General features: G+C 73.1%; 54 protein-coding genes, 1 tRNA gene and 1 pseudogene (2 of these 56 running past the window's edge). 34 read left to right on the top strand and 22 right to left on the bottom strand.

Features of this window, described 5'->3' with window-relative positions; translation table 11 throughout:
• On the bottom strand, nt 1-557 hold the 5' portion of the coding sequence (locus tag OC439_RS05690) for a TetR/AcrR family transcriptional regulator (protein WP_135243339.1). It extends 130 nt beyond the left edge of the window; only the first 557 of its 687 coding nucleotides appear in the window; its start codon is at nt 555-557; its stop codon lies beyond the left edge, outside the window.
• 140 nt (nt 558-697) lie between these two features.
• Here OC439_RS05690 and OC439_RS05685 point away from each other — a divergent pair, with 140 nt between their 5' ends.
• Nucleotides 698-1,636 (top strand): NAD-dependent epimerase/dehydratase family protein, encoded by a 939-nt coding sequence (locus tag OC439_RS05685; protein WP_262012535.1) that lies wholly within the window; start codon nt 698-700, stop codon nt 1,634-1,636.
• Here the strand turns inward: OC439_RS05685 and OC439_RS05680 are convergent.
• Nucleotides 1,633-2,517, bottom strand: a complete 885-nt coding sequence (locus OC439_RS05680) for a DMT family transporter (protein ID WP_410054894.1) — start codon at nt 2,515-2,517, stop codon at nt 1,633-1,635. The two genes, OC439_RS05685 and OC439_RS05680, sit on opposite strands and share 4 nt — an antisense overlap.
• 92 nt (nt 2,518-2,609) lie before the next feature.
• Nucleotides 2,610-3,641: a class II fructose-bisphosphatase gene (gene glpX, locus OC439_RS05675; protein ID WP_262012534.1), complete on the bottom strand. Its 1,032-nt coding sequence runs from the start codon at nt 3,639-3,641 to the stop codon at nt 2,610-2,612.
• 147 nt (nt 3,642-3,788) lie between these two features.
• On the opposite strand from glpX, the gene OC439_RS05670 reads away from it, so the two are divergent.
• Complete coding sequence (locus OC439_RS05670; RefSeq protein WP_262012533.1) at nt 3,789-4,481, top strand: DUF4245 domain-containing protein; 693 nt, start codon at nt 3,789-3,791, stop codon at nt 4,479-4,481.
• A 92-nt stretch (nt 4,482-4,573) separates the two neighbouring features.
• Nucleotides 4,574-5,413 (top strand): hypothetical protein, encoded by an 840-nt coding sequence (locus OC439_RS05665; RefSeq protein ID WP_262012532.1) that lies wholly within the window; start codon nt 4,574-4,576, stop codon nt 5,411-5,413.
• 39 nt (nt 5,414-5,452) lie between these two features.
• Here the strand turns inward: OC439_RS05665 and OC439_RS05660 are convergent, their stop codons facing one another.
• Together OC439_RS05660 and xseA are read right to left on the bottom strand one after the other, a co-directional pair.
• Complete coding sequence (locus tag OC439_RS05660; RefSeq protein WP_120571616.1) at nt 5,453-5,665, bottom strand: exodeoxyribonuclease VII small subunit; 213 nt, start codon at nt 5,663-5,665, stop codon at nt 5,453-5,455.
• Between the two features lie 13 nt (nt 5,666-5,678).
• Entirely contained in the window at nt 5,679-6,935 is a 1,257-nt protein-coding gene (xseA, locus tag OC439_RS05655; protein ID WP_262012531.1) for an exodeoxyribonuclease VII large subunit, read from the bottom strand.
• Nucleotides 6,936-7,022: 87 nt separating this feature from the next.
• On the opposite strand from xseA, the gene OC439_RS05650 reads away from it, so the two are divergent.
• A complete protein-coding gene (locus tag OC439_RS05650; RefSeq protein ID WP_262012530.1) occupies nt 7,023-8,012 on the top strand; it encodes a 4-hydroxy-3-methylbut-2-enyl diphosphate reductase in 990 nt (329 codons plus the stop codon).
• A gap of 38 nt (nt 8,013-8,050) precedes the next feature.
• Nucleotides 8,051-8,467: a hypothetical protein gene (locus tag OC439_RS05645; RefSeq protein WP_262012529.1), complete on the top strand. Its 417-nt coding sequence runs from the start codon at nt 8,051-8,053 to the stop codon at nt 8,465-8,467.
• A gap of 61 nt (nt 8,468-8,528) precedes the next feature.
• On the opposite strand, the gene OC439_RS05640 is transcribed toward OC439_RS05645, so the two are convergent.
• Both OC439_RS05640 and OC439_RS05635 read right to left on the bottom strand, forming a co-directional pair.
• Nucleotides 8,529-11,819 carry a S8 family serine peptidase gene (locus OC439_RS05640; RefSeq protein ID WP_262012528.1) on the bottom strand — a complete coding sequence of 1,097 codons (3,291 nt, stop codon included), beginning with the start codon at nt 11,817-11,819 and terminating at the stop codon, nt 8,529-8,531.
• A 148-nt stretch (nt 11,820-11,967) separates the two neighbouring features.
• Nucleotides 11,968-13,146 carry a DNA recombination protein RmuC gene (locus tag OC439_RS05635; RefSeq protein ID WP_262012527.1) on the bottom strand — a complete coding sequence of 393 codons (1,179 nt, stop codon included), beginning with the start codon at nt 13,144-13,146 and terminating at the stop codon, nt 11,968-11,970.
• Between the two features lie 54 nt (nt 13,147-13,200).
• Between OC439_RS05635 and OC439_RS05630 the strand changes: the two genes are divergently transcribed.
• Nucleotides 13,201-13,998: a hypothetical protein gene (locus tag OC439_RS05630; protein ID WP_262012526.1), complete on the top strand. Its 798-nt coding sequence runs from the start codon at nt 13,201-13,203 to the stop codon at nt 13,996-13,998.
• A gap of 80 nt (nt 13,999-14,078) precedes the next feature.
• On the opposite strand, the gene ppc is transcribed toward OC439_RS05630, so the two are convergent.
• Together ppc and OC439_RS05620 are read right to left on the bottom strand one after the other, a co-directional pair.
• Nucleotides 14,079-16,865 carry a phosphoenolpyruvate carboxylase gene (gene ppc, locus OC439_RS05625; RefSeq protein WP_262012525.1) on the bottom strand — a complete coding sequence of 929 codons (2,787 nt, stop codon included), beginning with the start codon at nt 16,863-16,865 and terminating at the stop codon, nt 14,079-14,081.
• 123 nt (nt 16,866-16,988) lie between these two features.
• A complete protein-coding gene (locus OC439_RS05620) occupies nt 16,989-18,017 on the bottom strand; it encodes a hypothetical protein (protein WP_262012524.1) in 1,029 nt (342 codons plus the stop codon).
• An 84-nt stretch (nt 18,018-18,101) separates the two neighbouring features.
• Here OC439_RS05620 and OC439_RS05615 point away from each other — a divergent pair, with 84 nt between their 5' ends.
• Complete coding sequence (locus OC439_RS05615; RefSeq protein WP_262012523.1) at nt 18,102-19,142, top strand: S66 peptidase family protein; 1,041 nt, start codon at nt 18,102-18,104, stop codon at nt 19,140-19,142.
• 143 nt (nt 19,143-19,285) lie between these two features.
• Here the strand turns inward: OC439_RS05615 and OC439_RS05610 are convergent, their stop codons facing one another.
• Complete coding sequence (locus OC439_RS05610) at nt 19,286-19,726, bottom strand: cyclase family protein (RefSeq protein ID WP_262012522.1); 441 nt, start codon at nt 19,724-19,726, stop codon at nt 19,286-19,288.
• A 71-nt stretch (nt 19,727-19,797) separates the two neighbouring features.
• Here OC439_RS05610 and OC439_RS05605 point away from each other — a divergent pair, with 71 nt between their 5' ends.
• From OC439_RS05605 to OC439_RS05585, 5 genes are all read left to right on the top strand, one after another.
• Nucleotides 19,798-19,929: a hypothetical protein gene (locus OC439_RS05605; RefSeq protein ID WP_262012521.1), complete on the top strand. Its 132-nt coding sequence runs from the start codon at nt 19,798-19,800 to the stop codon at nt 19,927-19,929.
• Nucleotides 19,930-20,344: 415 nt separating this feature from the next.
• Nucleotides 20,345-23,998, top strand: coding sequence for a transcription-repair coupling factor (gene mfd, locus OC439_RS05600; RefSeq protein ID WP_262012520.1), 3,654 nt, complete (start codon nt 20,345-20,347; stop codon nt 23,996-23,998).
• 47 nt (nt 23,999-24,045) lie between these two features.
• Complete coding sequence (locus OC439_RS05595; protein ID WP_262012519.1) at nt 24,046-24,816, top strand: SurA N-terminal domain-containing protein; 771 nt, start codon at nt 24,046-24,048, stop codon at nt 24,814-24,816.
• Nucleotides 24,813-25,802, top strand: coding sequence for a nucleoside triphosphate pyrophosphohydrolase (locus OC439_RS05590; protein WP_262012518.1), 990 nt, complete (start codon nt 24,813-24,815; stop codon nt 25,800-25,802). The genes OC439_RS05595 and OC439_RS05590 overlap by 4 nt, the downstream gene beginning before the upstream one ends.
• A gap of 402 nt (nt 25,803-26,204) precedes the next feature.
• Nucleotides 26,205-27,824 (top strand): DUF885 domain-containing protein, encoded by a 1,620-nt coding sequence (locus OC439_RS05585; protein WP_262012517.1) that lies wholly within the window; start codon nt 26,205-26,207, stop codon nt 27,822-27,824.
• A 3-nt stretch (nt 27,825-27,827) separates the two neighbouring features.
• On the opposite strand, the gene OC439_RS05580 is transcribed toward OC439_RS05585, so the two are convergent.
• Both OC439_RS05580 and OC439_RS05575 read right to left on the bottom strand, forming a co-directional pair.
• Nucleotides 27,828-28,655, bottom strand: coding sequence for an NAD(+) diphosphatase (locus OC439_RS05580; protein WP_262012516.1), 828 nt, complete (start codon nt 28,653-28,655; stop codon nt 27,828-27,830).
• Complete coding sequence (locus tag OC439_RS05575; RefSeq protein WP_262012515.1) at nt 28,652-29,344, bottom strand: hypothetical protein; 693 nt, start codon at nt 29,342-29,344, stop codon at nt 28,652-28,654. Before OC439_RS05575 ends, OC439_RS05580 begins: the two co-directional genes overlap by 4 nt.
• A 212-nt stretch (nt 29,345-29,556) precedes the next feature.
• Between OC439_RS05575 and eno the strand changes: the two genes are divergently transcribed.
• The 5 genes from eno to OC439_RS05550 are packed head-to-tail and all read left to right on the top strand — an operon-like array spanning nt 29,557 to nt 33,574.
• Complete coding sequence (gene eno, locus OC439_RS05570) at nt 29,557-30,840, top strand: phosphopyruvate hydratase (RefSeq protein ID WP_013284093.1); 1,284 nt, start codon at nt 29,557-29,559, stop codon at nt 30,838-30,840.
• Between the two features lie 28 nt (nt 30,841-30,868).
• Entirely contained in the window at nt 30,869-31,504 is a 636-nt protein-coding gene (locus OC439_RS05565; protein ID WP_262012514.1) for an FtsB family cell division protein, read from the top strand.
• Nucleotides 31,505-31,527: 23 nt separating this feature from the next.
• Complete coding sequence (locus tag OC439_RS05560) at nt 31,528-32,085, top strand: DUF501 domain-containing protein (protein ID WP_135243360.1); 558 nt, start codon at nt 31,528-31,530, stop codon at nt 32,083-32,085.
• A gap of 1 nt (nt 32,086) precedes the next feature.
• Nucleotides 32,087-32,596, top strand: a complete 510-nt coding sequence (locus OC439_RS05555; protein ID WP_135243361.1) for an amino-acid N-acetyltransferase — start codon at nt 32,087-32,089, stop codon at nt 32,594-32,596.
• Between the two features lie 48 nt (nt 32,597-32,644).
• On the top strand, nt 32,645-33,574 hold the full coding sequence (locus OC439_RS05550) for a Ppx/GppA phosphatase family protein (RefSeq protein ID WP_262012749.1): 930 nt from the start codon (nt 32,645-32,647) through the stop codon (nt 33,572-33,574).
• A 102-nt stretch (nt 33,575-33,676) separates the two neighbouring features.
• Here the strand turns inward: OC439_RS05550 and OC439_RS05545 are convergent, their stop codons facing one another.
• Nucleotides 33,677-33,865: a hypothetical protein gene (locus OC439_RS05545; protein WP_176921700.1), complete on the bottom strand. Its 189-nt coding sequence runs from the start codon at nt 33,863-33,865 to the stop codon at nt 33,677-33,679.
• Between the two features lie 178 nt (nt 33,866-34,043).
• Between OC439_RS05545 and OC439_RS05540 the strand changes: the two genes are divergently transcribed.
• From OC439_RS05540 to OC439_RS05530, 3 genes are read left to right on the top strand one after another with little or no spacing between them, the layout of a single operon-like run.
• Nucleotides 34,044-34,232, top strand: a complete 189-nt coding sequence (locus OC439_RS05540; protein WP_262012513.1) for a hypothetical protein — start codon at nt 34,044-34,046, stop codon at nt 34,230-34,232.
• Nucleotides 34,233-34,280: 48 nt separating this feature from the next.
• Nucleotides 34,281-34,613: a PadR family transcriptional regulator gene (locus tag OC439_RS05535; protein ID WP_030271259.1), complete on the top strand. Its 333-nt coding sequence runs from the start codon at nt 34,281-34,283 to the stop codon at nt 34,611-34,613.
• Nucleotides 34,610-35,575: an HAAS signaling domain-containing protein gene (locus OC439_RS05530; protein ID WP_262012512.1), complete on the top strand. Its 966-nt coding sequence runs from the start codon at nt 34,610-34,612 to the stop codon at nt 35,573-35,575. The genes OC439_RS05535 and OC439_RS05530 overlap by 4 nt, the downstream gene beginning before the upstream one ends.
• 82 nt (nt 35,576-35,657) lie before the next feature.
• On the opposite strand, the gene OC439_RS05525 is transcribed toward OC439_RS05530, so the two are convergent.
• Both OC439_RS05525 and OC439_RS05520 read right to left on the bottom strand, forming a co-directional pair.
• A complete protein-coding gene (locus OC439_RS05525) occupies nt 35,658-35,975 on the bottom strand; it encodes a helix-turn-helix domain-containing protein (RefSeq protein WP_262012511.1) in 318 nt (105 codons plus the stop codon).
• A pseudogene (locus OC439_RS05520) lies at nt 35,972-36,245 on the bottom strand (DNA-binding protein). The gene OC439_RS05525 and the pseudogene OC439_RS05520 overlap by 4 nt, the downstream one beginning before the upstream one ends.
• 178 nt (nt 36,246-36,423) lie before the next feature.
• Here OC439_RS05520 and OC439_RS05515 point away from each other — a divergent pair.
• From OC439_RS05515 to OC439_RS05480, 8 genes are all read left to right on the top strand, one after another.
• Nucleotides 36,424-37,110 (top strand): dienelactone hydrolase family protein, encoded by a 687-nt coding sequence (locus tag OC439_RS05515; RefSeq protein ID WP_135243364.1) that lies wholly within the window; start codon nt 36,424-36,426, stop codon nt 37,108-37,110.
• Nucleotides 37,111-37,129: 19 nt separating this feature from the next.
• The gene (locus OC439_RS05510) at nt 37,130-37,843 is read left to right on the top strand and encodes a uracil-DNA glycosylase (RefSeq protein ID WP_262012748.1); all 714 of its coding nucleotides are present in this window, start codon (nt 37,130-37,132) and stop codon (nt 37,841-37,843) included.
• 20 nt (nt 37,844-37,863) lie between these two features.
• Nucleotides 37,864-38,595 carry a DUF4129 domain-containing protein gene (locus OC439_RS05505; protein WP_262012510.1) on the top strand — a complete coding sequence of 244 codons (732 nt, stop codon included), beginning with the start codon at nt 37,864-37,866 and terminating at the stop codon, nt 38,593-38,595.
• 20 nt (nt 38,596-38,615) lie between these two features.
• Nucleotides 38,616-39,176 (top strand): hypothetical protein, encoded by a 561-nt coding sequence (locus OC439_RS05500; protein WP_402815138.1) that lies wholly within the window; start codon nt 38,616-38,618, stop codon nt 39,174-39,176.
• Nucleotides 39,176-40,174 carry an AAA family ATPase gene (locus tag OC439_RS05495; protein ID WP_194798551.1) on the top strand — a complete coding sequence of 333 codons (999 nt, stop codon included), beginning with the start codon at nt 39,176-39,178 and terminating at the stop codon, nt 40,172-40,174. Before OC439_RS05500 ends, OC439_RS05495 begins: the two co-directional genes overlap by 1 nt.
• Nucleotides 40,174-41,535 carry a DUF58 domain-containing protein gene (locus OC439_RS05490; RefSeq protein WP_262012508.1) on the top strand — a complete coding sequence of 454 codons (1,362 nt, stop codon included), beginning with the start codon at nt 40,174-40,176 and terminating at the stop codon, nt 41,533-41,535. Before OC439_RS05495 ends, OC439_RS05490 begins: the two co-directional genes overlap by 1 nt.
• 55 nt (nt 41,536-41,590) lie before the next feature.
• Entirely contained in the window at nt 41,591-42,154 is a 564-nt protein-coding gene (locus tag OC439_RS05485; RefSeq protein ID WP_262012507.1) for a hypothetical protein, read from the top strand.
• 103 nt (nt 42,155-42,257) lie between these two features.
• A complete protein-coding gene (locus OC439_RS05480; RefSeq protein WP_013284111.1) occupies nt 42,258-43,589 on the top strand; it encodes an NAD(P)/FAD-dependent oxidoreductase in 1,332 nt (443 codons plus the stop codon).
• A gap of 56 nt (nt 43,590-43,645) precedes the next feature.
• Here OC439_RS05480 and OC439_RS05475 read toward each other — a convergent pair whose 3' ends face one another.
• The gene (locus OC439_RS05475; protein WP_315985909.1) at nt 43,646-45,475 is read right to left on the bottom strand and encodes a hypothetical protein; all 1,830 of its coding nucleotides are present in this window, start codon (nt 45,473-45,475) and stop codon (nt 43,646-43,648) included.
• 90 nt (nt 45,476-45,565) lie between these two features.
• On the opposite strand from OC439_RS05475, the gene OC439_RS05470 reads away from it, so the two are divergent.
• The 4 genes from OC439_RS05470 (at nt 45,566) to OC439_RS05455 (ending at nt 47,868) form a co-directional block, all read left to right on the top strand.
• A tRNA-Leu gene (locus OC439_RS05470) sits at nt 45,566-45,646 on the top strand.
• A 111-nt stretch (nt 45,647-45,757) separates the two neighbouring features.
• Nucleotides 45,758-46,615, top strand: coding sequence for a Bax inhibitor-1/YccA family protein (locus OC439_RS05465; RefSeq protein WP_194798542.1), 858 nt, complete (start codon nt 45,758-45,760; stop codon nt 46,613-46,615).
• A gap of 125 nt (nt 46,616-46,740) precedes the next feature.
• On the top strand, nt 46,741-47,499 hold the full coding sequence (locus OC439_RS05460) for a Bax inhibitor-1/YccA family protein (protein ID WP_262012505.1): 759 nt from the start codon (nt 46,741-46,743) through the stop codon (nt 47,497-47,499).
• 48 nt (nt 47,500-47,547) lie between these two features.
• The gene (locus OC439_RS05455) at nt 47,548-47,868 is read left to right on the top strand and encodes a hypothetical protein (RefSeq protein ID WP_262012504.1); all 321 of its coding nucleotides are present in this window, start codon (nt 47,548-47,550) and stop codon (nt 47,866-47,868) included.
• 91 nt (nt 47,869-47,959) lie between these two features.
• On the opposite strand, the gene OC439_RS05450 is transcribed toward OC439_RS05455, so the two are convergent.
• The 4 genes from OC439_RS05450 to OC439_RS05435 are packed head-to-tail and all read right to left on the bottom strand — an operon-like array spanning nt 47,960 to nt 52,696.
• Nucleotides 47,960-49,444 carry a CYTH and CHAD domain-containing protein gene (locus OC439_RS05450; protein WP_262012503.1) on the bottom strand — a complete coding sequence of 495 codons (1,485 nt, stop codon included), beginning with the start codon at nt 49,442-49,444 and terminating at the stop codon, nt 47,960-47,962.
• Nucleotides 49,445-49,484: 40 nt separating this feature from the next.
• Nucleotides 49,485-50,747 (bottom strand): acetyl-CoA C-acetyltransferase, encoded by a 1,263-nt coding sequence (locus OC439_RS05445; RefSeq protein WP_262012502.1) that lies wholly within the window; start codon nt 50,745-50,747, stop codon nt 49,485-49,487.
• 58 nt (nt 50,748-50,805) lie between these two features.
• Nucleotides 50,806-51,618 carry an SGNH/GDSL hydrolase family protein gene (locus OC439_RS05440; RefSeq protein ID WP_194798538.1) on the bottom strand — a complete coding sequence of 271 codons (813 nt, stop codon included), beginning with the start codon at nt 51,616-51,618 and terminating at the stop codon, nt 50,806-50,808.
• 31 nt (nt 51,619-51,649) lie between these two features.
• On the bottom strand, nt 51,650-52,696 hold the full coding sequence (locus OC439_RS05435; protein ID WP_262012501.1) for an SGNH/GDSL hydrolase family protein: 1,047 nt from the start codon (nt 52,694-52,696) through the stop codon (nt 51,650-51,652).
• Nucleotides 52,697-52,837: 141 nt separating this feature from the next.
• Here OC439_RS05435 and OC439_RS05430 point away from each other — a divergent pair, with 141 nt between their 5' ends.
• Complete coding sequence (locus OC439_RS05430; protein ID WP_013474058.1) at nt 52,838-53,194, top strand: YkvA family protein; 357 nt, start codon at nt 52,838-52,840, stop codon at nt 53,192-53,194.
• A 76-nt stretch (nt 53,195-53,270) separates the two neighbouring features.
• Entirely contained in the window at nt 53,271-54,641 is a 1,371-nt protein-coding gene (locus tag OC439_RS05425; RefSeq protein ID WP_262012500.1) for a cystathionine beta-synthase, read from the top strand.
• 89 nt (nt 54,642-54,730) lie between these two features.
• On the opposite strand, the gene OC439_RS05420 is transcribed toward OC439_RS05425, so the two are convergent.
• Both OC439_RS05420 and OC439_RS05415 read right to left on the bottom strand, forming a co-directional pair.
• On the bottom strand, nt 54,731-55,240 hold the full coding sequence (locus tag OC439_RS05420; protein ID WP_262012499.1) for a GNAT family N-acetyltransferase: 510 nt from the start codon (nt 55,238-55,240) through the stop codon (nt 54,731-54,733).
• On the bottom strand, nt 55,237-55,491 hold the 3' end of the coding sequence (locus OC439_RS05415) for a ribonuclease Z (protein ID WP_262012498.1). The gene runs 675 nt beyond the window's last position; only the last 255 of its 930 coding nucleotides appear in the window; its start codon lies off the right edge, out of view; its stop codon occupies nt 55,237-55,239. The genes OC439_RS05420 and OC439_RS05415 overlap by 4 nt, the downstream gene beginning before the upstream one ends.

The following is a 55,491-nucleotide window of genomic DNA, read 5'->3' as shown; positions in this document are numbered from 1 at the left end:
GCCATGCCGCGCGCCAGCAGCGCGGGCGGCACGTCCATGCCGAGCAGCCCGACCAGTTCGGCCACGTCGCCGCGGAGCGGCTCGGGCAGTTCCTCGTCGGGCGGGGCGAGCCGGCCGGAGGCCAGGCCGTCGCGCAGGATGCCGACCAGGGTCACCGGTGGGCGCTGGGCCGGCGCGACGGTGTCGTCCGGGGCCGCGTACCCGGGCACCGGGCTGCCGTAGAGCAGCGCGTACTCGGCGGGGTGGGCCAGCGCCCACGTACGGGCGGCCCGGCAGGCGGCGAGCCACCGTCCGCGCAGGTCGGCCTGGTCGGCGGCGGCGTCGGCCGCCTCCACCGCGTCGCCGAGCGCGTCGTACGCCTCCAGGATCAGCGCGGTGAGCAGGTCGTCGCGGCTGGGGAAGTAGCGGTAGATCGCCGAGGAGACCATGCCGAGGTCGCGGGCGACAGCGCGCAGGGAGAGGTTCGCGCCGTCGGTGTCCAGGTGGCGGCGGGCGACCGTCTTGATCTCTTCGATCATCCCGGCGCGGACCCGGGCGCGGAGCGAGGGAGCGACCATGCCGTCACTCTGCCACGGATGAGAGCAGCAATCAAAAGAGAGAGCACTGCTCTTGACGCGGGCTGCTCGCATGAGTCATGCTCTGTTTCGAGAGCGGTGCTCTCGCTTCGAACAACTGCTTCAGTGAAGGTGGACCTGTCATGGCACTGCACGTGATCGTCGGCGCCGGCCCCGTCGGCACCGCCACCGCCCGCCTCCTCGCCGAGCGCGGCGAGCGCGTGCGCGTGGTCACCCGGCGCGGCACCGGCCCCGAGCACCAGGCGATCGAGCGGGTGGCCGCCGACGCCGCCGACGCGGACCGGCTCGCCGCGCTCACCGAGGGCGCGGCCGCGCTCTACAACTGCGCCAACCCGGAGTACCACAGGTGGCGGACGGACTGGCCGCCGCTCGCCGCCGCCCTGCTCACCGCCGCCGAGCGCAGCGGCGCCGTGCTCACCACAGTCGGCAACCTCTACGGGTACGGCCCGGTCGACGCCCCGATGACCGAGGCGACCCCGCTCGCCGCCACCGGCGTCAAGGGCCGGGTCCGCAACCGGATGTGGGCCGACGCCCTGGCCGCCCACCGCGCCGGCCGGGCCCGGGTCACCGAGGTACGCGGCTCCGACTACATCGGCCTCGGCGGCAACTCGCTGCCCATGATGGTGCTGCCCAAGGTGCTCGCCGGGCAGCGGGTGTTCCTGCCGGTGGCCTGGGACGCCCCGCACACCTGGACGTACGTGGGCGACGTCGCCCGTACTCTCGTCGCCGCCGCCACCGACCCGCGGGCCTGGGGCCGGGCCTGGCACGTGCCGAGCGCGCCCCCGATGTCCATGCGGGCGCTCGCCGACCGGGCGGCGGAGCGGGCCGGGGCGCCGGCGCCCCGGCTGACCCGGATGCCCTACCCGGTGCTCTGGCTCGGTGGCCTGGCCGACCCGTTCGCCCGGGAGATGCGGGAGACCGCGCACCAGTTCGCCGGGCCGTTCGTGATGGACTCCACCGCCGCGAGCGAGACGTTCGGGATCGACGGGACGCCGCTGGACCGGGTCGTCGACGAGATGGTCACCGGCCTGCGTGCCGCCGCGCCCGCCGGCGCCCGCTAGGGGCGGCGGGCCGGGCCGAGGGCGGCGACGAGCACGGCGACCATGGTCAGCGCCGCACCGAGCAGCGTGTCCAGCCCGGGGTGCGAGGCGGCGGTCGGCAGCACGAGGTCCAGCAGTACCGCGCCGACGATCTGCCCGGCGATCGTGGCCAGACCGAGCAGCAGCACCCCGGTGAACCGGACGAGGGCGGCGGCCAGCGCGATGAACACGATGCCGATCGGACCGCCGAGATAGAGCCACGGCTCGCTCGGGAACGCGCCCGCCGGCCGGCCGCGTACCGCCAGGTCCACCGCGAGAGTGACGAGCAGCGCCGCCGTGCCGACGGTGAAGTTGACGAGCGTGGCGGTCATGGCGCTGCCCGCCGCCGCCCGGACCCGCCCGTTGACCGCCTGCTGCCAGGCAATGCCCACCCCGGCCGCCAGCGGCAGCAGGGCCAGCGCCAGCGCGTCCGGGTCACCGAGCCGGTCGCCCACCGCCAGCAGGACGGCGAGCACGGTGAGCACCGCGCCGATCAGCCGGTTCGGGGTGACCGGCTGCGGGCCGGTCGGACCGATGCCGGCCCGGTCGACGAGCAGGCTGCTGCCGGACTGCCCGGCCACCACCGCGACGGTGAAGACCGCCACGCCGAGCGCGCCGATGGTCAGCCCCTGCGTCGCCACCAGGAACGCGCCGCACACACCGCCCAGACACTGCCACGGCCGCAGCGTGCCCGCGCGCAGCGCGCCGCGCAGGGCGGACAGTCCCCGCCGGCCACCGGGGGTGGCGGGGACCAGCACCAGCAGGATCAGCAGACCCACACCGAACGAGACCACCGCCGCGGCGATCCCGTCGGCCAGGCGTACGCCCAGCTCGCCGTTGATCCGGGACTGGACGGCGACCATCACGCCCGAGGCGGTGGCCAACCCGACACCGGCGACACGTCGCCCGGCCGACAGCGTCGGCGGTGCCGATGGTGCCGCCGTCCCGGCCCTGCTCACTCCTGCTCGGCCAGCGGGCGGCCGTCGAAGTCGACAGCCGAGTAGAGCGCGAGCTTCTCCAGGCGGTGGTACGAGTCGATCACCCGGATCGTGCCGCTCTTGGAGCGCATCACGATCGACTGGGTGTACGCCCCGCCGGAGCGGTACCGCACGCCGCGCAGCAGGTCACCGGAGGTGACACCGGTCGCCACGAAGAAGCAGTTGTCGCCGGTGACCAGGTCGTCGGTGAACAGCACCCGGTCCAGGTCGTGCCCGGCGTCCAGCGCCTTGCGGCGCTCGTCGTCGTCCTTCGGCCAGAGCTTGGCCTGCAACATGCCGCCCATGCACTTGAGCGCGCATGCGGCGGTGATGCCCTCCGGGGTGCCGCCGATGCCCATCAGCACGTCCACGTCCGACTCGCCGCGGGCCGCCGCGATGGCGCCCGCGATGTCGCCGTCGGAGATGAACCGGATCCCCGCGCCGGTACGCCGGATCTGCTTGACCAGGTCGTCGTGGCGCGACCGGTCCAGCACGCACACGGTCACCTCGGCGGCGTCGGTGCCCTTGACCTTGGCGATCCGGTTGATGTTCTCGGCCACCCCGGCGTTGATGTCCACCACGTCGGCGTACATCGGGCCGACCGCCAGCTTCTCCATGTAGAAGACCGCGCTCGGGTCGAACATCGCGCCGCGCTCGGCCACCGCGAGCACCGCCAGCGCGTTCGGCATGCCCTTGCTCATCAGCGTGGTGCCGTCGATCGGGTCGACCGCCACGTCCACCTCGGGGCCGGTCCCGTCGCCGACCTCCTCGCCGTTGAACAGCATCGGGGCGTTGTCCTTCTCGCCCTCGCCGATCACCACGACGCCGCGCATCGGGATCGAGTTGATCAGCTTTCGCATGGCGTCGACAGCTGCGCCGTCGCCGCCCTCCTTGTCGCCCCGGCCGACCCAGCGGCCGGCGGCCATCGCCGCGGCCTCGGTGACCCGGACCAGATCGAGGGCGAGGTTGCGGTCGAGATCCTGGGGCGTCCGCGTCCTGGTGGTTGTCATGGCGGCCTCCTCGCGACGTTGCGGGGTGGGACCGGCGGCCACCGCCGCCGGTTTTGTCGCTGATCCTCACACGATCTCAGGTTCGCCGTCCCGGCGGGGCGGAGGAGGCCAGGATCACGTCACCCGGTGGGCTGCGACAATGGCCCTGTGGAAGCCGCACAGCCTGCCGACCGCACACCGACCGACGCCACCCCGCCGGAGGGCCAGCCGCCGGTCCGACCGGACGGCGGCCCGGCCCCGTCCGAGGGGCAGCCCGCGCTGGTCGAGCCGGCTGCCGCGGCCGGCGAGCCCGCGCCCGCCGAGCCCGTGGCCGCCCCGGCGGCGGGCAAGGCCCGGTCCGAGCGGTCGCCGAAGGACATGGCGCTGTCCCTGCTGATCCTGCTGGTCCCGATCGCGCTGCTCCTCGCCTTCTACCGGGGCTTCCTCGGCGGCGACTCGCCGGTGACAGTCGACCCGGCGCCCGCGCTGGAGCAGGCCCGCTCCGCGAACGTCTTCCCGGTCAGCGAGCCGACCGGGCTGGGCGACGACTGGCGTACGGTGAACGCCCGCTTCCGGACCGAGCCTGACGGTTCGACGCTGCGGATCGGGTACGTGACCCCGGAGGGCCGGGGCGCGCAGCTCGTGGAGAGCAACGTCCCGGCGGAGAAGCTCCTGCCGGCCGAGCTGACCGAGGGGCAGCCGCAGGGCGCTGCCGACCTGCCCGGCGGGCTGAGCTGGCAGCGTTACACCGCACGCGGCAACGAGCAGGCGCTCGTCCTGCTGGAGCCGAACCGCACGGTGATCGTGGTCGGTGACGCGGGCGAGACGGAGCTGCGCAAGCTCGCCACGTCGCTGCGCTGACGTCCTCCCTCCGGGTGAGGCGGGATTGCGGATCCCCGCTTCCGGGAACAGAAGGGACATCGAGCCCGGACGACCCACCTGGAGAGGTTGACGTGAAGATACGACGCTTCAGCGCCACCGCGTTCGCCGCGGCGCTGCTCATTCCCGGCCTGGCGGCCTGCAACGGCAACGGGACGACGTCCGACGCCTCCGCGACCCCGAGCGCCTCCGGCAGCGTCGCACCGAGCGCCACGGCGTCCAGCAGCGCGGCCAAGCAGGCCCTGCTCGACTCCACGAACGCGATCCGCGAGGGGAACTTCAAGTTCTCCATGACCGGCGCGGGCTCCACCGCCGAAGGGCAGGTGCACGAGCCGAGCCAGAGCGCCGACATGCGGATGACCATCGGCGACCCGTCGTCGGACCTGATGATGAAGCTGGACCTCATCCACGCGAAGCCGGACAGCTGGGTCAAGCTGGAACTCGGCGGCACCGCCGCCGCGCAGATCCCCGGCGTGAAGAACCTCAACACCGGCAAGTACCACCACCTCGACCAGAACCGGATCAAGGGCAACCGGGCGCTGGGCTTCGACTTCGAGAAGCTCGACCCGGCCGGCAGCGCCGTCCTCACCCAGGGCGTCACCGAGGTGCGGCAGACCGGCGAGGGCGCGTACGAGGGCACCGTCGACGTGTCGAAGGCCGCCGAGGCGGGTTCGCTCGACCCGGCCGTGATCACCGCGCTCGGGGCGCAGGCCCAGTCGGTGCCGTTCACCGCCAAGGTCGACACGCAGGGCCGGCTCAGCGAGATGGTGCTCAAGATTCCGGCCGCCGGCCAGAGCGCCGCGCAGGACCTGAAGATCACCTACACCGACTACGGCAACGCGGCCCCGGCCCAGAAGCCCTCGGCCGACCAGGTCGTCGAGGCGCCCGCCGAGTTGTACAACCTGTTCAACTGAGGTCCGCGGTGGGGTTCGGCGACCGGCCGGACCCCACCGTCAGTCCTCGGCGCGCTGGCGGGCGGCGTCGATGCGGGCGCGCGCGCCGTCCAGCCACCGCTGGCACACCCCGGCGAGCTGCTCGCCGCGCTCCCAGAGGGCCAGCGACTCCTCCAGCGAGGTGCCGCCCGCCTCCAGCTTCTCCACCACCGAGGCCAGCTCGGCGCGGGCCTGCTCGTAGCTGAGCTGTTCGTCCTGCTTGGTGCCGGTCATCGTCTCTCTTCCCTCAGCCGTCGACGGTCGCGGTCAGCTCGCCCTCGGCGAGGCGTACCCGCAGTGGATCGCCCTTGGCGACCTCGGAGGCCGCGCGGACGACGTGGCCGTCGGCGCGCTGCACGATCGCGTAGCCGCGCTCCAGCGTCGCCGCCGGGGACAGCGCGCGCAGCCGGGCCAGCGTGTGCCGCAGGTCGTCGGTGGCGCCCCGCAGCCGGTGCTCCAGGGACCGGCCGGCGCGGTCGCGCAGCGCAGACACGTCCACCGCCCGCTGCTCGACCATCACCTGCGGCCGGGCCAGCACCGGGCGGGTGCGCAGCAGGTCGATCCGGTGCTGCTCCCGGTCGACCAGGTGACGCACGGCCCGTTCGAGCCGGGACCGGGCCTGGCCGATCAGCCGGGTCTCCTCGGTCAGGTCCGGCACGATGCGCTTCGCCGCGTCGGTCGGGGTGGAGGCGCGCACGTCGGCCACGTAGTCGAGCAGTGGCGCGTCCGTCTCGTGGCCGATCGCGCTGACCACCGGCGTGCGGCAGGCGAAGACCGCCCGGCACAGCGCCTCGTCGGAGAAGGGCAGCAGATCCTCGATGCCGCCACCGCCCCGGGCGATGACGATCACGTCGACGGCCGGGTCGGCGTCGAGCACCTTGAGCGCGCCGACGATGTCGGGCACCGCGCTCGGCCCCTGCACCGCCACGTTGATCGTGCGGAAGTCGACGGCGGGCCAGCGGCGGCGGGCGTTCGTCAGCACGTCCCGCTCGGCCGCCGAGGCGCGGCCGGTGATCAGGCCGACCCGGCCCGGCAGGAACGGCAGCCGCCGTTTGCGGGACCGGTCGAACAGGCCCTCGGCGGCGAGCAGCTTCTTGAGCTTCTCCAGCCGGGCCAGCAGCTCACCGAGGCCGACCTGGCGGATCTCGTCGGCGCGCAGACTGAGCGTGCCGCGTGCGGCGTAGAACTCCGGCTTGGCGTGCAGCACCACCCGGGCGCCCTCGCGCAGCTCCGGCGCGCCCGCGTCCAGCACGTCGCGGTTGGTGGTGACGGTGAGGCTGAGATCGGCCGACGGGTCGCGCAGCGTGAGGAAGACGGTGCTCGCGCCGGGGCGGCGGCTGATCTGCGCCACCTGGCCGTCGACCCACACCCAGCCCAGGCGGGCGATCCAGGCGCCGACCTTCTGGCTGACCACCCGGACCGGCCAGGGCTCCTCGGCCGTGCTCCGTCCGTCCGGGCTGCTCCGCCCGTCCGGCGCCCCCCGGCCGTCCTCTCCCGCGCTCACCCGCCCACCCTACGGCCCGGGACCGACAGCGCCCGCGCGCGCCTCGCGGCCGCTGCCGTGCGGGAGGACGGCACGTACGATGGGCGGGTGACTGACGCTGAGACGACTCCCCGGACCGGCAAGCGCGTGCTCCTGGCCAACCCCCGCGGCTACTGCGCGGGCGTGGACCGGGCGGTGCAGACCGTCGAGGAGGCGCTGAAGCTCTACGGCGCGCCGATCTACGTGCGTAAGCAGATCGTGCACAACAAGCACGTGGTGCGCACGCTGGAGGCCCAGGGTGCGATCTTCGTGGAGGAGAACGAGGAGGTGCCGGAGGGCGCCACCGTCATCTTCTCCGCCCACGGCGTGGCGCCCGAGGTCTACGAGCAGGCCAAGCAGCGCTCGCTGCGGGCGATCGACGCCACCTGCCCGCTGGTCACGAAGGTGCACCACGAGGCCCGGCGGTTCGCCGCGCAGGACTACGACATCCTGCTCATCGGGCACGAGGGGCACGAGGAGGTCATCGGCACCGCCGGTGAGGCTCCCGCCCACATCCAGCTCGTCGACGGCCCGGATGGCGTCGACAAGGTCACCGTGCGCGACCCGGAGAAGGTGGTCTGGCTGTCCCAGACCACGCTGTCGGTGGACGAGACGCTGGAGACCGTGGCCCGGCTCAAGAAGCGGCTACCGCTGCTCCAGTCGCCGCCCAGCGACGACATCTGCTACGCCACCTCCAACCGCCAGCACGTGGTCAAGGAGATCGCCCCCGAGTGCGACGTGGTGATTGTCGTCGGCTCGCGCAACTCCTCGAACTCGGTCCGGCTGGTCGAGGTGGCGCTCGACGCCGGGGCCCGCGCCGGCTACCTGGTCGACTTCGCGCACGAGATCGAGGACGCCTGGCTGACCGGCGCGAGCACGGTGGGTGTGACCTCCGGCGCGAGCGTGCCCGACGAGCTGGTCCAGCAGGTGCTCGCGCACCTGGCCGAGCGCGGCTTCGGCGACGTCGAGGAGATCACCACCGCCGACGAGCGGCTGACGTTCTCGCTGCCGCAGGAGCTCAAGCGCGACATGAAGGCCGCCGCCGCGGCCCGCGGCTGACCGGGAACGGATCGGCCGGCCACCGCGTCCAACCGACCATGAAGACTCCTCGTACGGTGCTCGTCGCACTGCTCGCCGGCCTCGCGCTGACCGCCTGCGCCGCACCCGGCGACGGGTCCGCCGATTCCAGCCCGAGCCCGAGCCCGAGTACGACGGGAGCCGCCCCGGTGACCAGCCAGCCCGACCCCGGCACGAGCCCGAAGCGTCCCGGCCCCTCCTGGAAGGGCGGTCCGTCCACGCCGCCGGGGGTCGGCGGCACCGTCATCAGCGGCACCGTGCAGGCCGGCGTCGAGCCGAACTGCCTGCTGCTCGACGGCCACCTGCTCGTCGGTGGCCCGCGCGACGTGCTCAAGGCCGGCGCCCGGGTCGAGGTCACCGGCCGTCCCGAGCCCGGCATGATGACCACCTGCCAGCAGGGCACCCCGTTCGTGGTCGAGTCCGCCCGCCCCGCCTGACGCCGAACACGAAGGAGCCCCGCCCCCTGCGAGAGGGGACGGGGCTCCGTCGTTCAGCGGCTCAGTCGACCGCGAGGACCTCGACCGAACCACGGCCGACGACCGCGCCCTCGGTGGTGGTCACGGCCATGTCGCCGTACAGCTCCCGGCCGGCGGCCGGGGTGGACAGGGCGGTCACCGTGCCGTTGAGGGTGGCGGTGGCGCCGTTGGCCAGGGACAGCGGCGTGGACGGCGCGGAGAGCGTGCCCAGGGCCGGGGAGGCGAACGAGTCCCGGTAGTCGTACGCGGTGCTCGGGTCGCTCATCGAGTAACCGTCGACCACGACCCGGTAGGTGCCGGGCGTCGGGTTGGTCAGCGTGACCGCCTCCTCCGAGTCACCGTCGGCCGACTGGCCCACCTGGGTGGTGCCGCGGAAGACGGTCAGGTCCAGGTCGGCGCTCAGGTCGGACGGGTTGCCGATCCGGGCGGTGAACGAGGTGGCGCCGGCGGGCACCTCCACCGTGTACTCCTGGGTCGCGCCCTCGGTGATGTTGGGACGCTCGGCCCGGACGCTCGCCAGCGGACCGCCGACGCCGGTCACCTGGACCGGGCCGAACGTGTTGGTCAGGCTCCAGCTCACCGGGGCCGGGGTGCCGGCGGTGACCGACGGGAGCTGGACCACGGCCGGCTCCACAGTGACGCCCTGCACGCGGGCCTGGAGCCGGAACGGGTTGTCCAGTGCCGGCGAGGTGCGACGCGCCTCCACCTCGATCTCCCACACGCCCGGCAGCGGGTTCTGGTAGTCCCGCTCCTGCGGCTTGCAGACCGCGGCGTCGGAGAAGTTGGTGTAGCAGGCGGTGCTGGCGGTGCTCTCGACCGGCACGCCGTACGGGTTGATGGCGATGAACCGGGTCTGCGAGCCGGTCGCGATGCCGGACAGGTTGACCTGCAGCGCGCCCGCACCCGGCGGGACGGTCACGAAGTACGACCGGAAGCCGTTGCGCTCGACCGAGCCGTCGGCCGAGAACGAGTAGGCCGGCGCGGCGACCGGGTTCGAGGCGATCACGACGGTGGCGACCTCGAAGTCGACAACCGAGGTGGCCGGGTCGTCGACGGTCATGATGGCGCCGTGCGCGCCGGCGGTCATCGGCTTGGCCTTCACCTTGACCGTGACGGTCTTGTTCAGCGGCAGCCACACGACCTTGGGGGCGCTGTAGGTGCCGTCGTTGCCGCGGAAGGCGACCTCGTGCTTGACGCCCTTGTTCGGGCCGCTGGTGCGGGTCAGCTTGACCTCGTAGTGGCGGCTCTCCTTGACCTTCTGGCCACCCCGGTCGGCGGCGCAGCGGTTGTAGAGGCCGGTGCCGACGTTCGGGTTCGGCACGAACGTACCGGAGGCCCGGTCGTAGCGGGTCAGGTTCGGCGACAGCTCGGTGCAGACCGGCGCCTCGGAGGTGTAGGTGCGGGTCTGCACGCCCTTGGCGAGCAGGCTCCACGCGCCCGGCACGTCGAACATGCCGTAGCCCTGCGCGTACGTCGGGACGCCGGTGATCGGCTTGGCCGAGGTGTAGACGGCCCGGCGCAGCGCGGCCGGGGTGACGCCCTTGCCGGTCGCCTTGGCGGCCGACAGCAGCAGCGCGGCGGCACCGGCGGCCTGCGGGGACGCCATCGAGGTGCCGTTGAGCATCTGGTAGCCCGGGGGCAGCGAGTAGCCCGCCTCCGGCACCGGGTTGCCCGGCTGCCAGGTCGGCGCGGTGGAGATGGCCGAGCCGGGGGCGGCGATGTTCGGCTTGAAGCCGCCGTCCTCACGCGGGCCGCGCGACGAGAAGTTGAACAGCGCGTTGTCCTTGCGGACCACCGAGCCGTAGTTGGCCAGCCAGGTGTCCTTGCTGACGCTCGCGGCCACGCTCACCACGTCGGTGGCGACGGACGGGTCGCCGACGGTGTTCACGCCCGGACCGGAGTTGCCGGCCGAGATGAACAGCTGCACGCCGTAGGTGTTGATCAGGTCGTTGTAGAGGACCGCGCGGGCGTTCGAGCCGTCGTTGAGCGCGGGCAGACCGCCGATCGACATGTTCACCACGTCGACCCTGCGGTTGATCACCAGGTCGGCCATGCCGGTGGTGAGCGCCGCCGCGGTGCAGCCGCCGCCCCAGGAGCAGGCGCGGGCGGAGACCAGCTTGGCGCCCGGGGCGGCGCCGTCGAAGGCGCTGTTACCCAGCATGTCGTTGGCGGCGGTGATGCCGGCGACGTGGGTGCCGTGGGTGCTCTCGACGATGCCGATGTTGACGTAGTCGACCAGGCCGGGGCCGCCGACCGGGGCGGTGTCCACGTTGCGCCGGTACTCGACCACGAACGGGATCTGCTCGCGTACCGCGGTGGCCGGGTTGTCGGTGCCGAAGTGGCCGACCTGGAACCGCTCCTTGTACGGCCGCATCACCTCGTCGTCGGTGAAGTCGTTGTTCTGGTTCGCGTCGACGCGGACGTCACCGGTGGTGGGGTTGTAGAGCACGCCCCAGAAGTCGGTGGTGTCGCCGTCGCGGTTGAGGTCGCCGCGCGCGTCGCTGTTCGCGGTGATGTTCTCGCGGAACACGTTGAACCGGTAGTTGCCGGCCGGCGCGGTCCAGGTGCCCAGCGAGGTGGTGAACGACGGGCCGCTGACCTCGGTCAGCATGGGGCGCCAGGAGGCGTCCTCCAGCGGGTCGGTGGCGGTGACCCAGTCGACGATCTTGCGCTCGCCGGTGGTGGTCTGCTGGAGCGCCGGGTGGTCGAGGTCCACACCGGAGTCCATGATGCCGATGGTGACGCCGCGGCCGTCCCACGCCGGGTTGGCGGCCTTGAAGGCCTCCGCGCCGGTCTCGTTCGTCGGCATGTACGGGTTCACCGCGCCGGTGTCGCCGCCCGGCCCGGCGAGCGTCTGGGCCTGCGAGGCGGTCTTGGCGCCCTTCGGCGCCGCCTCGGGCGCCGGGTCGGGGAGCTTGATGGTCTCGTCCAGGTCGACGGCGGCGACACCCGGCAGCGTGGCGGCCTTGAGCGCCTTCGCGGTCGGGACCTTCGCCAGCACGTAGCCGATCTGGTCGTACCGCTGGCTGACGGTGGCGCCGAGGCCGGTCAGGCCGTCGACGACCTTCTTGGCCGAGCCCTTCTTGGCCGCGATGATCATCGTGACGGTCGGCGCGTTCTTCGCCTCGGCCTCGTCGAGCAGCTTGGCGTCGTGGGCGCCCAGTGCCTTCGCGGCGGTCGGCTGCGAGGGTGGGGTGGCGGGGGCGGCGCTCGCGGTACCGGCGCCACCCCCCACGGTCAGGGCGCCGGCCGCGAGGACCGAGGCCAGGAGCGCGGCGGACGGTCGCCGGCTGCGCGTGCGGGGTTTACTCAACGTTCTCTTCCTCCAGAGAACAGGGCCCTCGAGGGGCAGGGCACGTGTGACGGTGATCCTGCGTGTCACGACGGCAGGTGTCACTACCCGGCCTGGGTTTGTGATCAGTCCGTGACACGAATCGGTCTACGTCATCGCGTGCGCCGTGTTAGGCGTCGACGTCCGTCGACCTCTCGGCCGATGTGGACGGCGCGCCCAGCAGCTCGGGTGCCTGCGGCTGCCTCGGCGCCAGCTCGACCTGCGCCGGCGCGGCCAGCTCGTCGTCGGAGACGCCCAGCTCGGCCAGCTTGCGGGCGCTGACCAGCACTCGCGCCTCCAGCGACCCCACCGCCCTGTTGTACGCCGTCACCGCCCCGCTCAGCGAACTGCCGAGCTTGCCCACGTGGTCGCCCAGAGTGGACAGCCGCCCGTACAGCTCGCGGGCCAGCGAGTGGACGGTCGCGGCGTTACGCGCCAGCGCCTCCTGCCGCCACGAGTAGGCCACGGTGCGCAACAGCGCCACCAGCGTGGCCGGCGTGGCGAGCACCACGTTGCGGGCGAACGCGTGCTCCAGCAGGGACGGATCGCGTTGCAGCGCCACGTCGAGGAACGGGTCCGCCGGCACGAACAGCACCACGAAGTCGGGCGTCTGGTCGAACGCCGACCAGTAGGACTTGGCCGCCAGGCCGTCCACGTGCGCGCGCAGGTGCCGGGCGTGCGCGTCCAGGTGGGTGTCGCGCCCCCGCTCGTCGCGCGCCTCCATCGCGGTCAGGTACGCGTCGAACGGCGCCTTCGCGTCCACCACCACCGTCCGGCCGCCGTGCAGCCGTACCACCAGGTCGGGGCGTACCCCCTGGTGGTCGGTCGCGGCGGTGACCTGCTCGCTGAAGTCGCAGTGTTCGAGCATGCCGGCGGCCTCGACGATCCGGCGGAGCTGGTGCTCGCCCCAGCGGCCGCGTACCTGCGGCGCGCGCAGCGCGGCGACCAGCTGCTTGGTCTCGGTGCGCAGCTCGCCGGAGACCGCGCTCATGGACCGCACCTGCTCGCGCAGTTCGGCGTACGCGTCGACCCGGTCCCGCTCCAGCTCCGCCACCCGCTGCTCGTAGCGGCGCAGCGTGTCGTGCAGCGGCGCGACCGCGCGGGCCACCGCCTCCTGGGACTGCGCCGTCGCCTCGTAGCTGAGCGCCCGCATGGACTGCTCCAGCCGGCCCTCGCCGGCCTGGGTGGCGGCGAGCGTCGCCTCCAGGCGGGCGATGTCGGCCGCCGCGCGCGCCCGCGCGGCCAGCCAGCCCACCGCGCCGCCCGCGGCGAGGCAGAGCACCACCACGGCCAGCGTCGCAAAGCTCATGGCCAAGAGCTTGCCAAACGGGTACGACGAGCGCCCGGTGGGTACGTTCGAGTCATGGAGTTCGCGTTGTGGCTGGTCCTGATCCTGCTGCTCGGAGGTGCGTTCGTGTTCTGGCGGAGGGGGAGCAGATCGCGTCGGTCGAACGAGCTGGCCGACGCCCGCGCCGAGGCGCAGCGCTGGTACGAGCGGCTCGGCGGCCAGCTGATGAACCTGCACGGCGACGCCCCGGCGGTCCGGCAGGCGCTCGCCGACGCCGGTGAGCGCTACAACGCGGCCGGTTCGCAGCTGGAGCAGGCCACCACGCCGCGCCAGTTCGGGCTGGCCCGGGAGACCGCGCTGGAGGGGCTGGCGTACATCCGGGCGGCGCGGACCGCGATGGGCATCGACCCGGGCCCGGAGCTGCCGCCGCTCGCCGCCGCCCAGGGTGCCGGCGCGCTCACCAAGGAGCGCCAGGTCGACGTGCAGGGGCAGACGTTCCGCGCCGGCCCGCAGCCGGGGAACGCGACGCCCTACTACTACCCGGGTGGCCGGTTCCAGGGGCGGCCGGTGCCGGCCGGCTGGTACTCCACGCCCTGGTGGAAGACCGCGCTCGGCGCGGGCGTCGGTGTGGTCGGCGGTCTCCTGATCGCGGACGCGCTGTTCTCACCCGCGTTCGCCGATCCCGGGTACGACGCCGGCTACCAGGAGGGCTTCGGCGACGGCCAGGACTTCGGCGACCAGGGCGGCGACATGGGCGGCGGCGACATGGGCGCCGGTGGTGACTACGCCGGTGGCGACTTCGGCGGCGGCGGCGACTTCGGTGGCTTCGGCGGCGGGGATTTCGGTGGTGACTTCGGCGGCGGCGACTTCTAGCCGACGCCGCCGGCCGCGCGGGCGTCAGGAAGGGCCCCCTCTTATGCACGAGGCGTTAAGAGGGGGCCCTTCCTTACACGTCAGCCGGTGTTGCGCATGCCGGCGGCGATGCCGTTGACGGTGGTCAGCAGCGCCCGCTCCAGCGCCGTACCGTCGTTCGGGGCCCGCCGCCCACCCGGCGCGGTCGCCACCGCTCGCCCGGCGGCGCCGGATTCGCGGTACTGCCGCAGCAACGCCACCTGCAGGTGGTGCAGCGGCTCCAGGTAGGTGTCCCGCACGGCGAGCGTGCGCTGGAGCACCGGCGAGTTGTCCAGCAGCGCCGGTGCGGCGGTGACCGCGAGCACCTCCTGCTTGGTCAGCTCGTACTCCTGCTCGATCTTGTCGAAGATCGGGTGCAGCTTCTTCGGCACCAGCGTCTCGACGTACCGCCGGGCGATCGTCAGGTCGGTCTTGGTCAGCATCATCTCGACGTTCGACAGGAACGTGCGGAAGAAGTGCCAGTTCCGGTTCATCTCGGCGAGCACGTCGGCCAGCCCGGCCGCCCGCGCGGCGGCCAGCCCGGAGCCCACACCGAACCAGCCCGGCACGATCTGCCGGGTCTGCGTCCAGCCGAACACCCACGGGATGGCCCGCAGGCCGGACAGGCCGGCGCCGGTGTTCGGGCGCTTCGCCGGCCGGGAACCGATGTTCAGCGCGCCGAGCAGCTCGGTCGGTGTGGAGGCCCAGAAGTACGCGGGCAGGTCCGGGTCCTCGACCAGCGACCGGTACGACCGGAACGCCGACTCCGACACCACGTCCATCGCCGCGTCCCAGCGCTCCAGCATCTCGGCCGGCTGCCGGGGCGCGGTGTGCAGCAGCGTGGCCTGGAGCACCGCCGCCACTGTCAGTTCCAGGTTCTCCCGGGCCAGCGCCGGCAGCGTGTACTTGTCGGAGATGACCTCGCCCTGCTCGGTCACCTTGATCGCGCCGTCCAGCGTGCCGTACGGCTGGGCCAGGATCGCGTCGTGCGTGGGGCCGCCCCCACGGCCGACGGTGCCGCCCCGGCCGTGGAACAACCGCAGGTGTACGCCGTGCCGCGCGGCCACGTCCCGCAGCGCGCGCTGCGCCCGGTGGATGGACCACTGGCTGGTGGTGATGCCCGCCTCCTTGTTGGAGTCGGAGTAGCCGAGCATCACCTCCTGCACGTCGCCCCGGGCCGCCACGAGCGCCCGGTACGCGGGCAGCGACAGCAGCTCGTCCAGCAGCTCACCGCCGGCGTTCAGCTCGGCCGGGGTCTCCAGCAGCGGCACGATGCCGATCCGGGCCCGCCCGGAGTGCACGTCCACCAGGCCGGCCTCGCGGGCCAGCACCACGGCGGCGAGCACGTCGTCCACGCCGAGCGTCATCGAGATGATGTACGACTCGATCACCTCGGGGCCGAACCGGTCCTGCGCCTCGCGGATCGCCGCGAACACGTCGAACGTCTTGCGGGCCGACTCGGTGAGCGGGCTGTCCTGGGTGGAGAGCGGCCGGCGGCCGGTCAGCTCGTCGGCGAGCAGCTTGGTGCGTTCCAGCCGGGACAGCGCCGGGTAGTCGGACACCTCGCCGACCGCCTCGTAGAGCTGGGCCAGCACCTCGTGGTGCTTCTCCGCGTGCTCCCGGATGTCCATGGTGGCCAGGTGCAGGCCGAACGCGGACACCGTACGGATGGTCGAGGCCAGCCGCCCGACGGCGGTGAGCTGGCCGGAGTTGCGGGCCAGCGACGCGCGCAGCAGTTCCAGGTCGGCGATCAGCTCGGACGAGCCCCGGTAGTCGCGCCCCGGCACGTGCGGGGTGTCGGCGCGCAGCCGCTCCCGGGTGTTGGCGAGCTTCGCCTTCACGCACCGCGCCTTGAGCCGGTACGGCTCCTCCGCGTTGACCCGGCGGAACCGGGGCGCCACCTCTGGTAGCGCGTCCAGGTCCTTGGCCAGGCTGGCGGACAGGTCGAGCGACACCGCACGCAGCCGCCGGGACACGCTGACCTCGGTGATCAACTCGTCCATCGCCTTCTCGGTGGCGGCGATGCCGTGCTCGTGCTGGATGCGCAGCACCTCGCGGGTGACCACCGGGGTGACGAACGGGTTGCCGTCGCGGTCACCGCCGATCCAGGTGCCGAAGCTCAGCGGGCGGGACGTCGGCGACGTCTCCACGCCGAGCGTGCGCAGCGTGTCGGCGAGGTCGTCGAGGACCTGCGGCGCGGCCTCGGCGTACAGGTCGCGCAGGTAGTAGATCGCGTTGCGCGCCTCGTCTGTCGGATCCGGCCGGTCCAGCCGCAGCTCGTCGGTCTGCCACATGAGATCGAGCAGTTCGGCCAGGCGGCGGTTCGCCGGGCCCTCGTCGCTGGCGCCGTAGAGGATCGCGTTCGCGGTCTCGGTGTCCAGCTCGTCGGCCACCGCGCGCAGCTTGGACAGGATGGACCGGCGGGCCGCCTCGGTCGGGTGGGCGGTGAAAACCGGGCGTACGGCCAGCCGGCGGGCCGCGGCGGCGATCTCCTCGGCCGGTACGCCCCGCTCGGCGATCATCTTGGCCGCCTGGTCCAGCCAGCCGCCGTGGGTGGCGCGGCGGCGGCGCAGGTCCCGGGCGCGGTGCACCTGCTCGGTGATGTTCGCCAGGTGGAAGTAGGTGGAGAAGGCGCGGGCCAGCTTCGTGCCGGTGGTGACGTCGAGCCCGGCGAGGCGCTGGGCGGCGGCCGGCGCGTCGGAGCGGACCTGGGCGCGGATCTCCTCGACCAGGTCGAGCAGCGGGCGGCCCTCCTGCCGGGCGAGGGTCTGCCCGAGCAGCGTGCCGAGGCGGCGGATGTCGGCCCGGAGAGCGGCGTCGGGGCCGTCGTGGTCGTGCTGGTCGGTCACGGTTGCGCTCCTTACGCGAGGACGAAGGACAGCGCTGTCCGACTCCTCTGGATGGTATCCGCGCGGCCCCGGCGGACAGGAGGGGGACGGCGTGATGATCTGCACTCTGGGACGGCCCGCCGGTCAGCCCCGCTCGACGGCGTGCCGTCCCGGCGCAGGTCGCCGGCGGGCGCGGAACATCGTCGTGGTGAGCAGACCGGCCAGGCCGGCGGCCACCCAGATCAGCAGCCCGGCCAGTGCCCAGCCGCCGCCACGCCAGTCGAAGTAGATCGCCGACTTGAACAGGTCGGTGGCGAGGCCTGGCACGTTCCAGCGGTGCATCCCGCGCAGGAACGGCGGCAGGAACTCGGGCGCGTAGATGCCGCCGGAGCCGGGGTTGCCGAGCACCACGAGCAGCAGGATCACGATGCCGGTGCCGAGCAGCCCGAGCCAGCCCTGGACGGCGGCGGCGACCATCCCGGCCGCGAACGCGGCGAGCGCGCCGACCGCCGCCACCGTCGCCACCTGATCGGGGAACACGCCGAGCACCGGCCCGACGAGGATCGCCCCGATGACGCCGAGCAGGATCGCGTGCACCGCGAGCGTGGCGATCCGCAGCCCGGCCCGGCGCAGGTCGCGCGGGCTGGTCCCGAGTGAGATGCCGAGCGCCGTGGACGCCAGGTAGCCGCCGAGCACCACGCCGACGGCCAGGTAGAACGGGACCAGGCCGCGCGGGTCGTCGGCGGAGACCGGCATGTCGTCGGTGACCTCCAGCGGCACCCCGGCCTGCCGGGCCGCCTCGGTGAACACGTCGGTGACGAGTTCGGTGGCGGCGGGCGCGCCCGCGCTGGCGGTGGCGAGCGTCAGGCCGCCGCCCGGGGCGGAGCTGAGCACCGCGTACACCGATCTGTCGGTGAGGCCGTCCTGGGCGGCGCCGCGGCTGTCGTACCCGACGGGTTTGATCGTGTCGGTGCGGGCGCGGACGGCGGACATCACGGCCTCGGCCTGCTGGTCGCTCGTGACCACGGCGACCGGCACGTCGCGCGGATTGGGCTTGTGCAGCGCGCCGACGTAGGCGGCGATGAACGCGCTCGCCAGCGCCAGGGTGCCGAGGATCAGCGCCGCCGTGCGGGGCAGCCAGTCCCGGGTACGCAGCTCCGGCTCGTCGTCCACGGCCACAGCCTATTGCGGGCATATTCCCGGCTCATGGGGTTTCGTCGGGCGAAAACCGCTGGTCCGGGCCGATAGCGTCGGGCCATGACGGTGCCTGTCTATCCCGCCAAACCGCAGCCCGGCGACCGGGTCGCGGTCGTGTCACCCTCCGCCGGCCTGCCGGGTCTCTTCCCCCATGTGTACGAGCTGGGCCTGCGCCGGCTCCGCGACGAGATGGGTCTGGAACCGGTGGAGTACCCGACCACCCGCGTCATGGGCGCCGACCCGCGTGACCGGGCGCGTGACCTGACCGCCGCGTTCGCCGACCCGACGATCACCGCCGTGCTGGCGACGGTCGGCGGGGACGACCTGATCACCGTCACCCCGTACCTGGACGACGAGGTGTTGCGGGCGAACCCGAAGCCGTACTTCGGCTACTCGGACAACACGAACGTGCTCAACCACCTGTACCGGCTGGGCGTCGTCGGCTACCACGGCGGCTCCGTGCTGGTGCACCTCGGGCGCTCCGGAAAGCCGCACCCGCTCACGCTCGACTCGCTGCGCGCCGCGCTGTTCACCACCGGCTGGTACGAGCTGACCGCCGCGACTGAGTGGGGCGACGAGCCGCGCGACTGGCGCGACCCGGCCACGCTGGCCGAGGAACCGCCGATGTACCCGTCCGAGGGCTGGCGCTGGCACGGCCCGGCCCGGGTGGTGCAGGGCCGGACGTGGGGCGGCAATCTGGAGATCCTGCACTGGCTGATGGCGACCGACCGCGTTCCGCGCGCGGCCGACCTGGCCGGCTCGGTACTGGTGCTGGAGACGTCGGAGGAGATGCCGCCCGCGCAGGAGGTATTCCGGATCGTGCGCAACATGGGCGAGCGGGGTCTGCTCGCCGCCGTACCGGCGATCGTGGTGGGCCGCCCCAAGGCGTGGGACTTCGACCGGCCGCACACGGTCGCGCAGCGGCTTGCCTGGGCCGCCGACCAGCGGGCGGCGATCCTGTCGGCGCTCGCCCCCTACGCCGGCGACCCGGTGGTGGTCTTCGACGTCGACCTGGGCCACACCGACCCGCAGGTGATCATCCCGTACGGCGGCGAGATCCGGGTGGACGCGGTGGAGCGCCGCATCGCCGTGCGCTACTGACCCGCCTTCACCCGCCGCCTCACCCCTCGGTTGGCGGCGTGGGCGACGCAGGCAAGATCCACTCCGTTTCGCCGAGGTGGCGGCATTGGAGGGCGTTGAACCCCGCCATTTCGGGGAAGTGGAGTGGATCTTGCACGCGAGGATCAGACGATCGCGAAGGCGCGGACCGGGAACGTGCCCATCCCGGCCACCCGCGGCGGTGCGGCGGTGAACCGGAAGCCGGTCGGCGGCAGGGCGTCCAGGCCGGTCAGGTGCTCCACGATCGGGATGCCGGCGGCCAGCAGACCGGTGTGCGCCGGGCGCTGACCCGCTGCCGCCGGAGTCATGTCGTCGATGTTGATCGAGTCGATGCCGACGAGCGCCGCGCCCGCCTCGGCCAGCCACTGCGCGCCGTCACCGGTCAGGTAGGGCGCCTCCGGAGCGGCGTACGCGTCGGTGCCGAAGTGCGCGTCCCAGCCGGTGTGCAGCAGCACCGCGCACCCGGCCACGTCGTACGGGGCGAGCATCAGCCGGTCCACCGCCCGGGTGCCGGCCGGCACGCGTACCACCAGGCCGGGCAGGTCGGCGAGGCGGTCCAGCGGCATTCCGGTCAGGTCCGGGCCGTCGGCGAAGCGGTGCGACGGCGTGTCCCACGTACGTGCCGGTGTTGGCGATCATGTCGATCCGCGCGACGTGGAACTCGACACCGGGCGCGTACCGGCCCCGGGACGCCTCCCGGGTCAGCCAGTCGGTGACCTTCGGGGCGGGCCAGCCGGGCAGCGTGACCATGCCGTCGGTGACCACGTGACTCAGTTCGACGAGCTTCCGCCCGCCGCCGGCCGGTGCGGCCACCCCACGCCCGCCCTTGTGCGGCTCCTCGACGACGGTCCGGTTGGTGATCCGTACCTCGCCGACCATGAGCAGCCCCAGGTGCCGGACCAGCAGCGCGGCCACCTCGTCGTCGGTGACGTCCGGGTGCGGCACGTCCAGCCGGAACCCGTCGGTGCGCAGACCACCGCCGTTGGAGAAAAGCACCTCGGCGTCGAAGACCGTCCGATACTCGACCATCCGCCCACCGCACCACGCCCGGTCGCCGCCGGTCAAGATCGAAGATCGGGCGGACCCGGATCGTCGGTGGAGAGGGATAGGCTCGAACGGTGCACCCCCCGTCCGGCTGGACGCGGGGTCGTCGTCGTGTGTCGATCCGCTGGAAGTGATCACTGATGCTCACCGGACTCTTCTCCGCCGCCCTGGCCGACCCGGGGCTGGCCCGGGCGCGTGACCTGGCGCGCTCCGGTGCCGCGCAGGTCGACGGGCTCGACCTCACCGCCCCGGCCGCGCTGCGCCCGTTCGCTGTGGCAGCGGTCGCCGCCGACGAGCCGGCCGGCGGCGCGGGCCGCCCCGTACTAGCGGTCACCGCCACCACCCGCGAGGCCGACGACCTGGCCTCCGCGCTGGGCAGCCTGCTGCCGCCGGAGCAGGTGGCGGTCTTCCCGTCCTGGGAGACGCTGCCGCACGAGCGCCTGTCGCCCCGATCCGACACGGTCGGGCGGCGCCTCGCCGTGCTGCGCCGCCTCGCCCACCCGGACGCCGCCGACGCGCACGGCCGCACCGGGCCGCTGCGGGTCGTCGTCGCGCCGGTCCGGTCACTGCTCCAGCCGCAGCTCAAGGGCCTCGGCGACCTGGAGCCCGTCCAGCTCGCCGCCGGGGACGAGGCCGACCTGGAGGAGGTGGCCCGCCGGCTCACCGACATGGCGTACGCCCGGGTCGACCTGGTCACCAAGCGCGGCGAGTTCGCCGTCCGCGGCGGCATCCTGGACGTCTTCCCGCCCACCGACGAGCACCCGTCCCGGGTCGAGTTCTGGGGCGACGAGGTGGAGGAGATCCGCACCTTCGCGGTCGCCGACCAGCGCACCATCGAGGGCGTCGCGCAGCTCTGGGCGCCGCCGTGCCGGGAGCTGCTGCTGACCCCGGCGGTGCGGGAGCGGGCCGCCGCGCTCGCCGCCGAGCACCCCGAGCTGGCCGAGATCCTGGACAAGCTGGCCGAGGGCATCCCGGTCGAGGGCATGGAGTCGCTCGCTCCCGCGCTGATCGGCGCCGACGCGCTGGAACTGCTCGTCGACTGCATGCCGGCCGGCACCCACGTACTCCTCTGCGACCCCGAGCGCATCCGCACCCGCGCGCACGACCTGGTCCGTACCTCGGAGGAGTTCCTCCAGGCCAGCTGGGCCGCGGCCGCCGTCGGCGGCCAGGCCCCGGTCGACCTCGGCGCCGCCGCCTTCAAGACCCTGGCCGAGGTACGCACGGCAGCCCGCGCCCTGCGCCAGCCCTGGTGGACGCTCGCGCCGTTCGGCCTGGTCGAGGCGGACGCGGCACCGGCCCGGCAGCCCTGGGAGGACGAGCCCGCCGAGGTCGACGTCACCCCCGACGACGCCATCGCGGTGAGCCTGGCCGCCCAGCCGGCGCCGCTCTACCACGGCGAGACCGCCCGGGTGGTAGACGACCTCAAGCGCTGGGCCGGCGAGGGCTGGTCGATCGCGCTCGTCTTCGAGGGGCACGGCCCCGCCCAGCGGGCCGTCGAGGTGCTCCGCGACGCCGGTCTCGGCGCCCGGCTCACCGAGGAGGTGCCCGCCGCGCCCGCGCCGGGCGAGCTGCTCGTGTCGTGCGGCTGCCTGACCGCCGGGTTCGTCGACGAGGCGTCGAAGTTCGTCCTGCTCACCGGCAACGACGTCACCGGCGGCCGGGGCACCTCCACCCGCGACATGCGGAAGATGCCCAGCCGGCGGCGCAACACCATCGACCCGCTGGAGCTTAAGGCCGGCGACTTCGTCGTGCACGAGCAGCACGGCATCGGCCGGTACGTCGAGCTGGTGCAGCGCACCGTCAACGGCGCCAGCCGCGAATACCTGGTCATCGAGTACGCGCCGAGCAAGCGCGGCCAGCCCGGCGACCGCCTGTTCGTGCCGACCGACCAGCTCGACCAGCTCTCCCGTTACGTCGGCGGTGAGCAGCCCACGCTGCACAAGATGGGCGGCTCGGACTGGCAGAAGTCCAAGGCGCGGGCGCGCAAGGCGGTCCGTGAGATCGCCGCGCAGCTCATCCAGCTGTACGCCGCGCGCAAGGCGTCCAAGGGGCACAACTTCGGCCCCGACACCCCGTGGCAGCGGGAGCTGGAGGACGCGTTCCCCTGGCAGGAGACGCCCGACCAGCTGGCCGCCATCGAAGAGGTCAAGCGGGACATGGAACAGACCGTCCCGATGGACCGGCTGATCTGCGGCGACGTCGGCTACGGCAAGACCGAGATCGCGGTACGGGCGGCGTTCAAGGCGGTGCAGGACGGCAAGCAGGTGGCGGTGCTGGTGCCGACCACGCTGCTGGTGCAGCAGCACTACAACACGTTCGCCGAGCGGATGAGCCAGTTCCCGGTGTCGATCCGGCAGCTGTCCCGGTTCCAGACGCCGAAGGAGACCGAGCAGACGCTGGAGATGGTCGCCGCCGGCACCGTCGACATCGTCATCGGCACCCACCGGCTGCTGCAGGCGTCCACCCGGTTCAAGCAGCTCGGGCTGGTGATCATCGACGAGGAGCAGCGGTTCGGCGTCGAGCACAAGGAGCACCTGAAGACGCTGCGCGCCTCGGTCGACGTGCTCGCCATGTCGGCCACCCCGATCCCGCGCACGCTGGAGATGGCGATCACCGGCATCCGGGAGATGTCCACCATCGCCACCCCGCCGGAGGAGCGGCACCCGGTGCTCACGTTCGTCGGGGCGTACGACGACCGGCAGGTGGCCGCCTCCATCCACCGTGAGCTGCTGCGCGACGGTCAGGTCTTCTACCTGCACAACCGGGTCGAGTCGATCGAGAAGACGGCCCGCAAGCTCCGGGAGTTGGTGCCGGAGGCCCGGGTCGCGGTGGCGCACGGCCAGATGGGCGAGGAGGCGCTGGAGAAGGTGATGGTCGGCTTCTGGGAGAAGGAGTTCGACGTCCTGGTCTGCACCACGATCGTCGAGTCCGGCATCGACATCCCGAACGCCAACACGCTCATCGTGGAGCGGGCCGACCTGCTCGGCCTGGCCCAGCTGCACCAGATCCGCGGCCGGGTCGGCCGGGGCCGGGAGCGGGCGTACGCGTACTTCCTCTACCCGCCGGAGAAGCCGCTCACGGAGAACGCGCACGAGCGGCTGGCCACCATCGCCCAGCACACCGAACTCGGCGCGGGCATGTACGTGGCGATGAAGGACCTGGAGATCCGCGGCGCCGGCAACCTGCTCGGCGGCGAGCAGTCCGGCCACATCGAGGGCGTCGGCTTCGACCTGTACGTCCGGATGGTCGGCGAGGCGGTCTCCGCCTTCAAGGGCGAGAGCACGGAGGAGGAGGCCGAGGTCAAGGTCGACCTGCCGATCGACGCGCACCTGCCGCACGACTACGTCGCGGTGGAGCGACTGCGTCTGGAGATGTACCGCAAGCTCGCCGAGGCCCGCGACTCCGAACGTCTGCGCGAGGTGGTCGCCGAGATGACCGACCGGTACGGCGAGCCGCCCGCGCCGGTGCAGAACCTGGTCGCGGTGGCGCGGTTCCGGCTGCTGGCCCGCCGCTACGGGCTGACCGACGTGTCGATGCAGGGCAAGCACATCCGGTTCGGCCCGCTGCCGCTGCCCGACTCGAAGCAGATGCGGCTCAAGCGTTACCACCCGGACTCGGTCTACAAGCAGGCGCTCGACCAGGTCAGCGTGCCCCGGCCGAGCACCCGGCGGATCGGCGGCGAGCCGTTGCGCGACCAGGCGCTGCTGGAGTGGTGCGGTCAGCTCCTGGCCGACGTCCTCGGCAAGCCCGAGGAGTTCGCCGGTGTCGCCCGGTCCGGGGCGGGTGCGCGATGAGGTGGGCGGAGTCACAGGCCGGTACTCGGCGTGAGAGAGTGACCCTCATGCGTGCTCGCCGTTCCCTCGTCGCTGTCAGCGTCGCGGCCCTCGCCGCGCTCTCCCTCGCCGCCTGTGGCCGCTCCGCCCCGGACGTCGCCGCGTACGTCGGCGACACCCGGTACTCCGTCGACCGGGTCGACGCGATCTACGAGGACGCGCAGCGGCAGTACGCGGACGCCGTCCGTAGCCAGGCCCCGCAGACGCCGTCGCCGGCGGAGCTGCGGTCCTCGGTGACCCGGCAGGACGTGCTGAACCTGCTGGTCGCGATCGACCTGGGCAAGCGTGTGGCGGCCGAGAAGGGCCTCCAGGTCACCGACCAGATCTCCCCGGAGCAGATCCAGCAGGCGCTCCGCATGCCGGCGACCACCGAGTACACGAAGCTGTGGGGCGAGTGGGTCGACCTCTCCGGCACGCTCCAGCAGAGCCTGCCCCCGGCCGACCTCAGCGACGAGTCCCTGATGGCCGTCTACCACGCCCTTGAAAAGACCGGGGCGATCCAGCCGGGCCTGAGCGTCGACCAGGTCCGGCAGGCGTTCGGCGAGGCCGGCTTCGTCCGCACCGCCACCGCGCTCAGCAGCGCGCTACAGGAGCAGGCCGACAAGTCGGATGTCCGCGTCAACCCCCGGTTCGGCGTGACCGGCGTGCCGTCGCTCGTGAACACCGGCCAGTCGTTCGTCTTCTACTCCCTGCCGTACGTCGGCAAGGACGGCCCGGTCACTGACATCTCCACGCCCGAGGCGCCGGCCTCCGGCTCCCCGGCTCCCGGAGCCGCATGACCGCGCGGATCGTCCTGCTCGTCACCTCACCACGGCTGCCCGCCGGCCTGCTGACCTCGGCCGCCTGGGACGCCGTACGCTCCGCGCCGGTCCTCGCCGGTGCGGAGAGCGAGCTGACCCGCGCGGTCCGGACGGCCGGCGCCGAGGTGAGCGTGGTGACCGAGGGTGCGACCCAGGCCCTGCTCGACGCCGTCGCCGCGCACGGCGGGGCGGTGTGGCTGGCCGGCCCGGCCGGCGACGAGGCGCTGGCCCGTGAGCTGGGGCTGCGGCTTGCCCGCGAGCCCGGGCTGGCCGAGCTGGAGCTGATGTACGGCTCGTGGGATCCGCCCGGCGCCCGGCTGCTCGACGCGGTCGAGGTGATGGACCGGCTGGCCTCCCCTGGTGGCGACCCGTGGAAGCGGGCGCAGACCCACCGCAGCCTGGCCGGTTTCCTGCTGGAGGAGTGCTACGAGGCGTACGACGCGATCAGCGCCGACGACACCGACGCGCTCCGCGAGGAACTGGGCGACGTGCTGCTTCAGGTGCTGCTGCACGCCCGGCTGGCGGAGAACCTGCCGGAGGGCGAGAGCTGGACCGTCGACGACGTCGCGGGCACCCTGGTCGACAAGATGGTGCGACGCAACCCGCACGTGTTCTCCGGTGAGCCGGCCGGTTCGATCGAGGAGATCGAGGCGAACTGGGAGCGGATCAAGCGGGCCGAGAAGACCCGTGAGTCGGTGCTCGACGGCATCGCGCTGAGCCAGCCCGCGCTGTCGCTGGCCGCGAAGATCCTGGACCGGGCCGGCCGGGTCGGCCTCGCCGTACCGCCCCCGCTGGCCGAGTCGCAGGTGGACCCGGAGGCCCGGCTCGGCGCGAGCCTGCTGGCCACAGTCGCCGCGGCCCGTCAGGCCGGTATCGACCCCGAGGCCGCCCTGCGGCGGGCCACCTTGGCGTACGCCGAAGCAGTCAGAGCCGCCGAACGCCCCACCCCCACCAACCCCGCCTGACGCCCCCTCCCCCCTCCCCTCTCACGGCGATCTTGCACTTTCGGCCCAGGCTGTGCCGTAAATGCCCCATCTGCCCGGGCGCAAAGTGCAAGATCGCCGAGTCGACTGGTCGGCCTTGCTTGGCCGCGGCTCTCCCGGCAGTCGAGATTCGCCGTCTGCATCCCGGGATCGCCGTAGATCTTGGTACGAAAGTGCCCCTATGGGGGCCGTTTCCGTCCAAGATCTACGCGGGCCTCGGGGTGAGGCGCGCACGCGGCCGGCACCCAAGCGCCGGCCTTCCGGGCGGACCTGCGGCGGTGATCAACGGGGTTTGGGTCGCGGGGCTCTTGCGGGGACCGAACTCCTTGATCAACGGGGGCGGTGAGGCGGGAGGGTGGGCGGGGTGATCGGTAGGGTCGGGGGATGGAGTCGTTCGTGCCGCTGGCGGAGCGGATCGTGGAGGCGTTGCTGGAGAGCCGGCCCGGGCTGGCCACCTCCGTCGGAGACCACCGCTACGACGATCGGCTGCCCGACCTCTCCGCCGACGCCCTTGCCGCGGACCAGGCGATGCTCAAGGACGCGGCCGACGCGCTCGCCGAGACCGACCCGGACGCGCTCGACCCGGCGGAGAGCGTCGACCACGCGCTGCTCACCAGCCTCGTCGACCGAGGACTGTTCGAGGCCACCGAGATCCGCGGCCACGAGTGGGATCCGCTGCGCCACAATCCGGGGCCGCTGCTGCACGCCCTGCTGGCCCGTCCCTTCGCCCCGGCCGAGGAGCGCCTGACCAGTCTCGCCGGGCGTCTGTCGGCCGTACCCGATGCGCTGTCGACGGCGCGCGCGACGCTGCGGGACATGCCGCGGGTCCACGCGGAGACGGCGGTCGGGCAGTTCGCCGGTACGGCGGCGCTGATCCGCGACGAGGTACCCGGCCTGCTGGCGGAGGCGCCGGCGATCCGCGACCGGGTCGGCCCGGCGGCCACCGAGGCGATCGCCGCGCTGGAGGAGTTCGTCGCCTGGCTGCGGCAGGGCCTGGCCGCCGACGCCGGCCCGGGGCGTGACCCGCGGCTGGGCCGGCGGCGGTGGGAGGCGCGGCTGTGGCACACGCTCGACACCGAGCTGAGCGCCGCCGAGGTGCAGCGCCGCGCCTGGGCGAACCTCGACCGGGTCACCGAGGAGATCCGCGCGGCGTCGGTCGAGCTGGTCGGTGGTCCGGCCGACGACGAGACGGTACGCCGGGCGCTGGACCTGCTCGCCGCCGAGCACCCGGACGACGCCACGATCGTCGATCTCGCCTCGGTCACGCTCGACGAGGCGAGTGACTTCGTCCGCCACCACGACCTGGTCAGCATGGTCGGCGACCCGTGCGTGATCCAGGAGATGCCGGAGTTCGCGCGGGGCGTGGCGGTGGCCTACTGCGACTCGCCGGGCCCGCTGGAGACGGCCGACGTACCGACGTTCTACTGCATCTCGCCCACCCCGTCGGACTGGCCGGCGCAGCGGGTCGAGTCGTTCTACCGCGAGTACAACGACCACATGATCCGCAACCTGACCGTGCACGAGGCGATGCCCGGTCACTTCCTCCAGCTCGCGCACGCCCGCCGCTACGACGGTCCGACCCGGGTACGCGCGCTCACCGAGTCGGGCGTGTTCGTGGAGGGCTGGGCGGTCTACGCGGAGGAGCTGATGGCCGGGCTCGGCTTCGGCGGTCTGCCGGTACGGTTGCAGCAGCTCAAGATGCAGCTCCGGATGACCATCAACGCGCTGCTGGACCAGCTCGTGCACTGCGACGACCTGCCCGAGTCGGAGGCGATGGCGCTGATGACCGGGCGCGGTTTCCAGGAGGAGGGCGAGGCGGCCGGCAAGTGGCGGCGGGCGCTGCTCACCTCGACGCAGCTCTCCACGTACTTCGTCGGCTACAGCGAGATGGCCGACATCGCCGCCGCCCGGCCGGACGGTGTGCCGCTGCGCGACTGGCACGACGCGATGCTGGCGCACGACTGCCCGCCGCCGCGTCACCTGCGCACGCTGCTGGGGGTGTGAGGCTCACCGCCGGGCGGCGACCGCGTCGATCAGCCAGCGCGACAGGGAGTACGCGGGCGGCAGCTCGGCGGGCAGCGCATCCACCGGGAACCAGCGCGCCTCGGTCAGCTCGGTGCCGTCGACGACGGGTTCGGCGGCCGGGTCGGTCACCTCGGCGGTGAACCCGGCGAGCAGCGTGCCGGGCCCGGACAGCGCCCACGGCTGGCTGTCCACGTAGACCGGTCGCCGCAGCGTCAGGCCGACCTCCTCGGCGACCTCGCGGTGTACCGCCGCCTCCAGCGACTCGCCCGCCTCGACGAACCCGGCGACGAGCGCCCACAACTCGCTCGGCCCCTGCGTGTGGCGGACCAGCAGCAGTTCGCCGGGGCCGTCGGCCGCCCCGGGGCGGGTGATCGCGGTCAGCACCGCGACGGACAGGGGGAGGAACGAGGTGAGCCCGCAGTCCGGGCAGCGCCGCGCGGTCTCGCCCGGCACGTCGGCCAGCTCGGCCCGGCACGCCCCGCACCACCTGTGGGTACGCCGCCAGGTGACCACGGCGAGCGCCCGCCCGGCCAGGTCGGCCCGGGGTGCGGGCAGTTCGGCGGCGAGGCCGCGCCAGCCGCGCCACCGGCCGGGCAGCGACTCCGGATCGGTCACCTCGGCCGCCCACGCCGGGACGCCGTCGAGCGTGCCGACCGGGATCCAGGCGAGGTCGCCGGGCAGTCCGCCGATGCGCAGTGGCTGCTCGTCCGGGCCGGTCAGCAGCTTCCGGCCGGCCACCGGCAGCGCCAGGTCGTCCGGTCGCGGCGGCCGCCCGTGATCCGCCGCGGGCCGGAACCCGGGCGTGGTCACGACGTGGACGGGCGGCGGTCCACCACACCGGCGCCGGCCGGAACCGCGAACGCGGCGGCCTCGACGCTCTCGGTGTAGCGGCTCAGCGTCACCTCGGCGGGCTTGCCGTCGAGCGTGCCGGAGAAGCTGCCGAGGACGCCCTCGTTCGTCACGCAGGCGGTGAAGCGTTCCCCGTCGTGGGTGACGTCGACGCAGGTGGCGTGGTGGCCGGCGAGCGTGGTGTCGCTCTGCTCGATGACCGCCTCCGGCGCCAGCGCCGCGTCGGTGAGCAGCCGGATCACCGCGGGTGGCGTGACCAGGCCCTGCTTGCGCGCCTCGTCGTAGACGATCACCGACGGCTTGCCGGCGGTGAGCACCGGTGGCGAGACGGTGCAGGACGTACGGGCGGCGGTGCTGGCGCACCGGGTCACCGACTCCTGGGTCACGGTGATCTTGCCACCGGGCCAGGTGTACGTGGACCGCAGCGGCTTCTTGGTCTGCGCGATCGAGGCGGTCCGGCCGCCGTCGAGCTGGTAGTCGGCGGCCCAGGTCTGCTCCAGCGCCCGGTCCATCCGCGCGGCGAGGTCGTTGACCAGGTCGGCGCGACCGAGTGCGACGTTCGCGTCGTCCAGGGCCTGACAGCCGGTGACCGAGAGCGACGCGATGACCGAGGCGGCGAGCACGCGGAGAGTCGTCGAGGCGGCAGGCATGATGCCCAGCCTTGTCGATCGACGCAACGTCTCGCAAACCGGTTGCCGGTTGACGACCGGTAATCCGGGAATGTCCGTCTCAGCAAGCGCCTCGGGGGCCGCCCCGAGCGGGGTACGGCAGGGCGGGGACCGATACGCTGCGTTCAACACCTGCCTCAGCCGCACCGTCGCGGCCCATACGGACCGGAACCACACAAACGAGGAGCGACTCAGTGGCAACCATCGAGGGAATCGTCGCCCGGGAGATCCTGGACTCGCGGGGCAACCCGACGGTCGAGGTCGAGGTCGGGCTCGACGACGGCACGATCGCCCGCGCCGCGGTGCCGTCCGGCGCCTCCACCGGCGCCTTCGAAGCGGTCGAGCTGCGCGACGGTGACAAGGATCGCTACCTGGGCAAGGGTGTCGAGAAGGCGGTCGCCAACATCGAGGACCGCATCGTCGACCAGCTCATCGGCTACGAGGCCAGCGAGCAGCGGCTGATCGACCAGAAGATGATCGACATCGACGGCTCGGACAACAAGGGCGAGCTGGGCGCGAACGCCATCCTCGGCGTCTCCCTGGCCGTGGCGAAGGCCGCCGCCGGCAGCGCCGAGCTGAGCCTGTTCCGCTACCTGGGCGGCCCGAACGCGCACCTGCTCCCGGTGCCGATGATGAACATCCTCAACGGTGGCGCGCACGCCGACTCGAACGTCGACATCCAGGAGTTCATGATCGCGCCGATCGGCGCGCCGACGTTCCGGGACGCGCTGCGCTCGGGCGCCGAGGTCTACCACGCGCTGAAGTCGGTGCTGAAGAAGAAGGACCTGTCGACCGGCCTGGGCGACGAGGGCGGCTTCGCCCCGAACCTGCCCACCAACGCCGCCGCGCTGGACCTGATCGCCGAGGCCGTGGAGAAGGCCGGCTACCGGCTGGGCACCGACATCGTCTTCGCGCTCGACGTGGCCGCCACCGAGTTCTTCGACAACGGCACCTACACGTTCGAGGGCAGCGCCAAGAGCGCCGAGGAGATGAGCAACTACTACACCAAGCTCGCCGGCGACTACCCGATCGTGTCGATCGAGGACCCGCTGGCCGAGGACGACTGGAGCGGCTGGGCCACGCTCACCGCCGCGCTCGGCGACCGCATCCAGATCGTCGGCGACGACCTGTTCGTGACCAACCCGCAGCGCATCGCCCGGGGCATCGCCGAGCAGGCCGCAAACGCGGTGCTGGTGAAGGTCAACCAGATCGGCTCGCTCACCGAGACGCTCGACGCCGTCGACCTGGCCCACCGGGCCGGCTTCAAGTGCATGATGAGCCACCGTTCCGGCGAGACCGAGGACACCACCATCGCCGACCTGGCCGTCGCCACCGGCTGCGGGCAGATCAAGACCGGCGCGCCGGCCCGCTCGGACCGGGTGGCCAAGTACAACCAGCTCCTGCGGATCGAGGAGGAGCTGGCCGACGCGGCGCGGTACGCCGGTGCCGGCGCGTTCCCGCGCTACCGTTCGGCCTGAGCGAGCGCTCCGGGGGAGGGGTGTGACGATGCAGCAGCGCCGCACACCGGGTGGCCAGCGGCCCGCCCGTCGGCCGGGTCAGCCCGGCCGGACGGGCGGCGCCCGGGTCCGGTCCACGGCACGCGACAACGGCGTCCGCGCGGAGGCGCGCGCCGCCGGCCGGTCACCCGGCGCGTCCCGTGCCACCGACGGCGTACGCTCCGCGAGCCGCCCCGCCGCGGCCCGGCGTACCGCCGCCGGTGGCCCGGTCAAGCGGCTCACCGCACCCCAACCCCGGCGCTTCACCGGGCGCGCCACAGTGCTGTTCGCGGTGCTGATCGCGCTCGCGCTGGCGTACACCTATCCGGTCCGGGTCTACCTGGACCAGCAGGCCGACATCGAGCGGATGGAAGCCGCGCAGGCCGCCCAGCGGGCCGAGATCGACCGGCTCACCGCCGAGGCGGCCAAGTGGAAGGACCCGGAGTACGTCAAGACGCAGGCCCGGGAGCGGTTCTTCATGGGCAAGCCGGGCGAGACGCTGCTCGTGGTGCTCTCCGACCCGGAGGGCGCCGCGAAGGACGCCGGCAAGGGCGCGAAGCCGGGGGCGCCGAAGCCGCCCGAGCCCTGGTACGACACCCTGTGGTCGAGCGTGCGGGCGGCCAACGCCGACCGCGGGGACAAGTGAGCTTTGATTCGAGAGGCACAACCTTGAGCGTCGTACCACCGCAGGAGCCGGCGGCGGACTCCGTACCCCCGCCGGAACGCCAGCCGGCCACCGAGGCCGACCTGGCCGCGGTGGCCGCGCAGCTCGGACGCCCGCCTCGCGGCACCCGCGCGGTGGCCCACAGGTGTCCGTGTGGTCTGCCCGACGTGGTGGAGACGACGCCCCGGCTGGCCGACGGCACGCCGTTCCCGACGCTGTTCTACCTGACCTGCCCGCGCGCCACCGCGGCGTGCAGCCGGCTGGAGTCGGCCGGGCTGATGAAGGAGATGGCCGAGCGGCTGGCGGAGGATCCGGAGCTGGCGGCGCGGTACCGGGCGGCGCACGAGGACTACCTGACCCGCCGGGAGGCGATCGGTGAGGTGCCGGAGATCGCCGGCATCTCGGCCGGCGGCATGCCGGGGCGGGTGAAGTGCCTGCACGTGCACCTCGGGCACGCGCTCGCCGCCGGGCCGGGGGTAAACCCGTTCGGCGACGAGACGCTGGCGCTGGTGGAGAAGTGGTGGGCGGCCGGCCCCTGCGTGGACGTGCCGCCGGCGGAGTGAGATGAGCGCCGACGAGATCACTGTGCGCCGGGCCCGCACCACCGACGTGCGCGGCATCCGCCGGCTGGTGGACACCTACACCGACGACCGGCGGCTGCTCAGCAAGGCGACTGTGACGCTGTACGAGGACGTGCAGGAGTTCCGCGTCGCGGTGACGCCTGATGGCACTGTGGTCGGCTGCGGCGCGCTGCACGTCATGTGGGAGGACCTGGCCGAGATCCGGACGGTGGCGGTCGACCCGTCCTGCCGGGGCCACAAGATCGGGCATCGGATCGTCGGCGGGCTGATCGACGCGGCACGGGAGCTGGGCATCGCCCGGATCTTCGTGCTCACGTTCGAGACCGGCTTCTTCGGCTCGTTCGGTTTCCGCGAGATCGACGGCGCACCCGTCCCGCAACCGGTGTACGAGCAACTCCTGCGCTCGTACGACGAGGGTGTCGCGGAGTTCCTGGACCTGGAACGGGTCAAGCCCAACACCTTGGGCAACACCCGAATGCTGCTGCGCCTCTGAGCCGGGGTGGGGGCGGGCTGCCGTAGGGTGGGCGCCGTGAGTGCGCGTGTGGCAGCCATCGACTGCGGGACCAACTCGATCCGACTGCTGATCGCCGACCTGCCCGAGGCGTCGGCCGGGGAGGCGGCGCCACTGGTGGACGTCTCGCGGCGGATGGAGATCGTGCGGCTGGGGCAGGGCGTCGACCAGACCGGAATGCTCGCCCCGGAGGCCATCGAGCGGACCCGGGTCGCGCTCGCCGACTACGCGGCGGAAATCGAGAAGTCCGGCGCCGACCGGGTACGCATGTGCGCCACCTCGGCCTCCCGCGACGCCTCCAACGCCGCCGACTTCCGCGCGATGGTCGAGCGCACGCTCGGCGTACCGCCCGAGGTGGTGACCGGCGACGAGGAGGCACGGCTGTCGTTCACCGGCGCGGTCCGCGGCCTGCCCGGCGACGCCGAGCCGCCGTACCTGGTGGTCGACATCGGCGGCGGCTCGACCGAGTTCGTCGTCGGCACCCGCGCCGACGGCGTGCGCGGCGCGATCTCGGTGGACATCGGCTGCGTCCGGATGACCGAACGGCACCTGCACGGCGACCCGCCAACAGCGGCGCAGATCGCCGCCGCCGAGGCCGACATCGCCGCGGCCGTCGACCGCGCGCTCGCCGCGGTGCCCGGCCGCGAGGCCGCCACACTGGTCGGGCTCGCCGGTTCGGTCACCACTGTGGTCGCCCTGGCCGAAGGGCTCCAGGAGTACGACCCGAGCCGCATCCACCACGCCCGGGTCTCGTACGAGCAGGTGGCCGAGGTGACCGCCGACCTGCTCGGCAAGAGCAGCGAGCAGCGGCTGGCGTACCCGGTGATGCACCCGGGGCGGGCCGACGTGATCGGCGCGGGCGCGCTGGTGCTGCGAGTGATCATGGAGCGGGCCGGGATGCCGTCGGTGGTCGCCTCCGAGCACGACATCCTCGACGGAATCGCCTGGAGCCTGGCCTAGCCCTCATCTTCTCGCCCACCCCTTCGGCGGTGATCAAGGAGTTTGTGTCAGATCCGGACGCCTCCGGGTGCGCAAAGTCCTTGGTCAACGGGACGGGCGGGGTTAGTCCGTCGCCAGGTCGGGGCGGTGTTCCCTGATCCACTTCTCGACGTCGGACTTCCGCCAGACCTTGCCCATCGCCAGCACGGCGATCGGCTCCGGGAAGTTGCGTTGGTTGGCGATCACGGATGCGCGCTGACGCGACACGTTGCCGAGCATCGCCCGGATCTCCGACACGCCCACCAGCTCCACACGTTGACGATGGCAGCGTCGGCGTCGCCGAACAGCGACAACTACGGAGACTATTGACGATGACAACAGGAGGCGACACGATCGGGGGATGACCGTGAGGAACTGTTCTCCCGTACCCGATCGCAGTCGCCGTGTCGTGCGGCCGCACGTACCGATGCGGCCCCTGTGGTTGTGCCGGGTGTGCGCGGCCCCCTGGCCGTGCCCGCCGGCCCGCCTGTTGCTGCTGCTGGACTACCGGCGCGACCGCGTCGCCCTGTCCATCCACATGGCGGGCTGCCTGTTCGACGCCACCGCCGACCTGATGGCCGCCAACCCGAACCCGGCCGACCTGTTCGACCGTTTCATCGGGTGGACCGCTCGCCGGTAGGTGCTGTGTCGTTGACGGTAGTGCGCATTGCGCACTAGTGTGCTGAGCGTGGATACCACGCAGCTCCTCAAGGGCGTGCTCGACCTGGCGGTGCTCGCTGTGCTCAAGGACGAGGACGGATACGGCTACGACATCCTGCGGCGGCTGCGCGAGGCCGGCCTGACCGAGGTCGGCGACGCCTCGGTCTACGGCACGCTGCGCCGGCTGTTCGCGGCAGGCCTGCTCACCACGTACGTGGTGCCGAGCGAATCCGGGCCGCACCGCAAGTACTACTCGCTGAACGCGGCCGGGCGTGACCAGCTCACCCGCTCCGGCAAGACCTGGCGCTCGTTCGCCACCACCATGGACGCACTGCTCGACGATCGGGGGATGGCGGCATGACCGTCATGGGGCAGGAGATCACGGACTACGTTGACCGGGTACGCGCGGCGCTCGCCGACCTGCCGCCGGCGGTCCGCGACGAGCTGACCGAGGACCTGCCGGAACACCTCGCCGAGGTGGCAGCCGAGGGCGACGGCGCACTCGTGGACCGGCTGGGCACCCCCGAGGCGTACGCGGCCGAGCTGCGCGCCGCCGCCGGTGCCGGCGAGGGGCGGCGGCCGGCGCGCTTCCACCGGCTGGCCGAGGCTCGGAAGCAGGCGGCCACTCAGGTACGTCTGCTGGATCGTCAACTCGGCCCGGTGCTCGGGCACGAGACGGTGAGCGACTTCCTCCGTCCGCTGCGCCCGGCCTGGTGGCTGGTGCGCGGATGGCTGGCCGCGCTGATCGTGGCGTGGATGGTGGACGGCCGGTCCGGCCTGGTGCCCCGGCTGGACGGCAACAGCTCGATGGGGATGCTGCTGCTCATCGGCGCGATCGTCGCGTCCATGTGGTGGGGCCGTCGCTCGGCCGGGATCACCGGGTGGCGGCGGCAACTGCACCAGATCGGCACCGCCGCGCTGCTGTTGTTCTCCTTCGCCGTGCTGGCTCAGGTGGACGAGCGCGCCGACACCGACAGCTACGGCAGTTACGAGCAGACGTCGGTGGACCACCGGTACGAGCGGATCGAGGACGTCTTCGTCTACGACCAGCAGGGGCGGCTGATCCGCGACGCACGGCTCTTCGACCAGAACGGCGTGCCGATCACGCTCGGCTGGCCGAGCTGCATGGCCGACACGGGCGCGGTGCCGGAGATGCGTAACACCTACCCGTACTGCCCGGAGTTGGCGCCGTTCGGCCCGCCGGTCTCGCCGTCGATCGCCCCGCCCGCACCCGCGCCCACCGACAGCATCACCCCATCCGCGGCCCCGCCGCCCGCCCCGTCCACCCCCAGCGCTTCCCCGGAACCCACGTCAACCCCCTGAGTGCGCTCGACCGCGCGAGATCTTGGAAGGAAACGGCCCTCATAAGGGCCGCAATCTTCCAAGATCTCGCGCGGAGCCGCTGTCAGGCGATGGCGGCGATGTCACCGTCGTCGAAGTAGATCGCCTGATGGAGTCGGCCACCCAGGGCGGCGGCGAATCGGGCCACCACCTCGTGGCCGGAGATGTTTCCCTGCTCGATCTGGGAGACCCGTCCCTTGGTGACGCCCATCCGGTCGGCGACCTGCTGCTGGGTCAAGCCGCGCGCTCGCCGTACCTCCGCGAGGCGATGGCCGACGACCTCGGCGAGGAGTTCCTGCTTACCCGCATCGACTGCCTCTTCCCCGCCGGCCCGGGCGACGTGGTCGGCGCGGATGTCCTGCCACCGGGAGTAGTCGCTCATGCCTTTCCCTCCTCTCGTGCCCGGTCCTTGAGGTAGAGCTCGTAGCGGTGCTCGGCGACGGGAATGGCCTCCTGATACCACGTCTTCCATCGGCCGGACTTGTCGCCGGCGACCAGGAGGATGCTCGACGAGGGGCCGTCCGAGTCCTGGTCCGTGCTCGGCCAGGAGGTCGATCACCTGCACCACCCGCGCATGGGTGGACGCGTCGAGAGTGTCGAGCCACTGCCGCACCTCGTCGACCAGGTAGACGTCCCAGTCTCCAGCCACCACGGGAGCTGGTTTAGCAATCGCTATACCCGGCGTGTGTACCTGTCCGGCGGTTCGACAGGAGGTGAATGCCACTGTTGTTCCGTCTTCCCCGCGCCGGTGACGGCGTGGCACGCTACCGGCACGTAGCAGCCAACTGGGCGACCAGCCAATGATGACTGACCGCTAGGAGGACGGGCCCATGGGCGAGATGGTGAGCTTCACCGGCAACGGGGGGACGAGCGAGGGGTATCTCGCGATACCCTCCGGCGGTGCGGCCAGCCCGGCGGTCATCGTCATCCAGGACTGGTGGGGACTGGTGCCCCACGTCCGGGCCGTGGTGGACCGCTTCGCCGAGGCCGGCTTCGTCGCCCTCGCGCCCGACTTCCGGCACGGCGGCCCGGCCGTGAAGCCGACCGAGCCGCGACTGATGCTGAACAGCTCCCAGATGGACGAGGCGGCCAGCGACATCGCCGCCGCAGCCGAATACCTGGCGAGCCGGTCCGAGGTCGCCGGCAAGGTGGGCTGCGCCGGGTTCTGCGCGGGCGCCAGCCTGGCCCTGTGGTCCGCCACGTTCTCCGAGCGCATCGTCGCGACCGCCGGGTTCTACCCGCGCCTGCCCTGGGAGGGCATGGCCACCGACTGGGCCGACTACGCCGGGAAGGCAGCGCTCATCCACTGCTCCGAGGCGGACGGCCTGTCCGCCGCCGACGGGGTGCAGAGCGTACGCCGGTCCATCGAGTCCGCCGGTGGCACCTGCCAGACGTTCGACTACCCGGGCACCGCGCACGCCTTCTTCAACGAGGACCGGCCGGAGCACTTCGACCAGCGGGCGGCCGCCACCGCCTGGGCCCGCACGCTGGAACTGTTCCGGGCGAAGCTTGGCTGAGTCGCGTACCCCGCAGGACGTGGTCGCCCGCGCCGCGCGGGCGGCCGACCTGGCCGACCTCGACGGCGCGGTCAGCGACTGCTTCGCCTGCCCACGCCTGGTGACGTGGCGAGAGGAGGTCGCCCGGGTCAAGCGGGCGGCCTTCCGCGACCAGGACTACTGGGGACGGCCGGTGCCCGGCCTCGGGCCGGCGGACGCCCGGATCGCGATCCTCGGCCTGGCGCCGGCCGCGCACGGCGGCAACCGCACCGGCCGGATCTTCACCGGGGACCGGTCCGGTGACGTGCTGTTCGCCGCGCTGCACCGCGCCGGGCTGGCCAACCAGCCGACGAGCGTGTCCGCCGACGACGGCCTGACGCTGCGCGACACCCGCATCTTCGCCGCCGTGCGGTGCGCGCCGCCGGACAACAAACCCACCCCGGACGAGCGGGACACCTGCGCGCCGTGGCTGCACCGCGAGGTCGGGTTGATCCGGCCCACGCTGCGCGTCGTGGTCGCGCTCGGCGCGTTCGCGTGGGCCGCGTGGTGGCCGGTGCTACGCCAGGTGTACGGCCAGCGACCGCCCACTCCGCGACCGGTGTTCGGCCATGGGGCACACTGGTCCGGCGAGTCGGTGCCGGCGTTGCTGGGCTGCTATCACGTCAGCCAGCAGAACACGTTCACCGGCCGGCTCACACCGGCGATGCTGGACGACGTGTTCACCCGGGCGAAGGACCTGGCCGGGGTGGACTGAGGAACACCTGAGGCGGTGGGATGGATTTCGGCGTACTGCGCAGGTGGTGGCCGGTCGCCGCGGTGGCGGTGCTGCTCGCGCTCGCCGCGTTCGCCGCCGGTCACTCCGCCATCGGGGCCAGCCGGATCCCGCCCGCCGCCGACACCATCCCGTACGTGCCGGACTACCCCTCGCCCGAGGCGGTGCCGTCGATCCCGGTCGAACCCCGCGACGTGGGCGAGTCCACGTCGGGCGGTGTGCCCGACTGGCTGGCCACCACCGCCGTGGCGTTGCTGTTCGCGGCGGTGCTGGGCGCCGTCGGGTACGTCCTGTGGAACGTGCTCCGGGGCGCGCTGCGGCGCACGACTCGCGCGGTGCCGGTGCGGCGCTCGCGGCGTACCGCGGAGGGGACCGCCCGTGAGGTGGTGGCCGCGCTCGACGCCGGACTCGTCGAACTGGACGACCGCTCCACCGACCCGCGGACCGCTGTGATCGCCTGCTGGGTACGCCTGGAGGAGGCCGCCGAGGACGCGGGTGTGCCCCGGCACACCGGTGACACCCCGACCGACCTGGTCGGCCGGCTGCTGCGCGGCGACCCGGCGGCCGGGATCCCGGCGATCGCCAGTGCCGACGTGCTCGACGGTTTCGCGCACGTCTACCGGGAGGCCCGCTACGCCACGCACCCGGTCGACGAGCACACCCGGGACCAGGCCCGCGCCGCGCTGCGCCGGTTGCGCGGCGAGTTGACCAGCCTGGCGGGGGAGGCGTCGTGAGCACCAGCATCGACGACCTGATGTCGTTCGGCGAGGAGCCCGCCGGGGAGGCCGAGCGTCCGTCCGGTGGCGGCCGGGCGCGCGCGCTGCTGCGGACCGCCGCGGTCACCGCGGCCGTCGTCGTGGTGATCGTGGTCGGGCTGCGCGCGGTCGGCCTGAAGGTGCCGATCTGGATCATCGTGGCCGGGGTGCTCGCCGTGCTCGCCGTACGCCGGGTCACCACCGCGCTCTCACCCCCGCCGCCGCCCCGCGCGGGTGCCCGGGCGCCCGCCGGCGAGGAGCCCGGCACCTGGAACTGGTCCGCCCGGGACGCGCTGCGTACCGCGATCAACGGCTGGGAGCGCCCGCTGGACTGGTCCGCCGACAACCGGGAGCGGTTCACCGAACGCATCCTGCCGCGCCTCGGCGAGCTGGCCGACGAACGGCTGCGTCAACGGCACGGCGTCACCCGTGAGTCCGACCCGGCCCGCGCCCGAGCCCTGCTGGGCGAGCCACTGTGGACGTTCCTCGCCACCCCCGTCCGCCGCACTCCGTCGCCGCGCGACCTCGCGGCGATCGTCGCCGAACTGGAGAAGATCTGATGAACGACGTGGACCGGAGCATGGCTCCCGCCGAGGTGGGCCGGCTCGCCCGGGCCGTGCTGGAGGCGGTCGGCACCGTCGTGGTCGGCAAGCGGGACGCGCTGGAGCTGGTGCTGGCCGGCATCCTCGCCGGTGGTCACGTGCTGCTGGAGGATCTGCCCGGCCTGGGCAAGACGCTGACCGCGCGCTGTTTCGCGCAGGCGCTCGGGCTGGACTTCCGGCGCCTCCAGTTCACCCCGGACCTGCTGCCCGCCGACGTGACCGGCTCGTTCCTCTACGACCAGAGCAGCGGCGACTTCGCCTTCCGGGCCGGGCCGGTGTTCACCAACCTGCTGCTCGCCGACGAGATCAACCGGACGCCGCCGAAGACGCAGTCGGCGCTGCTGGAGGCGATGCAGGAGAAGCAGGTCTCGGTGGAGGGCGTGACCTACCGCCTCGACGAGCCGTTCCACGTGCTCGCCACCGCAAACCCCATCGAGTACGAGGGCACGTACCCGCTGCCGGAGGCGCAGCTCGACCGGTTCCTGCTGCGGGTCTCGTTCGGCTACCCCAGCCACGACGAGGAGTGGGACGTGCTGCGCCGCCGGATCGCCCGCCGCCGCGAGGAGGCGGAGATCAAGCCGGTGGTGGACGCCGCCACGCTGCGCGCCATGCAGGCAGCGCTGGAGGACGTGGTGGTCGAGGACTCGGTCGGCCGCTACATCGTGGCGCTGACCGCCGCCACCCGGGAGCACCCGTCGGTGCTCGTCGGCGCGTCCCCGCGCGGCTCGCTGGCGCTGCTGCTGCTGTCCCGCGTCCGGGCGGTGCTCGCCAACCGGGACTACGTGGTGCCGGAGGACGTCAAGGCGGTGGCGGCGCCCGCGCTGGCGCACCGGATCACGCTGCGGCCGGAGATGTGGCTGCGCCGCGTCGACCCGTCGTTCGTGGTCGGCGAGGTGCTGGAGTCGACGCCCGCCCCGGCCAGCGGCGCGCTGCCCAGCTACGCCGCCGGACGCTGATGGACCGGGCCGACGCGGCGAGCGGCTGGGCGCCCACCTGGGCGCTCGGCCGGGCCGTGCTGCTCACCGGCGTACTGCTCGTGGCGGCAGTCCTGCTCGGCCGCATCGACCTGGTGGTGCTCGCCACGCCGTTCGCGCTCGGGACCGCGTACGCGCTGCGTCGCCGCCCCGCCGGGCTGCCCGAGCTGGAACTCGGCGTGGGGGACACCCACCTGGTCGAGGGCGCGCCGCTGGCCGCCACCGTCGCCGTGGCCAACCCCGACCTGATCGGGTACGACCTGGCTGTGGTCCGGACCCGGATGTCACGCTGGCTTCGGGTGGAGCAGGTCGGCTTCGGCGGCACCGGGCTGGACGTGAGCCGCTCCGGCGGGGCGGACCGCCCGTTCGTCACCTCCGTGCCGCGGGGCAGCGCCGTCGACCTGGAGCTGACCGGCACCGCCCTGCGGTGGGGGCGGCACCCGATCGGCCCGGCCGGGGTGCGGGTCGCCGCCGCCGACGGGCTGCTGGTCTCCCGCGCGGTGATCACCGACCCGATCCGGGCGCGGGTCTATCCGCGTACCGAGCCGTTCGACGCGGTCGAGGCGATGCCCCGGGCCGCCGGGCTGGTCGGCGGGCACCGGTCGCGGCGGCCGGGCGAGGGCGGCGAACTGGCCGGGGTACGCGTGTTCGCACCCGGCGACCGGCTGCGCCGGATCGACTGGCGGGTGTCGCTGCGGGCCCGCCAACTGCACGTCGCCGCCACGCTCTCGGACCGGGACGCCGAGGTGGTGGTGCTGCTGGACGTGCTGGCCGAGGCCGGGCGTTCCGGTGGCGTGAACGGCACCGCGTCGGTGCTGGACACCACCGTGCGGGCCGCCGCCGCGATCGCCGAGCACTACCTGCACCGCGGTGACCGGGTGTCGATGCTGGAGTACGGCCCGGCCGCCCGCCGACTGCGTCCGGCCACCGGGCGGCGGCAGTACCTCACCGTGCTGGAGTGGCTGCTCGACGTGCAGGCCACCACGTCCCCGCACGAGCCGTACGACCAGGTCTTCGGCCCGCAGGTGCTCTCCTCGGACGCGCTCGTGGTGGTCCTCACGCCGCTGCTCGACGAGCGGTCCGCGCAGATGCTGGCCCGGCTGGCCCGGGGTGGCCGGTTCGTGGTGGCGGTGGACACGCTGCCGGCCGAGCTGCCGATGCCGAAGGAACGGGGCTGGGCCGAGGTGGCGTACCGGCTGTGGCGGCTGGACCGGGACACGATGATCGGCCAGCTCCGCGAGCACGGCGTGCCGGTGGTGCGCTGGGCGGGCGCGGGCAGCCTGGACGAGGTGCTGCGCGACGTGGCCCGGCTGGCGACCGCCCCGAAGGCGGGACTGCGGTGAGCGCGAGGAACGCAGCGAAGCGGAGTCCCGCAGTCGCGAACGAAAGGCCGGCTCAGTGACGGACGCCCTGGTCGAGCGGGTGCGGGCGCTGCGGTACGCGGCCGCCCGGGTCAGTCCGCTGCCGCTGCTCGTACGCGGCGGCATCTTCCTCACCGTGCTGGCCGGCTTCCTGCTCGCGTATCCGGTGCAGGCCCTCACCCCGCGCTCGCTGCTGGCCATGACGGTGGCCGCGGTGCTCCCGGCGGCCGGGCCGCGCCGGATCTGGCCGACGTTCACCGCGCTGGTGACAGTCGGCGGCTGGCTGCTGGCCACGCTCGGCTTCGACCGGCCACCGGCGCTGTGGCGGCTGCTCGCCGTGGCGACGCTGCTCTACCTGGCGCACTCGCTCTGCGCGCTGGCCGCGCTGCTGCCCTACGACGGGCTGATCGATCCGGACGTGGTGCTGCGGTGGCTGGGCCGGGTGGGCGGCGTGGTGCTCGCCAGCGCCGTGCTCGGCGTGGTGCTGGCGTGGCTCGGGGGAGTGGGCGGCACGGACGGCTCCCAGGCCGCGACAGTGGCGGGACTGCTGGTGGCGGTGGGACTCAGCGGCTTGCTGGGCTGGCTGCTCCGGCGCAGATGACCCAGCGTTCCGGGGACGTTGCGCAGGTCACACCGGTTGTGCTCCGTCACAGAAGGGGGTCTCGCGCGGGATTACCCGAAGCACCCGGGGAAAGATAGATGACGTGAACCCGAAGCGGATCCTTGTCGTGGGTGCCGGTCACGTGGGCCTGTACGCCGCTCTGCGCCTGTCCAAGAAGCTGAGCAGGCGTGAGGCGGAGGTCATCGTCGTCGACCCGCAGCCGCACATGACGTACCAGCCGTTCCTCCCGGAGGCATCGGCGGGCAACATCTCCCCTCGGCACGCCGTGGTGCCGCTGCGGCGGGAGTTGCGCAAGTGCACCGTGGTGGCGGGCACCGTCACCCGGATCGACCACGACCGCATGACCGCCGTGGTGCAGCCGATCAGCGGCCCGGCCCGGGAGATCCAGTACGACCACGTGGTCGTCGCCCCCGGCTCGGTCTCCCGCACCCTGCCGATCCCCGGCCTGCACGAGAACGGCATCGGGTTCAAGACCATCGGCGAGGCCATCTTCCTGCGCAACCACGTGCTGGACCGGCTCGACGTGGCGGCCTCCACCACCGACCCGGCGGTCCGCAGCCGTGCGCTGACGTTCGTCTTCGTGGGCGGCGGCTACGCCGGCATCGAGGCGCTCGCCGAGATGGAGGACATGGCCCGGGACGCGCTGCGCTACTACCCGGAGCTGAAGCCGGAGGACATGCGCTGGGTGCTCGTCGAGGCGACCCAGCGGGTGCTGCCCGAGGTCGACCGGGACATGGGCGCCTACACGGTGCAGCAGCTGATGAAGCGGGACATGGACATCCGCCTGGACACCCGGCTGGAGTCCTGCGTCGACGGTGTGGTGAAGCTCTCCGACGGCGACAGCTTCCCGTCCGACACCATCGTCTGGACCGCCGGTGTGAAGCCGTCGCCGATGCTGGACGCGACGGACTTCCCGCGTGACGAACGCCGCCGGGTCACCTGCCGGCCGACGCTGCAGATCGTGGACGGCGACCGGGTGGTCGAGGGCGCGTGGAGCGCCGGTGACTGCGCCGCCGTACCGGACCTGACCAAGGAGCCGGGCAACTTCTGCTCCCCGAGCGCCCAGCACGCGGTGCGGCAGGCGGCGCGGATGGCCGACAACATCGCGAACGTGATCCGCGGGCGCGAGCCGGTCGACTACAAGCACAAGCACGCCGGCAGCGTGGCGAGCCTCGGCCTGCACAAGGGCGTGGCGCAGGTCTACGGCATCAAGATGACCGGCTGGCCGGCGTGGTTCATGCACCGGACGTACCACATGTCGCGGATCCCCTCGTTCAACCGCAAGGTGCGCGTGGTGGTCGACTGGACGCTGGCGTTCTTCCTCAAGCGTGAGGTGGTCGCGCTGGGCCAGCTGCACGACCCGCGCGAGGAGTTCGCCGAGGCGTCCGCCCCGCCGGTCGCCGCGCGCGTCTGACGCGTTTCGGGTAAGGGCCCTTTCCGTACGGGAGGGGCCCTTCGCCGTGTCCGGGCTCAGAAGCGCCAGGTCCAGGCGTCGGCGAGCCGCGTACCCGGCCGCCCGAACAGCTGCTCCACGGTGCGGCGCAGCATCTCCGCGTGCGGCGTCTCGTCTGTCACCGCGACGCACGAGGCGTGCCAGAAATCGACGTCCCGCGCGGCCTGGCGGCGTTGCCGGTCACCGATCGCGGGCGCCACGCCCCGGCGGGCCACGTCGGCGAGCAGCGCCGAGGTGGGACGCTGCCAGGTGCCCATGGTGGCCGAGCCGTGCGGGCCGTACGGGCCGATGAAGAAGCCCTCCGGCATGGCGAACGCGACGCCGGTGGCGGTGGCCCAGCGCATCGGCCAGGGATCCTGCGGGGTGGCGGTGGGCACCGGCACCAGCACCCCGCCGGGGCGTACGCACTGCCGCCAGTGGCCGCCGGTGACGAACTCGGGCAGCGGCGGCCGGTCCATCGTGGGCAGCGGCGTGGGAAGGACACTGAGCAGCGCGGCGCCGACCGCGAACGGGACGACCCGGCGGGCCCGCCCGGATTCGCCGAGTGCCCGGTGCACGGCGAGGGTGAGCACGGTGCCGACGAGCGGCAGCACCGCCAGCGCGAAACGCATCGGCAGCGCGCCGTCCACCACCGGCAGCCCGGCCAACAGCGCGTACGGGCCGGGAATCCCGGTCCGCTCGCCGCCCGCCACTACCTCCGGGCCGAGCGCGAGCGCGGCCATCGTCAGCGCCCCGGCCACGAGCGCCACCACCGGGGCCCGCCGCCCCAGCCAGACCGCGCAGGCGGCGGCTACCAGCAGCAACGGCCGGCCCAGGAACGTGGTGAACTCGGCCGGGCCGGTGGTGAGCCGTACCGCCTCCGGGCTGCCGAACACCGTCAGCGCGGACAGGCGGGTCCAGCCGATCAGGTCGGCGGAGAAGTAGGCGGGCGGGAACATGCCGTCCGCGACGCCCTGCGGGCCGGCGAACTGCACCCACAGCGGATACGCCAGCACCGGCAGCGCCAGCCCGGCGGCGACGAGCAGGCCACCGGCGAACCCGGAACCGGCCCGGCGCAGCAGATCCCGGTCGGCCAGCCCGTACGCGACGGCGGTCACCGCCAGGGTGAGCGCGGCGAGGAACAGCACCTCCTCGCCGACGAAGACCTGCACGGTGACGACCGCGGCGAGCCCGGCCGCGGAGGAGGCCGTGCGGCGGCGGTCCGGACCGTCCGGGCGACCGGCCGGGTCGGCGGCGCGCAGCAGCCGGACCACGAGCCAGACCAGCACCGGGACCAGCCACTGCGCGGTCATGTGCAGGTGGCCGTTGCTCTGCGAGACCATGCCCGGCCCGAAGCCGCAGAGCGCCGCGCCGAGCGCGGCAGCGAGCCGGCGGGCCCGCAGGACGCGGGTGAACAGCAGGTACCAGGCGAGCGCCGTACCGGCCATGTTCACGGCGACGAGCAGCGCGAACGTGACAGGCGCCCCGAACGCCAGCGTGACCGGGGCGAGCAGCACGCCGAGCGCCACGACCGAGGTGTTCGCCATCAGGTTGACCCCGTCCGGCGCGTTCAGCCGGCCGGTGACCAGGCTCAGCTCGCCGCGCAGGGCACGCGCGTCCAGCGCCAGGAACCACTCGTACAGCGTCTGGTCTGCGGGGTTGAGGGCGAGTGCGCGCGTGCCCGGCGCCGGCCAGAGGCCGTGGGTGAGCCAGGCGGCGAGCGCGACGAACGCCAGCCCCACGAGCAGGTCCGCGCGGTGCCGGCGGACGGCGGCCGTCACCCGCCGCGCGACCCCCGCCGGACCGGCCGCCCGGCGGTGATCGGGCCGGAGGGCCGGGCGGGCGGCGCTGGTCACGGCCTCGACCATAACGGCCGCACCCGCCGGGGTACGCCGCGTCGCGGCCGAGCCGCTACGGTGAGATCTGCACCGCCGCGTGTCGACGCGCCGGTGTCACCCGCCCGGGTGGTGGAACGGCAGACACGGCCGCCTTAAAAGCGGCTGCCGCAAGGCGTGCGGGTTCGACCCCCGCCCCGGGCACGTCAACTCTCAGCTTTCCCACAGCTAGCCGTAGCGCGCGCGATTGCGCCCACGTCTACCCTGGAGTAGCACGTCTTTCGTGCGATCGACCCCCTGAGGGAGGCCTGAGAAGTGAAGACCTCGAACCCGGTGCTCGCCCGGCTCGGCCAGGCGGCAGAGCGTGAGCGGGCGGCCGGGTACGCCCAGCCCGGGCCGTACGGTCAGCCCGGATACCCCCAGCAGTACCCGCAGCAGCAGTACCCGCAGCAGCCCTACGCCCAGCCCTACCCGGGCGGCTACGGCCAGCCGGTGGCCCCGCCCACCGTGACCCCGATGACCCTCGACGACGTGGTCGTCAAGACGGTCCTCATGCTCGCCATCCTCGGCGCCTCGGCCGCGGCGGCCTGGGTACTCGTGCCGGACTCGCTCGTCGGCGTCGCGTGGATCGGCGCCGCGGTCGTCGGCCTGGTGCTCGGCCTGATCATCTCGTTCTCGCGGATGGCCAACCCGGCGCTCGTCGTGGCGTACTCGGTCATCGAGGGCGTCTTCGTCGGCATGGTCAGCAAGGCGTTCGAGTCGCTCTACGACGGCATCGTGCTCCAGGCGGTCGTGGCCACGTTCGGCGTCTTCTTCCTGATGGCGATGATCTACAAGGCGCGGATCATCCGGGCCACGCCGAAGTTCGCCCGGATCATGGTGGCGATCATGGCCGGCCTGTTCGGCGTGATGCTGGTCAACCTGGTGCTGGCGCTGTTCGGCGTCAACACCGGCCTGCGTGACGGCAGCCCGCTCGCGATCGGCTTCAGCCTGGTCTGCATCGTGGTGGCGTCGCTGAGCTTCGTGCTCAACTTCGCCGACATCGAGGAGGGGGTCCGGATGGGCCTCCCGCAGCGCTACTCCTGGACCGCCGCCTTCGGCATCGTGGTCGGCCTGGTCTGGCTCTACATCGAGATCCTGCGGCTGCTCAGCTACTTCCAGGGCGACGACTGACATCACGCCCTCCCCGACGACGCCCGCCTGCCGCATCCGCGGCGGCGGGCGTCGCCGTTTCCCCGTCCCCGCCGGGCCGCCCGGGGCAGAGTGGGGTCCGGGTACGTGGGCGGGAGGTGGTCACGGTGCGCAGTGCCAACCCGGTGCTGGACCGGCTGGACGACGTCGGCCGCGCCGAGCGGCAGGTGCTCGGGGTCGGTACCGCCGACACGATGACGGTGGCCGACGTGGTCAGCCGGACCGTGGGTCTGCTGCTGGTCACCGGTGTCACGGCGGCGGTGTCCTGGGTGGTGGTGCCGCAGGCCGCGTGGATCTCCGCCGCGCTCGCCGGAAGCGCGCTGGCCAGCCTGGCCCTGGTGCTCGTCATCTCGCTGAAGCAGATCACCAGCCCGCCGGTCATCGTCGGGTACGCCGTTCTGCAAGGGCTGCTTCTCGGGGTGGCCAGCCGCGCCTTCGAACTGGTCTATCCGGGCATCGTGGCGCAGGCGGTGGTCGGCACGTTCGGCGTCTTCCTCGGCATGGCCGTGCTCTACCGGGCCCGTCTGGTCCGCGCCACCCCGCGCCTGGCCCGGCTGGTCATCGGCATGCTCGTCGGGATCGTGGCGATCGGCCTGGTCAACCTGTTCGCGTACCTGTTCACCGGGCGGCAGGGCGTGGTGGTCTACAGCCTCAGTGACCGGGTGGGCTGGTTGCCGTACCTGTTCTCGGTGGTGGCGATCATCGCGGGTGCGCTCAGCTTCATCCTCGACTTCGACCTGGTCGAGCGGTCGGCCGCGAACCGGCTGCCCCGCCGCTACGCGTGGTACTGCGCCTTCGGTCTGCTGGTCGGGCTGATCTTCCTGTACTGGCAGATCCTCCGCCTGCTCAGCTACGTACGACGCTGACGCCGGCTGAACATGCTCCGGCCGGGTGTCGCCGTAGACTCGGCGGCGATGAGCGCAGCGGAACTGGACCGGGCGGTGACCCTGCTGGTCCGACAGGTCGGGCACTGGCAGCAGCCGCGCTGGTCGGCCAAGGCGGACGGCGGGAACGTGTCCCGGGCCGACCTGGTGCACAAGCTGGTCCAGGAAATCGCCAACCTGGCCGCCGACGCGGCCGGTGAGCCGCGCCGCGACGTGCCCCGCCTCCCCAGCGACCTGGCCCTGCCCGACCAGCTCCGCGTGGTAGCCGCCGATCTGACCCTCGCCGCGCCCCCGGACCAGGTCCTGGCCACCGCCACCGACGCGGTAATCCGAACCCGCACCGCCCTCTGACAGTGCCCTGGTCTCGTTGATCATGAAGTTGGCGGCGACAAAACGGACGTCGATCGCCGCTAACCTCATGATCGACGGAGGAGGGGGACGGTCAGGGCTTGAGCCAGCGGCGCACCTTGCGGTGTCTTGAGCGGTCGCGGGCCTGCAGGACGGCAGGACGGTCGTGGCCGGCGGCCTCGGCCTGCCTCGCGTGCAGCAGACCGTAGGTGAACGTGTTCTCGCCGTCGGCGTACGCCTGGAGCGCCTGCCGTCGCAGCACCTCCCGGGTGACCACCGAGTCCTGGTGGGTGCCGAGCAGGTCCTGGAGCGCCTTGAACCGCTTCACCAGGCGAGCGGCCCGCTTGCCGGCGGCCGGCTCGCGCACCTCCACCGCGTAGCGGGCGGCCTTGAGCTTCTTGCGCGCCTCGTGCAGCGCGGCGTCCCCGTCCGGCCCGGTGATGGCGAGCGCCCGGTCCAGCCGGGTGTCGGCGCGGCGTACCGCCTTGCGGATCCGGCGGTCCATCCAGCGCCGGCCGACGTCGGCGGGCGGGGCGTCGGCCAGCCGGTCCAGGCGGGCCAGCAGGGCGGGGTAGCGGTCGGAGTCCAGCGCGGACCGCAGCGCGATGGTCGCCTCGGCCAGGTCGGCGGCGAACCGTTCGCCGATCCGCGCCGCCACCGGGCCGAGCACCAGCTCGTCCGGCAGTTCGTGCACCGCCTCGGTGAGCCGGGCGGCCATCACCTGGGTGTCGCGGACCCGGCCCAGCTCGCTGCCGAGCCGGCGCAGCTCGGCCCGGACCGCCTCGCTCTCCCGGCGGTCCCACAACCCCCGGAAGGTACGCAGCGTCGCCCGCAACCGGCGGGTCGCGACGCGCATGTCGTGGATCGCGTCCTCGCCCCCCTGGTACGCGGCCGCGTGATTGCCGACGATCGCGTCCCGCTGTGCCCTGACGTACGCGAGGACCGGTCCCGCCGGACCGTCCGGTTCCCGGTCGTCGAAGCGCTCGATCCGGCCGGCGACGGCCCGGTGCGACTTGCTGACCGCCACCTCGCGGGCTCCTGCCGCGCGCAGCCGCTCCCCGAGGGCGTCGAGCAGCGCCTCGTCGCCCTCGACCAGCTCGATCTCGATCTCGTGCCAGGTCCGCGCGGTGCCGTCCACCAGGTCCTCGGACCGGACGTCGTCCTCGGCCACCTCGGCCAGCACCCGGCCGTCCGCGTCGAGCAGCCGGTGCTCCCGGCGGCGGTTGACGACCCGGGCCGCCGGAGCGACAGGGCGACCGCGCGACGCGCCCCGGATCAGCGCGACCAGCTCGGGCGGCGGGCCGTCGTCGGACGCCCCGGCCGGGAACTGGTGCTCCACCCGGGCGCCACCCACAGCGCCCACCTTGAGGTGCCAGCCCGCGTCGTGCCCGCCGGTACGCCGACGCAGCGCGTGCCCGCTGCGCAGCAGGAGCAGGTCGTCGGTGTCCCAGTAGACGGCGTCCAGATCCGAGACGGTGGCGTCGGACATGGTCACGACGCCACCGCACCCGGTCAGGTCGGGCAGCCGGAAACCCTCGTCGCCGGAGTACTTGCGCTCACGTTCCACGACGGTCGCCATGCGGCCTCCCGTACCCGGCCCGCGCACCGGCGAACCGGTCTCAGCTCAGTCGTTCGAGCACCATCGCCATGCCCTGGCCACCGCCGACGCACATGGTCTCCAGGCCGATGGTCTTGTCGTGCCACTCCAGCGCGTTCAGCAGCGTGCCGGTGATCCGGGCGCCGGTCATGCCGAACGGGTGGCCGACGGCGATCGCGCCACCGGCGACGTTCAACTTCTCCTCCGCGATGCCGAGCTGCCGGTACGAGGGGATCACCTGGGCGGCGAACGCCTCGTTGATCTCGACCAGGTCGACGTCGTCGATGGTCATGCCGGCCCGCTTGAGCGCCTGCTTCGACGCCTCGACCGGGCCCAGGCCCATGATCTCGGGGGAGAGCGCTGTGACACCGGTGGAGACGATCCGGGCCAGCGGGGTGAGCCCCAGCTCGGACGCGCGCTGGGCGCTCATGATCACCACGGCGGCGGCGCCGTCGTTGAGCGGGCAGCAGTTGCCGGCGGTGATCCGGCCGTCCGGGCGGAACACCGGCTTCAGGCCGGCCACCGCCTCCAGCGTCACCCCGGCACGCGGGCCGTCGTCGGTGCTGACCACCGTGCCGTCCGGCGTGGTGACCGGGGTGATCTCGCGGGCCCAGAAGCCGTCGGCGATCGCCTTCTCGGCGAGGTTCTGGCTGCGGACGCCGAACGCGTCCATGTCCTCGCGGGTCACGTCGTACGCCTGGGCCAGGTTCTCGGCGGTCTGTCCCATGGCGAGGTAGATGTCCGGGAGCTGCCCGGCCTCGCGCGGGTCGGTCCATACCTCGGCACCGCCCTGGGCGCGGGCCGCGGAACGCTCCCGAGCCTCGGCGAAGCGGGGGTTCTCCCAGCCGCCGCCGACGAGCGCCTGCGCCTCCGGCGGCAGCGTGTCCGAGTTGCCCCGGGCATACCGGGACACCATCTCCACGCCGGCGGAGATGAACACGTCACCCTCGCCGGCCCGGATCGCGTGCATCGCCATCCGGGTGGTCTGGAGCGAGGACGCGCAGTAGCGGGTCAGCGTGGCACCGGGCAGGCCGTCGAGGCCCATCAGGGTGGCGACCACCCGGGCCATGTTGAAGCCCTGCTCACCGCCGGGCAGACCGCACCCGAGGTAGAGGTCGTCGATGGTGGTGGGATCGAGCGCCGGGACCTTGTCGAGGACGGCCTGGACGATGGTGGCGGCGAGGTCGTCCGGGCGGACCTCGCGGAGGGAACCCTTGAACGCGCGGCCGATGGGGGACCGGGCGGTGGCGACGATGACGGCGTCGCGGGGCGACTCAATCGGCATGAGCCAACGTTAACGCGCGAGTAACATGCCCGGGAAGCCGCACGGCGGGCGGGAAATGTCACCCCGTGGGCGGTCGCCGGTGATGCCGGAACGCGACGGCAGCGGCCGCCTCGACCGCCGGGAGCAGGGCGTGCGCCCAGACCCGGTACCCGTCGGCCGACGGGTGGAAGCCGTCGTGGCAGAGCGTGCCCGCGTCCGCGCGGAACACCGGACCGGTCTCGGTGCCCAGGTCGACGACGGTGCCGCCGGCGTCCAGCACGGCCGCCGTCTGGGCCCGCGCCATCCGCCGCCCGGACCAGCCGAGCACCTGGCGCAGCGGTGCGGCGACCGCGCGTACCGCGCCGAGATCGGGGCACGTGCCCACCACCACCTCGACGTGGGCCTCCCGCAGACGGCGTACCGCCGAGCCGAGATAGGCCGCCGCGTCGCCGGGCCGGGACATCGCGGTGGCGTCGTTCGCCCCGATCAGCACGACCGCCACGTCCGGCCGCTCACCGAGCAGCGCCCGGGCCACCTGGGTCGCCAGGTCGGTGGCGCGCGAGCCGGAGACCCCGACGCTGGACAGCTGCACCCGGCGGCCGGTCGGCCCCTCGGCGAGCAGGTTGGCGAGCTGACCGCCGATGGTGTCCTCGAACCGGTCGACGCCCACGCCGAGCGCCGACGAGTCACCCAGCAGCACCAGCCGCAGCGGCGGCGCGTCGGCGCGGCCGACCGTCGCGCGCAGCACCAGGCCCAGCTCGGGCTGGGCGTACTCGCGGGTCCGGGCGGCGATGGCCTGGCCGGCCAGGACCGCCGCGCCGCCCACCGTGCCGGCCAGCAGCGACAGGGCCGCGGCCCGGCCCCACCGGGCCACCTCACCGCGCTCGCTCATGACAGCACTCCGCTTCGCTCGCTGCGCTCGCTCATGCCGTTCCCTCCAGCGTTGCCGAGTCGGCGGCGCTGCCGGTCGGTGGCACCGCGCCGACGCCGAAGAAGGCCCGCCGGCGAAGCTGCGCCCACCGCCCGCCCGGCCCGCGGTCGCGACCCCGGAACTGGGCGCCGCTGACCTCCGTGCCGGCGTGCCGGACCGCCTGGTGGGCGGCCTCCGGGAGCGACCGTACGCCTTCCACGCCGGGCAGGACAGGCCTGCGTTCCGGGACCGCGCCCAACGCGGACAGCACGGTGGGCAGCAACGCCGCCGCGGCTATCGCGTACCCCTCGGCTGAGGGGTGGAACCGGTCCCAGGCGAACATCCGCCCGGGGTCGGCGGCGAAGCGCGGCCCGAGCATGTCGCCGAGCGAGACGGCACGGCCGCCGGCCTCGACCACGCCCACCGTCTGCGCGGCGGCGAGCTGGCGGCTCCACCGCCGGGCCAGCCAGCGCAGCGGCGGCTGGATCGGCCGGATGGTGCCCAGGTCGGGGCAGGTGCCGACGACCACCTCACAGCCGGCCGCCCGGAGCGTGCGGACCGCGTCGACCAGGTGTCGCACCGCTACCGAGAACGGTGAGCGGTTGGTGACGTCGTTGCCGCCGACCAGGATCACCGCGACGTCCGGCTCGACCTCCAGGGCGGACTCGACCTGCGGCTTCAGCCCGGACGACAACGCGCCGACCACGGCGAACCGGTGCAGCCGGACCGGCCGGTGCAGGCGGCGGGACAGCCCGGTGGCCAGCAGTGAGCCCGGTGTCTCCCGGCGCCTGTGCACGCCGTATCCGGCCGCTGAGGAGTCGCCGAGGATGACCATCGTGATCGGCGGGCCGGGCAGTCTCGCGCCGTACACACCGTCGCAGCGCGGCGGCGGGGCCTGCGCCATCGGGATGGTGCGGCGGGCCTGCCGGGCCTGGCCGAGCAGCACCCCACCGGTGGCGGCGGTGGCCGCCACCGTGGCGCCCGTGCCGATCGCCGCGAGGCGGGCGATCTGCCGGGCGCGCTGCCGGCGGACCGGCGCGACGGAACCAGCGTCCCCCATGAACCGACAGTATCGCGCCGGTACGACCACTGCTGTCCTTGATCGGATGGCTGGGCGGTGCCCGGATTGGGTACCGACGGGGGCAGCGGACATGGACTTGCCATCGGGCCGCACCATGGTCGAGCGGAGAGGGGCGACATCATGGGGAAGACGTTGAAGCGCAGCGCCGCGTTCGCGGCGCTGGCCCGGGCGCTGGCGGCCGGTACGCGGGGCGGGCCGTCGCTCGGGGCACGGCTGGCGGCGCTGCCGCGGATGATCCGCGCGACCACCCGTGGCGAGTACGACGGCGGCCTGCGCCTGGCGCTGATGGCCGGGGCGACGGCGTACATCGTCTCACCGATCGACCTGCTGCCGGAGATCCCGCTGGCGATCTTCGGGCTGGCCGACGACGCGGTCATGGTCACCTGGCTGGCCGGCAGCGTGCTCGCCGAGACCGAGCGGTTCCTGGAGTGGGAGGCACGTCGCAGCTCCGTCATCCCCGGGCATGTGGTGCCCTGACGGCACGTACGCTGGTCGGCGAACTGACCGCTGACCGACCGCCCCACGACGGCGGCGCGACGAAGGGCACAACGAGGTGCAGTACTACGACAACGTCGTCGAGCTGATCGGCAACACCCCGCTGGTACGCCTGCGCAACGTCACCGAGGGCATCCAGGCCACCGTGCTGGCGAAGGTGGAGTACGTGAACCCGGGCGGCTCGGTCAAGGACCGGATCGCGCTGCGCATGGTGGAGGACGCCGAGAAGGCGGGCATCCTGGGGCCGGGCGGCACGATCGTGGAGCCGACCAGCGGCAACACCGGCGTCGGGCTGGCCCTGGTGGCCCAGCTCCGGGGCTACCGCTGCGTCTTCGTCTGCCCGGACAAGGTCAGCCAGGACAAGCAGGACGTGCTGCGCGCGTACGGCGCCGAGGTGGTGGTCTGCCCGACCGCCGTCGCGCCGGAGGACCCGCGTTCCTACTACAACGTCTCCGACCGGCTGGCCCGGGAGATCCCCGGCGCGTGGAAGCCCAACCAGTACAGCAACCCGGCCAACCCGCGCTCGCACTACGAGACCACCGGCCCGGAGCTGTGGCGGCAGACCGAGGGCAGGATCACCCACTTCGTCGCGGGCGTCGGCACCGGCGGCACCATCTCCGGCATCGGCCGCTACCTCAAGGAGGCGTCCGAGGGCCGGGTCAAGGTGATCGGCGCGGACCCGGAGGGCTCGGTCTACTCCGGCGGCACCGGGCGGCCGTACCTGGTCGAGGGCGTCGGTGAGGACTTCTGGCCGGAGACGTACGACCGGGGGATCGCCGACGAGGTCGTCGAGGTGTCGGACAAGGAGTCCTTCGAGATGACCCGCCGGCTGGCCCGCGAGGAGGGGCTGCTGGTCGGCGGCTCCTGCGGCATGGCCGTGGTGGGCGCGCTGGAGGTGGCCCGCAAGGCCGGACCGGACGACGTGATCGTGGTGCTGCTGCCGGACGGCGGCCGGGGCTACCTGTCGAAGATCTTCAACGACAAGTGGATGGCCCGGTACGGCTTCCTGGACGACTCGGGCACCGAGCCGACGGTCGCCGACGCGCTCGCCGGCAAGCCCGGCGGTCTGCCCGAGCTGGTGCACGTGCACCCGACCGAGACGGTCCGCGACGCGATCGACTACATGCGCGAGTACGGCGTCTCCCAGCTCCCGGTGCTCAAGGCCGAGCCGCCGGTGGTGACCGGTGAGGTGGCCGGTTCGATCGCCGAGAAGGACCTGCTCGACGCGCTGTTCACCGGCCAGGCCCACCTGCACGACACGATCGAGCGGCACATGGGCGAGCCGCTGCCGATGATCGGCGGCGGCCAGCCGGTGAGCGAGGCGGTCGGGCTGCTGGAGAAGGCGGACGCGGCGCTGGTGCTGGTCGACGGCAAGCCCAAGGGCGTGCTGACCCGCCAGGACCTGCTCGCCCACCTGGGCGCCCGCTGACCCTGCGTTGTAAGGAAGGGCCCCCTCTTAACACTCGGTGTTAAGAGGGGGCCCTTCCTCTACCGGAGGCGTTAAGAAGGGGCCCTTCCTTACAAGCGGCGGGAGTAGCGGAGCTGGGGGACCAGCACCCGGCCGATGTGCTCGTCCCGCTGCTCACCGGTGGCGGTCCAGCCGCCGCGCTCGTAGAACCGGCGCGCGGCGGCGTTGTCCCGCAGCACCCACAGCACCGCGCGCGTCCATCCCCGGGCCCGCATCGCGTCCAGCGCGTCCACCATCAGCGCCCGGCCGGTGCCCCGGCCCCGCTCGGACGGCTCCAGGTGGATCGCGTTGAGCAGCCCGGTCGCTGGGTCGCCCTCGTCGTCGGGCCCGAGGTAGCTGAAGCCCACCAGCCGCCCGTCCCGCTCGGCCACCGTCATCCGGTGGTCGGCGCCCTCCCAGGTCAGCCGCTCCACCCAGTAGCGGCCCATCGCCTCGGGCGTCGGGTCGGCCAGCGCCTCGGGCGGCAGGAACGACGAGTACGCCGCCACCCGTGAACGCTGGTGCAGGGCGCCGACCGCCATCAGGTCGGCCTCGGTCGCGGAACGTAGGGAGATCGTCACCCGGGCGACGGTACCCGTCGGGGCGGCACCTGTACCGTCTGAAGATCCTCGGCGATCACCAGATCACCGGAGAAGTGCTCGCGGGCCTCGTCGTGGAAGCGGCGCGGATCGGCGTACCGCTGGGAGAAGTGGGTGAGCACGAGCGTCCGTACCCCCGACTCGGCCGCCACCCGCGCGGCCTGGCCGGCGGTGAGGTGGCCGACCTCGGCGGCGAGTGCCGCCTCCGACTCCAGGAACGTCGACTCGATCAC

It is taken from the genome of Micromonospora sp. Mcm103, assembly GCF_024519755.1.
In the GTDB taxonomy this organism is placed as follows: Bacteria; Actinomycetota; Actinomycetes; order Mycobacteriales; family Micromonosporaceae; genus Micromonospora; species Micromonospora aurantiaca.
The sequence above is the reverse complement of the archived record's forward strand: the minus strand, read 5'-3'. Positions and strand labels throughout refer to the sequence as shown.

Bases quoted from the DNA above. Each gene is read 5' to 3' on its own strand.
- OC439_RS05500 (WP_402815138.1), top strand. From the start codon at position 38,616: ATGTCGTTCGGCGAGGAGCCCGCCGGGGAGGCCGAGCGTCCGTCCGGT.
- OC439_RS05475 (WP_315985909.1), bottom strand. From the start codon at position 45,475: ATGGTCGAGGCCGTGACCAGCGCCGCCCGCCCGGCCCTCCGGCCCGAT.
- OC439_RS05495 (WP_194798551.1), top strand. From the start codon at position 39,176: ATGAACGACGTGGACCGGAGCATGGCTCCCGCCGAGGTGGGCCGGCTC.
- OC439_RS05490 (WP_262012508.1), top strand. From the start codon at position 40,174: ATGGACCGGGCCGACGCGGCGAGCGGCTGGGCGCCCACCTGGGCGCTC.
- OC439_RS05585 (WP_262012517.1), top strand. From the start codon at position 26,205: ATGGAGTCGTTCGTGCCGCTGGCGGAGCGGATCGTGGAGGCGTTGCTG.
- OC439_RS05615 (WP_262012523.1), top strand. From the start codon at position 18,102: ATGACGGTGCCTGTCTATCCCGCCAAACCGCAGCCCGGCGACCGGGTC.
- OC439_RS05450 (WP_262012503.1), bottom strand. From the start codon at position 49,444: ATGGCGACCGTCGTGGAACGTGAGCGCAAGTACTCCGGCGACGAGGGT.
- OC439_RS05630 (WP_262012526.1), top strand. From the start codon at position 13,201: ATGGAGTTCGCGTTGTGGCTGGTCCTGATCCTGCTGCTCGGAGGTGCG.
- OC439_RS05455 (WP_262012504.1), top strand. From the start codon at position 47,548: ATGAGCGCAGCGGAACTGGACCGGGCGGTGACCCTGCTGGTCCGACAG.
- OC439_RS05430 (WP_013474058.1), top strand. From the start codon at position 52,838: ATGGGGAAGACGTTGAAGCGCAGCGCCGCGTTCGCGGCGCTGGCCCGG.
- OC439_RS05445 (WP_262012502.1), bottom strand. From the start codon at position 50,747: ATGCCGATTGAGTCGCCCCGCGACGCCGTCATCGTCGCCACCGCCCGG.
- mfd (WP_262012520.1), top strand. From the start codon at position 20,345: ATGCTCACCGGACTCTTCTCCGCCGCCCTGGCCGACCCGGGGCTGGCC.
- OC439_RS05645 (WP_262012529.1), top strand. From the start codon at position 8,051: ATGAAGACTCCTCGTACGGTGCTCGTCGCACTGCTCGCCGGCCTCGCG.
- OC439_RS05505 (WP_262012510.1), top strand. From the start codon at position 37,864: ATGGATTTCGGCGTACTGCGCAGGTGGTGGCCGGTCGCCGCGGTGGCG.
- OC439_RS05440 (WP_194798538.1), bottom strand. From the start codon at position 51,618: ATGAGCGAGCGCGGTGAGGTGGCCCGGTGGGGCCGGGCCGCGGCCCTG.
- OC439_RS05685 (WP_262012535.1), top strand. From the start codon at position 698: ATGGCACTGCACGTGATCGTCGGCGCCGGCCCCGTCGGCACCGCCACC.
- OC439_RS05610 (WP_262012522.1), bottom strand. From the start codon at position 19,726: ATGCCGCTGGACCGCCTCGCCGACCTGCCCGGCCTGGTGGTACGCGTG.
- OC439_RS05590 (WP_262012518.1), top strand. From the start codon at position 24,813: ATGACCGCGCGGATCGTCCTGCTCGTCACCTCACCACGGCTGCCCGCC.
- OC439_RS05565 (WP_262012514.1), top strand. From the start codon at position 30,869: ATGCAGCAGCGCCGCACACCGGGTGGCCAGCGGCCCGCCCGTCGGCCG.
- OC439_RS05595 (WP_262012519.1), top strand. From the start codon at position 24,046: ATGCGTGCTCGCCGTTCCCTCGTCGCTGTCAGCGTCGCGGCCCTCGCC.
- OC439_RS05575 (WP_262012515.1), bottom strand. From the start codon at position 29,344: ATGCCTGCCGCCTCGACGACTCTCCGCGTGCTCGCCGCCTCGGTCATC.
- OC439_RS05660 (WP_120571616.1), bottom strand. From the start codon at position 5,665: ATGACCGGCACCAAGCAGGACGAACAGCTCAGCTACGAGCAGGCCCGC.
- OC439_RS05635 (WP_262012527.1), bottom strand. From the start codon at position 13,146: ATGAGCTTTGCGACGCTGGCCGTGGTGGTGCTCTGCCTCGCCGCGGGC.
- OC439_RS05515 (WP_135243364.1), top strand. From the start codon at position 36,424: ATGGGCGAGATGGTGAGCTTCACCGGCAACGGGGGGACGAGCGAGGGG.
- OC439_RS05530 (WP_262012512.1), top strand. From the start codon at position 34,610: ATGACCGTCATGGGGCAGGAGATCACGGACTACGTTGACCGGGTACGC.
- OC439_RS05435 (WP_262012501.1), bottom strand. From the start codon at position 52,696: ATGGGGGACGCTGGTTCCGTCGCGCCGGTCCGCCGGCAGCGCGCCCGG.
- glpX (WP_262012534.1), bottom strand. From the start codon at position 3,641: ATGACAACCACCAGGACGCGGACGCCCCAGGATCTCGACCGCAACCTC.
- OC439_RS05605 (WP_262012521.1), top strand. From the start codon at position 19,798: ATGTCGATCCGCGCGACGTGGAACTCGACACCGGGCGCGTACCGGCCC.
- OC439_RS05680 (WP_410054894.1), bottom strand. From the start codon at position 2,517: ATGGTCGCCGTCCAGTCCCGGATCAACGGCGAGCTGGGCGTACGCCTG.
- OC439_RS05525 (WP_262012511.1), bottom strand. From the start codon at position 35,975: ATGAGCGACTACTCCCGGTGGCAGGACATCCGCGCCGACCACGTCGCC.
- OC439_RS05555 (WP_135243361.1), top strand. From the start codon at position 32,087: ATGAGCGCCGACGAGATCACTGTGCGCCGGGCCCGCACCACCGACGTG.